Annotated in this window: 50 protein-coding genes, 3 tRNA genes and 7 pseudogenes (1 of these 60 cut by a window edge); 27 read left to right on the forward strand and 33 right to left on the reverse strand. The window is 64.0% G+C overall.

What is annotated here, in order from left to right:
- Positions 1-185: 185 nt before the first annotated feature.
- The gene (locus ASD34_RS21510; RefSeq protein WP_056581648.1) at positions 186-2177 is read left to right on the forward strand and encodes a relaxase/mobilization nuclease and DUF3363 domain-containing protein; all 1992 of its coding nucleotides are present in this window, start codon (positions 186-188) and stop codon (positions 2175-2177) included.
- 200 nt (positions 2178-2377) lie between these two features.
- Here the strand turns inward: ASD34_RS21510 and ASD34_RS21515 are convergent, their stop codons facing one another.
- The 10 genes and pseudogenes from ASD34_RS21515 to ASD34_RS28360 form a co-directional block, all read right to left on the reverse strand.
- Complete coding sequence (locus ASD34_RS21515) at positions 2378-4276, reverse strand: propionate--CoA ligase (RefSeq protein WP_056581650.1); 1899 nt, start codon at positions 4274-4276, stop codon at positions 2378-2380.
- A 166-nt stretch (positions 4277-4442) separates the two neighbouring features.
- Entirely contained in the window at positions 4443-4631 is a 189-nt protein-coding gene (locus ASD34_RS27640; protein WP_081266257.1) for a hypothetical protein, read from the reverse strand.
- A 29-nt stretch (positions 4632-4660) separates the two neighbouring features.
- On the reverse strand, positions 4661-5377 hold a 717-nt coding region (locus ASD34_RS27235; protein ID WP_157609749.1), incomplete at its 5' end, for a sterol desaturase family protein.
- Positions 5378-5456: 79 nt separating this feature from the next.
- A complete protein-coding gene (locus tag ASD34_RS27240) occupies positions 5457-5756 on the reverse strand; it encodes a DUF6166 domain-containing protein (RefSeq protein ID WP_082548887.1) in 300 nt (99 codons plus the stop codon).
- Positions 5757-5769: 13 nt separating this feature from the next.
- Entirely contained in the window at positions 5770-6495 is a 726-nt protein-coding gene (locus ASD34_RS27245; RefSeq protein WP_081266255.1) for an ABC transporter ATP-binding protein, read from the reverse strand.
- Positions 6489-7283, reverse strand: a complete 795-nt coding sequence (locus ASD34_RS27250; RefSeq protein ID WP_066123746.1) for an ABC transporter ATP-binding protein — start codon at positions 7281-7283, stop codon at positions 6489-6491. Before ASD34_RS27250 ends, ASD34_RS27245 begins: the two co-directional genes overlap by 7 nt.
- Positions 7280-8296, reverse strand: a complete 1017-nt coding sequence (locus ASD34_RS21520; RefSeq protein WP_056581651.1) for a branched-chain amino acid ABC transporter permease — start codon at positions 8294-8296, stop codon at positions 7280-7282. The genes ASD34_RS27250 and ASD34_RS21520 overlap by 4 nt, the downstream gene beginning before the upstream one ends.
- Entirely contained in the window at positions 8293-9174 is an 882-nt protein-coding gene (locus tag ASD34_RS21525) for a branched-chain amino acid ABC transporter permease (protein ID WP_056581653.1), read from the reverse strand. Before ASD34_RS21525 ends, ASD34_RS21520 begins: the two co-directional genes overlap by 4 nt.
- A 77-nt stretch (positions 9175-9251) precedes the next feature.
- A complete protein-coding gene (locus ASD34_RS21530; RefSeq protein WP_056581658.1) occupies positions 9252-10514 on the reverse strand; it encodes an ABC transporter substrate-binding protein in 1263 nt (420 codons plus the stop codon).
- Positions 10515-10819: 305 nt separating this feature from the next.
- Positions 10820-11273: pseudogene (locus ASD34_RS28360) on the reverse strand (transposase); the annotation flags it as partial.
- A gap of 156 nt (positions 11274-11429) precedes the next feature.
- Here ASD34_RS28360 and ASD34_RS27655 point away from each other — a divergent pair.
- Positions 11430-11561, forward strand: a pseudogene (locus tag ASD34_RS27655) (IS110 family transposase); the annotation flags it as partial.
- Between the two features lie 114 nt (positions 11562-11675).
- Here ASD34_RS27655 and ASD34_RS21540 read toward each other — a convergent pair.
- Entirely contained in the window at positions 11676-12371 is a 696-nt protein-coding gene (locus ASD34_RS21540) for a GntR family transcriptional regulator (RefSeq protein WP_082548890.1), read from the reverse strand.
- Between the two features lie 282 nt (positions 12372-12653).
- Positions 12654-13588 (reverse strand): annotated as a pseudogene (locus ASD34_RS21545) (IS5 family transposase).
- A 249-nt stretch (positions 13589-13837) separates the two neighbouring features.
- On the opposite strand from ASD34_RS21545, the gene ASD34_RS21550 reads away from it, so the two are divergent.
- From ASD34_RS21550 to ASD34_RS21620, 18 genes and pseudogenes are all read left to right on the forward strand, one after another.
- Complete coding sequence (locus tag ASD34_RS21550) at positions 13838-14593, forward strand: SDR family NAD(P)-dependent oxidoreductase (RefSeq protein WP_056581660.1); 756 nt, start codon at positions 13838-13840, stop codon at positions 14591-14593.
- Between the two features lie 10 nt (positions 14594-14603).
- A complete protein-coding gene (locus tag ASD34_RS27255) occupies positions 14604-15320 on the forward strand; it encodes an alpha/beta fold hydrolase (RefSeq protein WP_082548893.1) in 717 nt (238 codons plus the stop codon).
- A gap of 227 nt (positions 15321-15547) precedes the next feature.
- A complete protein-coding gene (locus ASD34_RS27260) occupies positions 15548-16492 on the forward strand; it encodes a LysR family transcriptional regulator (protein WP_066123738.1) in 945 nt (314 codons plus the stop codon).
- On the forward strand, positions 16489-16767 hold the full coding sequence (locus ASD34_RS21555) for an EexN family lipoprotein (RefSeq protein WP_056581661.1): 279 nt from the start codon (positions 16489-16491) through the stop codon (positions 16765-16767). Before ASD34_RS27260 ends, ASD34_RS21555 begins: the two co-directional genes overlap by 4 nt.
- Positions 16768-17003: 236 nt before the next feature.
- Positions 17004-19004, forward strand: a complete 2001-nt coding sequence (locus ASD34_RS21560; RefSeq protein WP_056581665.1) for a conjugal transfer protein TraG — start codon at positions 17004-17006, stop codon at positions 19002-19004.
- Positions 19001-19465, forward strand: coding sequence for a ribbon-helix-helix protein, CopG family (locus ASD34_RS21565; protein WP_003111089.1), 465 nt, complete (start codon positions 19001-19003; stop codon positions 19463-19465). The genes ASD34_RS21560 and ASD34_RS21565 overlap by 4 nt, the downstream gene beginning before the upstream one ends.
- Positions 19462-20514 carry a P-type conjugative transfer ATPase TrbB gene (gene trbB / locus ASD34_RS21570; protein WP_056581667.1) on the forward strand — a complete coding sequence of 351 codons (1053 nt, stop codon included), beginning with the start codon at positions 19462-19464 and terminating at the stop codon, positions 20512-20514. Before ASD34_RS21565 ends, trbB begins: the two co-directional genes overlap by 4 nt.
- On the forward strand, positions 20511-20894 hold the full coding sequence (locus ASD34_RS21575) for a TrbC/VirB2 family protein (protein ID WP_056581670.1): 384 nt from the start codon (positions 20511-20513) through the stop codon (positions 20892-20894). The genes trbB and ASD34_RS21575 overlap by 4 nt, the downstream gene beginning before the upstream one ends.
- A complete protein-coding gene (locus tag ASD34_RS21580) occupies positions 20891-21163 on the forward strand; it encodes a VirB3 family type IV secretion system protein (protein WP_056581671.1) in 273 nt (90 codons plus the stop codon). Before ASD34_RS21575 ends, ASD34_RS21580 begins: the two co-directional genes overlap by 4 nt.
- 15 nt (positions 21164-21178) lie before the next feature.
- On the forward strand, positions 21179-23638 hold the full coding sequence (trbE, locus tag ASD34_RS21585; RefSeq protein ID WP_056581673.1) for a conjugal transfer protein TrbE: 2460 nt from the start codon (positions 21179-21181) through the stop codon (positions 23636-23638).
- Positions 23635-24360 (forward strand): P-type conjugative transfer protein TrbJ, encoded by a 726-nt coding sequence (gene trbJ / locus ASD34_RS21590; protein WP_056581676.1) that lies wholly within the window; start codon positions 23635-23637, stop codon positions 24358-24360. Before trbE ends, trbJ begins: the two co-directional genes overlap by 4 nt.
- A gap of 12 nt (positions 24361-24372) precedes the next feature.
- On the forward strand, positions 24373-24705 hold the full coding sequence (locus ASD34_RS21595; protein ID WP_056581679.1) for an EexN family lipoprotein: 333 nt from the start codon (positions 24373-24375) through the stop codon (positions 24703-24705).
- A complete protein-coding gene (gene trbL / locus ASD34_RS21600; RefSeq protein WP_056581682.1) occupies positions 24702-26087 on the forward strand; it encodes a P-type conjugative transfer protein TrbL in 1386 nt (461 codons plus the stop codon). Before ASD34_RS21595 ends, trbL begins: the two co-directional genes overlap by 4 nt.
- A 24-nt stretch (positions 26088-26111) precedes the next feature.
- Positions 26112-26210, forward strand: a pseudogene (locus tag ASD34_RS28365) (conjugal transfer protein TrbF); the annotation flags it as partial.
- 1 nt (position 26211) lies between these two features.
- Positions 26212-26810, forward strand: a pseudogene (gene trbF / locus ASD34_RS21605) (conjugal transfer protein TrbF); the annotation flags it as partial.
- Positions 26807-27811, forward strand: a complete 1005-nt coding sequence (gene trbG / locus ASD34_RS21610; protein ID WP_056581687.1) for a P-type conjugative transfer protein TrbG — start codon at positions 26807-26809, stop codon at positions 27809-27811. The pseudogene trbF and the gene trbG, both read left to right, overlap by 4 nt.
- Positions 27812-27813: 2 nt before the next feature.
- Positions 27814-29082, forward strand: a complete 1269-nt coding sequence (locus ASD34_RS21615; RefSeq protein WP_056581690.1) for a TrbI/VirB10 family protein — start codon at positions 27814-27816, stop codon at positions 29080-29082.
- Complete coding sequence (locus ASD34_RS21620) at positions 29079-29321, forward strand: DUF2274 domain-containing protein (protein WP_056581693.1); 243 nt, start codon at positions 29079-29081, stop codon at positions 29319-29321. Before ASD34_RS21615 ends, ASD34_RS21620 begins: the two co-directional genes overlap by 4 nt.
- Positions 29322-29954: 633 nt before the next feature.
- Here the strand turns inward: ASD34_RS21620 and ASD34_RS21625 are convergent.
- The 9 genes from ASD34_RS21625 to ASD34_RS21665 all read right to left on the reverse strand — a co-directional run bounded on the left by ASD34_RS21625 (position 29955) and on the right by ASD34_RS21665 (position 40725).
- Positions 29955-30028: transfer RNA gene (locus tag ASD34_RS21625), tRNA-Cys, on the reverse strand.
- Between the two features lie 63 nt (positions 30029-30091).
- Positions 30092-30167, reverse strand: a tRNA-Gly gene (locus ASD34_RS21630).
- 61 nt (positions 30168-30228) lie between these two features.
- Entirely contained in the window at positions 30229-32670 is a 2442-nt protein-coding gene (gene lon / locus ASD34_RS21635; protein ID WP_056581696.1) for an endopeptidase La, read from the reverse strand.
- A gap of 15 nt (positions 32671-32685) precedes the next feature.
- On the reverse strand, positions 32686-33946 hold a 1261-nt coding region (clpX, locus tag ASD34_RS21640; RefSeq protein WP_157609750.1), incomplete at its 5' end, for an ATP-dependent Clp protease ATP-binding subunit ClpX.
- A 62-nt stretch (positions 33947-34008) separates the two neighbouring features.
- A complete protein-coding gene (clpP, locus tag ASD34_RS21645) occupies positions 34009-34617 on the reverse strand; it encodes an ATP-dependent Clp endopeptidase proteolytic subunit ClpP (RefSeq protein WP_056581698.1) in 609 nt (202 codons plus the stop codon).
- A 123-nt stretch (positions 34618-34740) separates the two neighbouring features.
- Positions 34741-36054: a trigger factor gene (gene tig / locus ASD34_RS21650; protein ID WP_056581705.1), complete on the reverse strand. Its 1314-nt coding sequence runs from the start codon at positions 36052-36054 to the stop codon at positions 34741-34743.
- 26 nt (positions 36055-36080) lie between these two features.
- Positions 36081-36167, reverse strand: a tRNA-Leu gene (locus ASD34_RS21655).
- Between the two features lie 194 nt (positions 36168-36361).
- Entirely contained in the window at positions 36362-39526 is a 3165-nt protein-coding gene (locus ASD34_RS21660; RefSeq protein ID WP_056581707.1) for an efflux RND transporter permease subunit, read from the reverse strand.
- Positions 39523-40725: an efflux RND transporter periplasmic adaptor subunit gene (locus ASD34_RS21665; protein ID WP_056581710.1), complete on the reverse strand. Its 1203-nt coding sequence runs from the start codon at positions 40723-40725 to the stop codon at positions 39523-39525. The genes ASD34_RS21660 and ASD34_RS21665 overlap by 4 nt, the downstream gene beginning before the upstream one ends.
- A gap of 233 nt (positions 40726-40958) precedes the next feature.
- Here ASD34_RS21665 and hpnC point away from each other — a divergent pair, with 233 nt between their 5' ends.
- The 5 genes and pseudogenes from hpnC to ASD34_RS21685 all read left to right on the forward strand — a co-directional run bounded on the left by hpnC (position 40959) and on the right by ASD34_RS21685 (position 44273).
- Positions 40959-41873 carry a squalene synthase HpnC gene (gene hpnC / locus ASD34_RS21670; protein WP_056582615.1) on the forward strand — a complete coding sequence of 305 codons (915 nt, stop codon included), beginning with the start codon at positions 40959-40961 and terminating at the stop codon, positions 41871-41873.
- Complete coding sequence (gene hpnD, locus ASD34_RS21675; RefSeq protein ID WP_056581717.1) at positions 41870-42709, forward strand: presqualene diphosphate synthase HpnD; 840 nt, start codon at positions 41870-41872, stop codon at positions 42707-42709. Before hpnC ends, hpnD begins: the two co-directional genes overlap by 4 nt.
- Positions 42710-42728: 19 nt before the next feature.
- Positions 42729-43533 (forward strand): annotated as a pseudogene (locus tag ASD34_RS28370) (FAD-dependent oxidoreductase); the annotation flags it as partial.
- Between the two features lies 1 nt (position 43534).
- A pseudogene (locus tag ASD34_RS28375) lies at positions 43535-43960 on the forward strand (desaturase); the annotation flags it as partial.
- 4 nt (positions 43961-43964) lie between these two features.
- Positions 43965-44273 (forward strand): hypothetical protein, encoded by a 309-nt coding sequence (locus ASD34_RS21685; protein WP_056581719.1) that lies wholly within the window; start codon positions 43965-43967, stop codon positions 44271-44273.
- 15 nt (positions 44274-44288) lie between these two features.
- Here ASD34_RS21685 and ASD34_RS21690 read toward each other — a convergent pair whose 3' ends face one another.
- Entirely contained in the window at positions 44289-44930 is a 642-nt protein-coding gene (locus ASD34_RS21690) for a LysE family translocator (RefSeq protein WP_056581722.1), read from the reverse strand.
- A 120-nt stretch (positions 44931-45050) separates the two neighbouring features.
- Here ASD34_RS21690 and ASD34_RS21695 point away from each other — a divergent pair, with 120 nt between their 5' ends.
- Positions 45051-45356, forward strand: coding sequence for an NIPSNAP family protein (locus ASD34_RS21695; protein WP_056581725.1), 306 nt, complete (start codon positions 45051-45053; stop codon positions 45354-45356).
- 3 nt (positions 45357-45359) lie between these two features.
- On the opposite strand, the gene ASD34_RS21700 is transcribed toward ASD34_RS21695, so the two are convergent.
- Complete coding sequence (locus tag ASD34_RS21700; protein ID WP_056581951.1) at positions 45360-46091, reverse strand: HAD family hydrolase; 732 nt, start codon at positions 46089-46091, stop codon at positions 45360-45362.
- Between the two features lie 15 nt (positions 46092-46106).
- Between ASD34_RS21700 and hemH the strand changes: the two genes are divergently transcribed.
- On the forward strand, positions 46107-47141 hold the full coding sequence (gene hemH, locus ASD34_RS21705; RefSeq protein ID WP_056581954.1) for a ferrochelatase: 1035 nt from the start codon (positions 46107-46109) through the stop codon (positions 47139-47141).
- Between the two features lie 7 nt (positions 47142-47148).
- On the opposite strand, the gene ASD34_RS21710 is transcribed toward hemH, so the two are convergent.
- The 10 genes from ASD34_RS21710 to ASD34_RS21755 form a co-directional block, all read right to left on the reverse strand.
- On the reverse strand, positions 47149-47655 hold the full coding sequence (locus ASD34_RS21710; protein ID WP_056581958.1) for a DUF1993 family protein: 507 nt from the start codon (positions 47653-47655) through the stop codon (positions 47149-47151).
- 52 nt (positions 47656-47707) lie between these two features.
- A complete protein-coding gene (locus tag ASD34_RS21715; protein ID WP_056582617.1) occupies positions 47708-48580 on the reverse strand; it encodes an alpha/beta fold hydrolase in 873 nt (290 codons plus the stop codon).
- Between the two features lie 23 nt (positions 48581-48603).
- Positions 48604-49671, reverse strand: coding sequence for a branched-chain amino acid ABC transporter permease (locus ASD34_RS21720; protein WP_056581961.1), 1068 nt, complete (start codon positions 49669-49671; stop codon positions 48604-48606).
- A gap of 13 nt (positions 49672-49684) precedes the next feature.
- Positions 49685-50665 carry a branched-chain amino acid ABC transporter permease gene (locus ASD34_RS21725; RefSeq protein WP_056581964.1) on the reverse strand — a complete coding sequence of 327 codons (981 nt, stop codon included), beginning with the start codon at positions 50663-50665 and terminating at the stop codon, positions 49685-49687.
- Entirely contained in the window at positions 50662-51390 is a 729-nt protein-coding gene (locus ASD34_RS21730) for an ABC transporter ATP-binding protein (protein ID WP_056581967.1), read from the reverse strand. The genes ASD34_RS21725 and ASD34_RS21730 overlap by 4 nt, the downstream gene beginning before the upstream one ends.
- Positions 51387-52151, reverse strand: a complete 765-nt coding sequence (locus tag ASD34_RS21735) for an ABC transporter ATP-binding protein (RefSeq protein ID WP_056581970.1) — start codon at positions 52149-52151, stop codon at positions 51387-51389. The genes ASD34_RS21730 and ASD34_RS21735 overlap by 4 nt, the downstream gene beginning before the upstream one ends.
- A 48-nt stretch (positions 52152-52199) precedes the next feature.
- The gene (locus tag ASD34_RS21740) at positions 52200-53660 is read right to left on the reverse strand and encodes a PHB depolymerase family esterase (RefSeq protein ID WP_082548896.1); all 1461 of its coding nucleotides are present in this window, start codon (positions 53658-53660) and stop codon (positions 52200-52202) included.
- Positions 53661-53834: 174 nt separating this feature from the next.
- Positions 53835-55022 carry a substrate-binding domain-containing protein gene (locus ASD34_RS21745; protein ID WP_056581975.1) on the reverse strand — a complete coding sequence of 396 codons (1188 nt, stop codon included), beginning with the start codon at positions 55020-55022 and terminating at the stop codon, positions 53835-53837.
- Between the two features lie 156 nt (positions 55023-55178).
- Positions 55179-55445 carry a hypothetical protein gene (locus ASD34_RS21750; protein ID WP_056581977.1) on the reverse strand — a complete coding sequence of 89 codons (267 nt, stop codon included), beginning with the start codon at positions 55443-55445 and terminating at the stop codon, positions 55179-55181.
- Positions 55442-56448, reverse strand: the 3' portion of a protein-coding gene (locus ASD34_RS21755) for a sigma-54 interaction domain-containing protein (protein WP_056581981.1). It continues 535 nt past the right edge of the window; the window shows 1007 of its 1542 coding nt (coding positions 536-1542); the start codon falls outside the window, past its right edge — the gene reads right to left on this strand; its stop codon occupies positions 55442-55444. Before ASD34_RS21755 ends, ASD34_RS21750 begins: the two co-directional genes overlap by 4 nt.

Raw genomic sequence — 56448 nt, forward strand, 5'->3', positions numbered from 1 at the left:
AAGGCGGAAGGCAAGATTGAAGGGCGCGGCACCACGGTGCGCGCAAAGCCAGTCTGCACATGGGTTTGGGGCAGCACGCGCCACAGGGTGGCTTCGTGCCGCCAACAGCGCAAATGCCATGCAGGCATTGGGAACACCGTGTGCCGCATCCGCTCGGGCGCGATGGGCTTGGCTGGAGGCGCATCATGAGCCAGCGCGGAAACTCGGATGGTGATGACCGTTTCCGCGTGCGGCCAGGCAAGCCGAAGCAGCGCGGCGACACCTTCATTGCGCAGGTGCTGCGTCAGACCAGCAAGGCGGCTGGCGTTACAGGCGGCAAGCGCGGAATGGGTGGCAAGGTGAGGGGCAAAACCACCGGCAAGGCGCCTGGTTCTCGTCTGGGGCGCGGGCATACGGCGGCGAGCTTCACGGGCCAGTCCTTGACTGCCTATTCACGCCGGGCCACGGTCAAGGTTCGGCTGGTGTATTTGCAGCAGGCCAGCGGCAAATCGACGGTGCAGCACCTGCGTTACATCGGGCGCGAAGGCGTGGATCGCCAGGGCGAACAGGGACGGGCCTATGGGACCATCACCGACGAGGCGGACACGGCAGCTTTCGAGGAACGCGGGCGGGGCGACCGTCACCAGTTCCGCTTCATCGTCTCGCCCGAGCATGCCGACCAACTCGAAGACCTGCGCACCTATACCCGCCACCTGATGCAGCGCATGGAGGCTGATCTGGGCACCCGGCTGGACTGGGTGGCGGTGGATCACTGGAACACCGACAACCCGCACACCCACGTCGTGCTGCGCGGCAAGGACGATACGGGCAAAGACCTCATCATCTCGCAGGAGTACATCACCCGCGGGATGCGCGAGCGGGCGATGGAGCTGGCCACCGAATGGCTCGGGCCACGCACCGAGCTGGAGATCCAGCGCACTCTGGCCCGCGAGGTGGAGCAGGAGCGCTGGACTTCTCTGGATCGAACCTTGCAGCGTGAAGCGGTAGAGGGATTGGTGAAAATCGAACGCTTCAATGATCCCAAGCTGCAGCGCCAGCGCCTGCTGCTGGTCGGGCGACTGCAACGGCTTCAGCGCATGGGCTTGGCGACGGAAACCCAGCCTGGCACCTGTGCCGTCCACGCCGAAGCTGAGTCCACCCTGCGGGCGATGGGCGAGCGCGGCGACATCATCCGCACCATGCAACGTGCGATGGGCGGCAGGCAGCGCGACCTGGCCGTGTTCCAGCCGGCCGAAGATGGGCACTCCATCATCGGCCGCGTAGCGGGCAAGGGGCTGGCCGACGAACTGTACGACCGGGGCTATCTCGTGGTCGATGGCATCGACGGCAAGGCGCACTACGTCGCGCTGTCGCCCAGGACGAAACTGGAGCAGTATCCGATGGGCGCGGTGGTCGAGGTGAAAGGCTCTGCCGAGATACGGGCGGCGGACAAGACCATCGCCGCGATGGCAAGCAATGGCCTGTACCGCACCGACCATCACCTTGCCATCGCGCAAGGGCAGACTGTCCCTGGCCGCGATCCGCAAGAAGTCGTGGCAGCCCATGTCCGGCGCCTGGAAGCCCTGCGCCGGGCTGGCATCGTGGAGCGCGTGGCCGAGGGGCTATGGAAGGTGCCGGACGACCTGCCCGAGCGTGGCCGCCAGTACGACGCGCAGCGCCTGGGCGGCGTGGCCGTGGAGCTAAAATCGCACCTGCCCATTGAGCGTCAAGCTCGCGTCATCGGCGCCACCTGGCTCGACCAGCAGTTGATCGGCGGCGGCTCCGGCTTGGGTGATTTGGGTTTTGGTAGCGAGGCCAAGCAGGCAATGCAGCAGCGTGCCAACTTCCTGACGGAACAGGGGCTGGCCGAGCGGCGCGGGCAGCGCGTGATCTTGGCGCGCAACCTGCTGGGCACGCTGCGCGACCGGGAACTGACGCTCGCCGCGAAGGACATTGCCGCCGAAACCGGCTTGGGGTATCGCCCCGTGGCTGACGGCCAGCGCGTGGCCGGCATCTACCGGCGCAGCGTGATGCTTGCCAGCGGACGCTACGCACTGCTCGATGAGGGTATGGGGTTCAGCTTGGTGCCTTGGAAGCCGGTGCTTGAACAGCGGCTGGGGCAGCAACTCGTCGCCACAATGCGAGGCGGGAGCGTGTCATGGAAGATCGGGCGACGGCGCTACCTGTCCATCCAATGATGAATGGAGCAAATCAGAGATTCAACACGCCCCCTCATTCGGGCCAGCAATCACTGGGATTTTACCGTGTGTTGGCTTTGATACCGAGGTGATGGACTGCACAACTCTCTCCGTCTGTTTGTGACAGAGGGCTGACTTCAAAGCTTTGCTACTACCGTACGCAAGTGAGGCACGTTTCGGCAATTCCGGTGTGTTTTCTTCTAGTATTCTTCTACCAACAATGCACGTATCTGTTGCAGCGCAGCAGGATCGTCCATGGTGGTGAGGTCACCCGGATCGCGCCCCTCGCACACGGCCTGGATGGCGCGGCGCAACAGTTTGCCGCTGCGGGTCTTGGGTAGCACTGTCACGAAGCGCACCCGTGCCGGGCGCGCCACGGCACCCAACTGCTCGTCCACCCGCTTCATGATCTCGCCCTCCAGCTTGAGTTTCGAGGCATCGTCGTAGAGCGAAGAACTGTCCTTGGCCACCACGAAAGCCATCGCCACCTGCCCCTTGAGCTGGTCGGCAACCCCTACCACCGCCACCTCGGCCACATTGGCGTGGCTGGAAATGCTTTCCTCGATCTCCCGCGTGCCCAGGCGGTGGCCCGCCACGTTGATCACATCGTCGGTGCGGCCCAGGATGTAGAAGTAGCCATCCTGGTCGCGAATGCCCCAGTCGAAGGTGCTGTAGACCAGCTTGCCGGGAATGCTCTTCCAGTAGGTGTTGACGAAGCGCGCGTCGTCCTTCCAGACCGTCTGCATGAAACCCGGTGGCGTGGGCCCTTCGATGACGACCACCCCTTTCTCATCGGCACCGGTGAGTTCTTCGCCGGTGGATTCGTGCAGCAGCTTGACGCTGTAGCCATACATCGGCACACCCGGGCTGCCGAACTTGCTGGCTTTCTTCTCGACACCGTTGGCGATGGTGAGAATGGGCCAGCCGCTCTCCGTCTGCCAGTAGTTGTCGATGATGGGCACCCCCAGGCTGTCGCTGATCCAGCGCGCGGTGGGTTCGTCCAGCGGCTCACCGCCCAGGAACAGGGCCTTGAGGCTGGAGAGGTCGTACTGCTTGAGGTAGGCCGGGTCCTGCTTCTTGAGCACGCGCACGGCGGTGGGCGCACTGAACATCACCGTCACCTTGTACTTCTCCACCAGGCGCCACCAGATGCCGCCATCGGGCCGGATCGGCAGGCCTTCGTACAGGATGGTCGCCATGCCCGCGATCAGCGGGCCGTAGACGATGTAGCTGTGCCCCACCACCCAGCCGATGTCGCTGGTGGAGAAGTAGGTCTCGCCGGGTTCGCCCATGAAAATGTGCTTCATGCTGGCGGCCAGGGCCACGAGATACCCGCCCGTGTCGCGCTGCACGCCCTTGGGCTTGCCCGTGGTGCCGCTGGTGTAGATGGTGTAGCTGATGGCGGTGGACTCCATCCACTCACAGGGCACCTGTGCGTCCAGGTGCTGCTCGCGCAGGGCCGCGTAGTCGTGGTCCCGCCCGGGCACAAGGCTCATCGGCGCCAGGCCACGGTTCACCATCACCACCGACGCTGGCTTGTGGGTGGACAGCCGCAGCGCTTCGTCCAGCAGCGGCTTGTACTCAACCACCTTGCCGCCGCGCGATCCGGCATCGGCGCTGACGATGGCCACAGGGGCGGCGTCATCGATGCGGTTGGCCAGCGAATGGCTGGCGAACCCCCCGAACACCACCGAGTGGATGGCGCCAATGCGCGCACAGGCCAGCATCGCGAAGGTGGCCTCGGGAATCATGGGCATGTAGATGAGCACGCGATCGCCCTTCTTCACGCCCTGCCCCAGCAGCACCGCCGCCATGCGCTGGACCTCGGCATGCAGCTCCCGGAAGCTGTAGGTGCGCTCGGTGTCCGTTTCGGTGGACACGTAGATCAGCGCGTTCTGGTCTGCGCGGTCTTTCAGGTGCCGGTCCACCGCGTTGTGGCACAGGTTGGTCAGCCCGCCCTCGAACCAGTGCGCGAACGGTGGGTTGTCGTGGTTGCACACCCGGTCGAAGGGCTTGTGCCAGTCCACCAACCCGGCCTGTTCGGTCCAGAAGGCATCACGGTCGTCGATGGAGAGATTGCGAAAATCATTGAATCTCATCAGGATGTACTAGGTTAAGTTAAGTATGACGTCACTGGCCGCCAAAGCTGTACCAACGAACTTGTTCTAAATCAAACAGAACGACCACACATCTGCGTCTGCCTTGAGAGCGAACATTTTCTTAATCCGATCTGAAGTAGAAGTAATCAGAGCACCCCTCTGCCGCTCAATTGGCGTCGACAGGATCATCCCTGCTTACCTCAGGAAAAATCCAGATCGAAAACACCATAAACCCGCCCAAGAAAAATGCAGCCCAACCAGCCGTTCGAAGATCAATCGAAAACTCATACAAACCTATCACCCCGAAGAGCATCAAAATCAGTATGGAAATAATTACTTTGAATTTAGTTGGCATTTAATCACTCCGGATATTTGGCAGTCATGTTAGAAGCTTGCCGATTTCACAACGCCATCATTTGAATTGGGTGTACGAACTGTTTTTCGAAGATCTTGCTTCAAATAACGCGTGCTGTAGCCGTTAAAGATATGACCCCAAAATCCTCTTTTGAGATCGGAGGTTCCAAACAACCAATCAAAAATAGGGGTTCCGATACCCATATTAACTTCCATCATCAATGGATGATCGTGATGCGCCGTATGATGCCGGCGCGCAGTATTAATAATCGGCGTATTTCGAATAAGCCAGTTGTCGTTCACATGGCATGAGAAATGAACGAGTTCATAGAACATGTAGCTACCCGTCAGCGCGGCCATCAACAGCCAGCCGAAATTAGGGGAGAGAATCCAGCCAGCGACGAGCGATGGCACGAGAGACAGCAAGGTAAGCACGATCATTGTGAAAGGGGGAAAGAACGTTACACGCCAATCTCTATGATCCGCGAAACGCATTTCTTCGCGCGTAAAGAACTGATGATGCATCAATGTGTGTCGCACATAGAGCGCCCGGAAAATGACGTTCTTGCGAGGCCGATGCATTACATGCGCATGCAGCAAGTATTCGGTGAGTTGATAAGCCATGAAACCCAATGGCAAGGCCAGCCATTCCCACAGTTGGACGTTGCGAAGATTGGCAGCATAGATGTAGAGCGCCGTGAAACCGCTGATGGCAATGATCGCCAAGTGCAGCCAACCGTGGTACCANTGAAGCTCCATGAAAACCTCCAATTAAATTCACCCCAACAGGGGCATGCCTGCCAACAACACTCGATTTCAGCCGCAGTCAATACCTTGACTTGCTTCGTAGCCAGTTTTCAATATCTGCGGAAGCAATGCTCCACTCATTATCAAAATTTGCAACCATGACCTTCATGAAAGATTCGCAAGAATCAGCGGAAAGATTCAAGTCACCGGTGTGATCCAAAAGAAGAGCGAAAGCCAACTGCCGCGGCTCGGCACCTTCGTACCCCCATTCGAACCCCATTTCCGCATAGCGACGCAGGTCGGTCCGGTCAGGCAACAATTGGCCATCGGCGAGCACTTTAATTCCATCGATAGTTCGATCGCCCGTATATGTCTTCATATCTCGCCCCTGGTCAAGTTTGAGGTTCCGCATCCACGGCACCCGCGATAATTTTCATAACCTCCACGTCCCCGAGAGCTCCGCTCAACGAGCCCGTGTAAATAATTTCACCGCGCTCAATCACCACTAGTTTATCTATGTAATCTGGAACATGATGCAAATTGGATTCAGCCATCACAATGGCTTTCCCAGATTGGCGAATCGCGGCGACTCCCTCCGCTACAAGTGGAATGATGGCGGGTGAGAGACCTTCAAAAGGTTCGTCGAGTAAAAGGAGTTCTGCGTCGAGAGCCAATGCGCGGGCGATAGATACCATCTTGCGCTCGCCACCCGAAAGCTCTGCCCCCCCGCGTTTACGGTATCGTTCCAGCTTGGGGAAAATACGATATGCTTCCGAAATGCGCTCCGCAGCAGGTCTGCCACAGGTACGAGTCCACGTCGGAAGTTCAATGTTTTCCTCGACCGTGAGGTCGGCATACACTTCCGATTCTTCAGGGGAAAAGCCAATGCCCAGTTGCGCAATCTGCCATGTGCTCAAGCGCGCAAGATCTTTATCTTCCCACGAGATGCGCCCGGAAACGGGCCGAAGATAGCCCATCAACGACCGAAAAGTGGTGGTCTTTCCCGCTCCATTTCTGCCGAGAAGACATACCAGTTCACCGGCGCGAACCTCAAGACTGATACCTCGAAGAATTCGACTTCCCTGGATGTCCACGGTCAGTTCGGACACGTTCAGCATGGCTGGTGTTCCCCCTCGTTTTTTTTCTGACTACTGTGGACAGGGCCGATCACTGCTTCAAGCATCAAGGAGTCCTTAAAGAAAACATCCGGAGACATATCTCCAATCACACGCCCTTCCTGAAGCGCGATCACCCGATGCGAGTAACGTGCGACCAGTGTCATGTCATGCTCGACTTGAATGATGGCGCTCACCCCTTCCGAGCGTGCCGCCTTCACTAACAGTTCCATAATCCCGTATTTGTCTCCACTTGAGACGCCCGAAGTAGGTTCATCTAAAAGGATGGCCTTAGGACGAAGTGCAAATGCGCTGGCGATATCAAGGAGTTTTTTCTCTCCTTGTGAGAGAGAACCAGCTCGTTCAAAAAGCTTGTGATGCAAGCCAAGTGTTCCAGCAATATGCTGAACTTCGTCCTCGATCTGAGGATCTTTGGTCAATGTTCGTAATGGATTCGAAGCTCTACGCAACCTTGAACTTACAGCAACTGCGATCGTCTCCCAAACGCTCACCTCTGGAAAAATATTGACCAGCTGGAATGAACGGGCCATGCCCATCGCAGCCAACTTAACCGGACCTACTCCAGCAATACTATTTCCCATGAAATGCACCGTCCCTTGGGAGGGGGCCGCCAACCCCGTCAACACATTGACGAGTGTGGTCTTCCCTGCTCCATTCGGGCCGACTATTGACACGAATTCACCGCCTCCGATCTCCAAAGACACATTCTTTAGAGCTTGGTACGATCCATAAGATTTGGATACATTGCATGCGCTCAACATGGCACTCATTGGGCATCTCCCCTTACACGACGTTGCAAGTGATTGGAAATCGTGCCGATCAATCCTTCTGGAAGCACAAGCACGAGAAACACCAACGTAGCACCCAACATAAATCTCCAGTAGGCCGTACTCGATACCAGTACTTCATGCAGCAGAACAAAAATGAGCGCCCCTACCCCAGGCCCCACAAAGGTTCCAGCCCCCCCAAGAATCATCATGAAAATAAGATTGCCTGACTGAGGCCAATACGCAAGCTCCGGATCAGCAAGTCCAGTGGAAACCCCCAACATCGCGCCAGCGATTGCACCGAAAACGCCAGACACTACAAAGGCAAACAGTCGGAGGCGATAGACACGTACGCCAAGGTACCGAGCCTTGCTCTCATTGTCTCTAATAGCGCGCAGCTGGAGGCCAAGAGGCGAACTGACGATGCGCCAGGTGAGCAATCCGAGCAGCACATAAACTATCAAACAGTAGTAATAGAACGGACCACTGAGAAACTGAGTCGCAGTCATATCCCAATCCTGCCCCAGTAACATCGGCCGCAGGACACGCATACCTTGATCACCTCCTGTCAAGTTGTAGAACTTGAACAGGAAAGAGTGAAGAAGCATGCCAAACGCAAGTGTGAGCATGCCAAAGAAGATATGTGTGAAACGGACACAGAGAGCACCAATCGCCAATGCGAATAGTCCTCCCAAACTCGCTGCTGCGATCAAGATCAACTCAAAGTGGAGAACGCCCGCCTGGGTCGCTGCGGCCGCCACGTATGCCCCTACAGCCAAGAACATTGCATGGCCAAAGGACAGCAACCCCGTGTAGCCAAACAGAAGATTCATGCCGAGAAGAGCGATTCCAAATGCCAAGGCAGGCATAAGCATCACGGTGCTGTACGGCGTTAGCATCAAAGGTGCAATTGCAAGTCCAGCTAGCAACACAACAAATGGAATAACGCCGTTAAGCAACCGCGGCTTCGGCCGAGGCCGAATTCTCGGAGAAATTACGTCAAATACTGCGCTCAAGATGCGCTCCTTCCAAACAATCCAACAGGGCGAATCAAGAGGACAACAACGACAACTAGATAGATGGAGAGAATCTCCACTTCAGGAGCTAACGAAACTGCGAACGCCCGCATGAGCCCGACAATGATGGCGCCAACAGCAGCCCCAGCCATGCTGCCCAAGCCCCCGATCACAACAACTGCAAAGGCCTCCACCACGAGTTCAGCGGCCATGGTCATAGAGGCAGCCGAAGTGGGAATAACCAATGCCCCACCCACAGTTCCTAGAATGCAGCCCAGCGTAAAAACCATTGTGAATACTTTGGATGAATTAACACCCAATGCTTCAGTCATGTTCCGATTTTCAGCCGTAGCCCGTACGATCCGTCCAATACGGGTTCGCTTGAGTGACAATCCTAAAATCATTGCGATTAGGATGCTCGCTCCAATGACAAGAAAGTTATATACAGGGATCTGCAATCCACTTATGTCGATCGTTCCATATATTCCATATAGAGAGCTGTCCATTGATCTCGGTGCAGCACCCCAGAAAAAACGAAAAACATCCTGGAACATCAGCAAAAGACCAAAGGTCAGCAAAAGTTGATAGCTAGGGTCTCGCCTATATACGGGACGTAACAACAACTCTAACGGAGCTCCGACTGTTCCAACGAGTACACCAGACAACACAAGTGCTGGAACAAGAAAAATCATCGGCATTTGCCATTGGTGCAAGAGGCCGACAGCCGTAATAGCAAAAAACGCTCCCAGCGCATAGAACGAACCACAGGCAAGATTGACGACCTTTTGAACGCCAAAGATGAGTTGCAGACCGCAGGCGACAAGAAACAAAATCGCGGCTTGGAAGAGACCGGCTAAAAAGAGGTTGGCATACTGCATTGAAGCATCCATTTCATGCGTGTACGGAATTTTTAACTTAGCGGAGTACGCTTAAAGCACACTCCGCTAACGAATAATTACACGCGGAAATCTGCAGTCTTGATCCATTTCCAGTAGTCTGCGCCTGCAGGCTTCTGCAATTGATCAGAAAACGCGGCGGTAATATCGGACAGCCCCGGGTACTCATGCTGAGTACTGTTCTTACTGAAGCCTTGGTAGAACATCTGTTCGGCAATCTTGTCGGCCCGATAACGCCCTCGGCCACCTAGACTTTCGATGTCGTTTCCGGCAATGGCATCAGCGATCTCATCAGTTTTTGGCCAGCGGCCGGCAGCCTTCGCCGCCTTCTCGACACCGGCTTTGTAAGCCATCAGATTGAAGTAGGCGCGGTCAGCCGATGTGGTCGGAATGGCCTTGTAGCGGTCCCTGTATTCCGCAACAAACGACTTCTGCAATTCGGATGCTCCGGGCAAGTCAAAGTAGAAGGTGTTCTGCCCCAGCAATGCACCCTCGGGAACGAAACTGGACCGCAGGTCATTGATTTGACCACCCGCCACGGTCGACACGATCTTTGCGTTGGCCAGCAGACCTGCCGCGGAGGCCTGCCGAAGAAAGATAGGAAGATCGGAGAGGAAGAGCGAATTGAAAATCAGATCAGGCTTGGCGGCGTTCAATGCCGCCACGTTCGTCGTGAGATCGGTGGCACCAACCCGGATCCATTGCTCAGAAACAACCTTGGCCTCGATGTCATAGCGAGACAACAACGTCTTGAACGTTTCCCAGCAGTTTCGCCCATACGAATAGTCGGAATTCACTCCTGCAATAGTTGCGAACTTACCTTTGAAGCGTTTGATGGCCATGAGCGAACTCATCACTGCTTCACACTCGTTGTCAGTCGACCGGAACACAAAACGAGTTTTTGGCATCGACTCTTGCACTCCGTTTTGTGTCGTTCCATCCCAGCACTGGAGCAGAACACGCTCATCCTCTGCGACGGGGGCGACTGCCAGAGTAACGCCGGTAGAAATCAGTCCATGAATGGCGTCCACCTTCTCCTGCAGTGCCAGATGGCGAAACCGCTCAACTGTGTCCTTGGGAGTGGTCTCCTCCTGAATGACGAGCTCCACTTTCCTACCTGCAATCCCCCCCGACCGGTTGATTCGGTCCACCCCCCACCGAACGGCTCGAATGCTGTCCTCCCCCATGAAGGCAGCCACCCCTGATCGCGGCGCCAACAGGCCAAGACGCAGAGGTCGGTCCTGCGCAAACAGAGGCCCACCCACAGATATCGCCGCCGCACCCAGGGTTGCTTGGGTAAAAGTGCGCCGACTTAACTTCATTTTGTCTCCTTTGCATGACACAGATAGATGAGGACCAATCGATGTCATGCAGTTTCGCAGTCATATGCCAACTTGCATGACACAAGTATATTACATGAGCGGCAAAAGTATCTCATAGAGGGTTTTCCCTTGAAATGAGGTACTAAGAGGATGTGCGGCCGAGAGGTGGCCCCATCGGTCTGAACACGAGTCGGGCGACGACAAGTGGAACGCTGCCGGGGTTGACCGCAGTGCAGAGATGTCCACGGTGGCGGGCGGGCGTCGCTTGCGCGAACGCACGACCGACGCGGTGGGCATCTCGTGTGACCGCCCATGCTGATGGCGATGCCCTCGCCCTTGAGCCGCTCGGTGAACACCATGCTGGTGAACTGCGAACCCTGGTCGGTATCGAAGATCTCCGGCTTGACGTGACGCGCGATCGCATGGTCGAGCACGCGCACGCAGAAGTCCGCTTCCATCGACATCGACACGTCCCTGGCCGGGACCTTGCGGCTATGTCAGTCAATGATCGCGGCCAGGTACACGAAGCCGCGTGCCATCGGGATGCAGGTCAGGTCCATCGCCCAGACCTGGTTCGCACGCTCGATCGCCAGGCCGCGCAACAGGTACGGGTAGATCACACATGCTGCGGCTCGTGTTGGGCTTGCTGTACAGCGCCTTGATGCCCATGCGCCGCATGAGGGGCGCCACGTGCTTGCGCCCGACCTCGAAGCCTCGTGCCTTGAGCATGTGGCGCGGCATGCGGCTGCCGGCGAACGGTTGACCTCCAGCGCCACCTTGGCCTTGAACGCCGGTGAGAAGTTCCGGCGTGGTCTTCTGCTCATGCTCTCGCTCCATGTCAGCCCGCTCTTCGCGGACCGCTCACAGGGCAGAGTTTTCACTCATCGCCGTGTTCAGATTTCCGGGGCCACCTTTGTGGTCCAGCGGCGCAACAAGAACGTGGCGGCGGTGGCACTCGCCAGCAAGAACGCTCGAATCGTCTGGGCGTTGCTGGCCCGTGATCGGCGTGACGAGACGGGTTACAGGAAGGCGGCCGAGGTCGCGTGATCGAACCTTTGAAGTTTCCAACTTCTTGCTGTACGCGAAATCGAGGCAGGGTCAAACTGCCTGACTTAATCTCCGCGCGCCGGGGCCAATTCGCAGCACCAAGGTACCCAAGTTCTAATTGGTGATGGTCTCTCGCGCAAAGCTCTCGATGTAGTCAACAAGACGATCGGAGGCCGCAGCGGCATCCTTAGAGTGACCCCTGGCTATCGCCTCGGCCATTTTTGAATGCAATGTGGCCGCCAGCGGAAGATCTCCAACCCTGCGATAGTGCTCGAACCAGAACCTGCGCGATAAACCGCGCATGAGCGCCATCGTCTTGGTTATGAACTCATTGCGAGCCGCTTTCCACATGCACTCATCGAGTTCTCGATCTAGCTGAGCAAAAAGCCCTTCGTCGCGCGCGCTAGCTGCATGAAGCAGAGAAGCGCCGATCTGGGCAAAATGCGCCCTCTCCTCCTCTGTTGCCCGCTCTGCTGCGAGTTGTGCGAGAAGACGTTGCACTTCCCTTCGCAACTCCAGCAATCGGAGTTGGGTGCGAATATTGGTTTCGGAAACAAGAACCCCTCGCTTGGGGAGGACCACAACCAGTCCCTCTCCGGCGAGACGCTGGAGCGCCTCTCTGATTGGTGTTCTACCAATTTCCAGCAGTTCCGACAAACCATACTCAGAAAGCACCACGCCTGGTGCTAGCTGCAGAGTAATGATCATCTCCTCAAGCCTCTTATAAGCCTGCTCGGCCAGAGTCGGCGCTTCAGTTCGGTTGGAGTTGGATTTTTGTCTCCTAGAGGAAACAGCGAGCGACTTCTTCATGCAATGCCTTTGCCGGTATAAAACGAGCCCTTCGTCAGCGCGATGGGGCAAAAAACAAGTTGTGTCCTGTTGACATGCTAGCTGAACTTGGACAGCACATGGTCCTCGGCCGCTTCGCAGTGCCCTTGCTCTGGGTCCACTGTATCTGGTCCGTTGTCCGCGACCTCTGCATCACCTACGCGAGGAAAGGTCTGCGCAACGTGATTCGCAGCGCCGATTCGGAAGCATCTTGACTACGCCACGCTACGCATGGTTGCTTCAAATCACTGCCCGTACGCGGCGCTACATGATGGTTTCGGTGCCCTTCGAGGCCGCCCCGCATAAGGCTGCGGACGCACTCATCCCTGCGCGCCCCATCAAGCTGCGCCGAGCCATCCACAGGTTCGACAGCGCGAACAGCGTGACGATCTGAACTGTGTTCTTCGCCAGGCCGCGGTACCGCACCTTCGTGTAGCCGAACTGCCGCTTTAATACACGGAACGGGTGCTCGACCTGGGCTCGGATGCTCGCCGTCAGCTTCTCCGCCTGCTCTGCCAGGAAGTCGGGCTGCAGGAATGGGTTCAGCTTGCGGCGGTCGCCGGCGCGCATCGCCACGTGCCACTGCAGCCCCTGAGCCTCGCCGCGCTTGTGAACGCCGCGGTAGCCGGCGTCGCCGAAGGCGACCTCCTCAACGCCGTGCAGCAAGCTGCCTGCCTGCGTCACGTCGTTCACGTTGGCCGACCAGCCCACGACGCTGTGCACCAGTCCCGACTCTGCATCGACGCGTTCTTCGTCGAACTCGGCGCTGCGATCAGCGTGGCGTCGACCACCTTGCACTTCTTCATCAACAGGCCCTTGGCCTGCAGGATGTCGTTGACCACTCGCAGCATGTCGGTCGCCAGGTCGTGCTTCTCCAGCAGGTGGCGGAACCTCAGGATCGTCGTCTCGTCCGGCAACCGCGCCACGTCGCCTGGCTTGGCGAACTCGCGAAACACGGGCATGTCGTGCAGCGCCTCTTCCATCGCCGGGTCGCTCAGCGCGAACCACTGCTGGAGGTAATGAACCCGCAGCATCGTCTCGATGGCAAACGGCGGCCGGCCCGTCTTCGCCTTCAGGTAGTACGGCTTCACGATCTGCACCAGCGCCGACCACGGAACCACGCGCTCCATCTCCTCCCAGAACTCCCGCTTGCGCGTCTTCTTAGTCGACAGGTTCAGGCCCAGTCCGAGTTGCTTCATGCCGCAGATCATCGCAGGGCGCTGCCGTTCACGCTACGCGGCCAGCGCCTGAGTTTTGCAGACATTCCCTAGAGCCCGAATGACGTAAGCGGCGGCAAGCGAGAGTCAGCCTCGACTCGCGTCAAGCTTCTTAGCCAGCCGACAACGGAATCTTGCTGACATCTTGAATATTACCGAGATATGTGTAAGATGCTAGACGGCCGAGACTCTGAACCCCCTCTGCCCTTTTCATATTGCAAGGAGACGTGTATGAGATTCACTGGAAAAACTGCTTTCGTGACAGGCGCCGCGAGCGGCATTGGTGAAGCCACAGCAAGGATGTTTGCGCGCGAGGGCGCGCGCGTGGTCATCGCTGACCTACTAGAGCAAGAAGGCCAAGCAGTCGCACAGTCGATTACCGAGGGGGGTGGCGAAGCATGCTTCGTCAAGCTAGACGTCACTGAAGAGGAAAACTGGAAGGAAGCCCTTCAGAAGGGGGAGCAATCCTTCGAAGCCATTCATATCGTTGTAAGCAATGCCGGCATAAGCGGTATGGTTCCTGATCATGAAAAGGTCGACTATCTCGACCGACTGACGTCAATCCATATCCGCGGCACCTTCCTAGCCATCCGCCATGGCGCCCGCGCCATCACTCGTGCAGGTGGGGGATCAATCATCACGATTTCCTCCATCGCAGCGTATGCAGGCATGCCCGGTCTCCACATGGGCTATTGCGCCGTGAAAGCCGGGGTGTTGGCCATGACGCGCTCTGCTGCAGGCGAGTACGCAAGATCAGGGATCCGGGTAAACGCCATCGTTCCCGGTCTTCTGCCCCCCATGCGAACCTCAGTGGTGTCCGCTGATCCCAAAATGCGGGAAAAGTTCTTTGAAACCGTTCCACTGGGCGGCACCGGTAAGCGAGAAGACGCCGCGAACGCAATCTTGTTTCTTGCATCAGAAGAGGCTGGGTACGTGACTGGCGCCGAGATACTGCTGGACGGCGGCTTCTTGGCATATCGATACTGAGTCTCGCCCCATGAACACCTTTGTGATGGTCCATGGGGCCTGGTCAGCAGGTTGGGCGTGGTGGCGAATGCACTCTCTCTTTTTGGCAGCGCATCACCGACTCCTGACGCCAACCTGTACGGGGCTGGGTGAACGCTCGCACTTGCTTGGACCTCGTATCGACCTGCATATGCACGTCGATGATGTCGTCCGTGCTATCGAGTCGGAGAACCTCAACCATGTCATCTTGGTCGGGCACAGCTATGGGGGAATGGTCGTGACTGGTGTGGCCGACAGAATCCCCGATCGGATTCAACAGTTGATATACATCGACGCACTACTACCGGAGTCCGATGAGTGCGCATTGGATCTCATGCCAAAGGCTCAGCGAGCCGCCATCCTGGAAGACGTCAAGAACAATGGATTCGGTTGGCTGGTCCCCCCAAGCCCACTTCCGCCGGACACCCCTGACCATGATCAAAAGCTCGCCCAAGGGAGGCGCGGACCGCAACCCCTTGCTACGTTCACATCTCCTCTATGTCTAGCGGGAGAAGCTTCAAACATCCCTTCTGCGTATATTTACTGTACGAAGACTGGTCTGTATGACACCTTTGGTCTTTCGGCGTCCCGCGCTCAAGCCCGAGAAGGGTGGAAATATTATGAGCTGCCTGCTTCGCACAACCCCCACATCACCATGCCAGAGCAACTCACCACCTTGCTCTTGTCAATTGCCGATTTAACCAACTAAAAGGCTCCTCCTCGAGTATCGACGGAGTGTGTCTGCGGCCATCGTTGCACACGTAAGGCCAGGCTCTCAACGATTCGGGAAATGCAATCGTGGCGGGGCGTCATGATCGCTCCGATTTTCATCCGATCTACATCTGTACGGGACGCCAATCGTCGTCCACACAGATCGTTGTGACGAGATTGAGCATGGAGGCTCTGCGATGAAGATGCATTTTGAGAGGGCACTATATGGAGCTTCGTCATCTGCGTTGCTTCTTGGCCGTTGCTGAAGAACTCCACTTCGCACGAGCAGCGGAGAGGCTGCACATTGAGCAGTCGCCTCTGTCGCGCGCTATCAAGGAGTTGGAGGTGGAACTCGGGGCGGTGTTATTTGCTCGCACCACTCGCAGCACTCGATTGACGCTCGCTGGCCGACTGTTCTTGGAACACGTGCGTCGCGTGTTCACTGTCTTGGAGCAAGCCCGCGATAGCGTGAAAGCGGCGGCCAATGGTTTCCATGGGCAATTGCGAGTGGCATTGTCGGACGGCATCACACCGTCGCGCCTACCGGCTCTGCTGGCGCTATGCCGACAAGAAGAGCCTGAACTTGAACTCCGATTCTTCGAGGTACCGCTATCACAGCAGATCAAAGGTCTGCACGACGATCTGTACGACGTGGGGTTTGCGCAGTCTGATGAAGTAGGTGACAGCATCGCCGCCATACCTGTATGGCGAGACGCGCTCATAGTAACGGTGCCAGCCCGGCATCCGCTGCTTGCGTACAAGCGCATTCCTTTGGAGGAGTTGCTGCGCTATCCGCTGGTTCTATGCGATCCACAAGTTTGCGAAGGCCATGCCAGATTCGTAGATCGTGTGCTACGCCGGGCCGGCACGGAGCCGTTGGTCGCAGAACGGGTTGCTACGTGCGATCTGATGATGGTGCTGGTGTCGGCTGGCCTGGCGCTTGGGTTTACGGGTGCCGCGCGCATTGCCGCTAACCCTGACGCAGGTGTGGTGGCCCGACCGCTGGCATTGCGCGTGCCGCCGCTGACAACTTACCTACTGTTCCCCGAAGGCGAGCCGTCCGATGTTCTGGCCCGGTTCATTGAGCGCGTGCAGGCCATTGAATCTCCGGAACCCCCAAGGCCCAAGCCGGGCCATCATTCCGATCCCTTGGAGGAATCCACGCCATGAAGAAGCTCATCCAGTTCCTGCTGGTGGCCGCGCTGACTGCCTGCGGCAATTCCGAGACGCCACAAACGACCAACGTTCCGGAGGCGAATATCCCGACGGTGGAAGAACTGGCGGCCAACCCCGAACGGCTCAAAGAGCTGCGCCAACAATGCAAGACGGATCGCCCCAAGCTGGGCGACGTGCTGTGCAATCGGGTAGCCGAAGCCACGCGCAAGCGGTTCTATGGCGACGGTGAAACGCCGTACACACCACCGAAGGAATCAGCCAAGTTCTGATCGTTGGCGGTTCGCAGCATCGCCTCAATATTTCTGCTCGACACGCCGCAATGCGTTATCGCTTGCGGTGTTTTTCATTGGTTCGCCCCTGCACTAATTCTGTCTTTTTGCTCGACCTTTCTGCTCGAAGCAGTCTTTGACCGGCACTGACCCGACACCCATCCTGACGCCTGCGGCACGTTCTTGTGCCGCCTTCCCCATGAGGAATCAGCGCAGGAGAAATCGGAGGCCAGGTCATGCAAGGGACGAACGTGCTGTTCGGTCAGATCGCCGTGGTATTCGGCATCGTGATCGCCGGCGTGTGGGGCGCCACACAATGGACAGCAGCGGCTCTTGGCTATCAACTACGCCTTGGCTCGCCCTGGTTTGACCTTCTCGGCACACCGATCTACCACCCGTGGAAGCTGTTTGAGTGGTGGTTCGTTTTCGATGCCTACGCGCCGCGCGTGTTCGATACCGGCGGCGCCATCGCGGGCGGCAGCGGCCTGCTGGCGGTGGTGGTCGCCATCGGCATGTCGATTTGGCGCTCGCGCCAATCGCGCCTTGTCACGACTTACGGCTCTGCCCGCTGGGCGAACGCGCAGGACATTCGCATGGCGGGCCTCACGCAGCCGGCCGGCGTGTTCCTGGGCCAGCATGACCGCCAGTACCTGCGGCATGAAGGCCCGGAACATGTCCTGACCTTCGCGCCCACGCGCTCCGGCAAGGGCGTGGGCCTGGTGGTGCCCACCTTGCTGTCCTGGCCCGCATCCGCCGTCATCCACGACATCAAGGGCGAGAACTGGCAGATCACCGCCGGCTGGCGCTCGCGCTTCTCACATTGCCTGCTGTTCAACCCGACCGATGCGAAGTCGGCGGCCTACAACCCGCTGCTGGAGGTACGGCGCGGCGCGCATGAGGTGCGCGACGTGCAGAACATCGCGGACATTCTGGTTGATCCCGAAGGCGCGCTGGAGAAGCGAAACCATTGGGAAAAGACCAGCCACGCACTGCTGGTCGGGGCCATCCTGCATGTGCTCTACGCGGGCAAGGACAAGACGCTGCGCGGCGTCGCCAACTTCCTTAGCGACCCGGCCAGCCCCTTCGAGCTGACCTTGCATCGGATGATGACCACGCCGCACCTCGGCGATGGGGCGCATCCGGTCGTCGCGTCGGCGGCGCGTGAAGTCCTCAACAAGAGCGACAACGAACGCTCGGGCGTGCTGTCCACGGCCATGTCGTTCCTCGGCCTGTACCGCGATCCCACGGTGGCCGAAGTCACTTCGCGCTGCGACTGGCGCATCGCAGACCTGATCGCGGCAGCGCATCCTGTGTCGCTGTACCTGGTGGTGCCGCCTTCGGACATTTCGCGGACGAAGCCGCTCATTCGCCTGATCCTCAACCAGATCGGTCGGCGCCTCTCCGAATCGCTCGATGGCTCCGATGGCATCGAGCGCCGCCACAAGCTGCTGCTGATGCTCGACGAGTTCCCGGCGCTGGGGCGCTTGGACTTCTTCGAGACGGCACTGGCCTTCATGGCCGGATACGGCATCCGCAGCTTCCTCATCGCGCAGTCGCTCAACCAGATCGACAAAGCCTACGGCCAGAACCATTCGATTCTCGACAACTGCCATGTGCGCGTGACGTTCGCCACGAACGACGAACGCACCGCCAAGCGGATCTCCGAGACGCTGGGCACGGCCACCGAGCTGCGTGCCCAGCGCAACTACGCGGGCCATCGGCTCGCGCCGTGGCTGGGCCACCTGATGGTGTCGCGCCAGGAGACGGCCCGCCCGCTGCTGACGCCGGGCGAAGTCATGCAGCTTCCACCCGACGAGGCAGTGGTGATGGTGTCCAGCATGGCGCCGATCAAGGCGAAGAAGCTGCGCTACTACGTGGACAGCAACTTCAAGCGTCGCGTGCTGCCGCCGCCCGCGCTGGCGGACGGGCAGTACGCCGACGCGCCGCCATCGCGGCCCGATGACTGGAGCGGGCTGGCGATTCCGCTGATGCCGGCAGCACCGGGCACGGCATCCGCCGACGACTTGGACAGCACCGACGACGGCGGCCCATGCCGTCAGCCCGAACTCTCCGAAACCGTCGCCTACGACCCCGTGCTGGCCGCGCCTGCGGCCGACCTTGGGCTGCTCGATGACGACGACGACCTGCCGCTTCCCCTTCCTCGCCAGCTTGATCCAGCCATGCAGCGCACGGCCCGGCTGGCTTCCCTCGACCCCAACGACGGAATCGAGCTATGAGCCACTACCGCCTGAACCTCTTTATCCAGCCCGAGCACGCCAAGCGGCTCGATGAGCTTGCCGCCAAGAAAGGCGTGTCCAAGTCGTCCATCGTCGCGGCGGCGCTCGCATCGTGGCTGTCGCCCGATGCCGCCGACCAGCGCGAAGCGGCCATCGCCAAGCGGCTGGATCGCCTGTCGCGCCAGGCCGAGCGCATGGAGCGCGACCAGAACATCGCCATCGAAACGCTGGCGCTGTTCATTCGCTACTACCTCACGGTCAGCACACCAGTCCCCGAGGCGCACCAAGACGCGGCACGCGCGCAGGGCAAAGCGCGCTTCGAGCAGTTCACCGAGCAGCTTGGCCGCCACCTGCTGCGGGGCCGCAGCCTGGTGCGCGACGTGGTGGAGGAACTGCATCCCGACCCGATGCGGATGGAAGACGCGGCGGCAGCCGCGCAAGCGCAGGAGCGTGCGTCATGAGTGCCGTTCCGCAGTCCATGACCGCCACGTCGCTCGACCGCCGCATCCAGATGTTGCGCACGGCGATGGGGCCGCTGATCGCCGCCGCGCTCGAAGACCCGGACGTGGTGGAGGTGATGCTGAATCCTGATCGCACCCTTTGGGTGGATCGGCTTTCTAGTGGGCGCGCGCCGATGGGCGTGGAACTGTCCGAGGCGGACGGCGAGCGAATCATCCGCCTGGTCGCGGCCCACGTCGGCGCAGAAGTCCATCGCGGCCAGCCGCTGCTGTCCGCCGAGTTGCCCGAAACCGGCGAACGCTTCGAGGGCATCTTGCCGCCGGCAGCGCCGGGGCCGGCCTTCGCGCTGCGCAAGCGTGCCATCGGCGTAATTCCGCTGGAGCGGTACGTCATCGACGGAATGATGACCAGCGCGCAAGCGGGCTTTCTCGTTCGCGCCGTGCGCGAGCGGCAGAACGTGCTGATCGCCGGCGCCACCAGCAGCGGCAAGACCACGCTCGCCAATGCTTTGCTCGCCGAAATCGCCGCCACCGGCGACCGCGTGCTGGTGCTCGAAGACACGGTGGAGCTGCAATGCGCGGCCCGTGACCACGTTCCTCTGCGCACCCGCGCAGGCGTGGTGTCCATGACCGAGCTGGTGCGCTCGTCCATGCGCCTGCGGCCTGATCGCGTCGTCGTTGGCGAAGTGCGCGGCGCCGAGGCGCTGGATCTCATCAAGGTGTGGGGCACCGGCCATCCCGGCGGCATCGCCACGATCCATGCCGGCTCCGCACTCGGCGCGCTGCTGCGCTTGGAGCAACTGATTCTCGAAGTGGCGGTGAACCCGCCCCGTGCGCTGATCGCCGAGGCGGTCAACGTGGCGATCCACATCGCCGGGCGCGGGCGCAAACGCCGCATCGAGAGCATCGCCCGCGTCGTCGGCTTCGACGGCGTGGGCTACCAACTGGCGGACGCGCTGGAAACGCCGTTTCCCGAGCTGCCGCCGCTTCCCAATGCCGCACCCGCTGCGGCGACTTCCCCATCCCCTGACTCACTTGGAGAACTGCCATGACGCAGATGACCATTCCTGCTTTCCGTTTTTCTGCAAATCCGGCTTTGCGCCACGCGCGGCTGCGCTGCCTGGCCCGCCCTGCGGGGCAAGGGCTGCTGCTGGCCGCGCTGCTGCTGTTCCTAGCCGGAACCGCGCAGGCCGCCGGTTCCTCGATGCCGTGGGAAGGCCCGCTGCAATCCATCCTCGAATCCATCCAGGGGCCGGTGGCGCGAATCGTCGCGGTCATCATCATCATCGCCACGGGCCTCGCGCTCGCCTTCGGCGACACGTCCGGCGGATTCCGCAAGCTGATCCAGATCGTCTTCGGTCTGTCCATCGCGTTTGCGGCTTCCAGCTTCTTCCTGTCGTTCTTCAGCTTCTCCGGCGGGGCGGTCGTATGAGTGCCCCGGACACCTTCAGGGACGGCTTCGAGGTGCCGCTGCATCGCTCACTGACCGAGCCGATTCTGCTTGGCGGTGCGCCGCGCACCGTGGCGATCGCCAACGGCACGCTGGCCGCCGCTGTCGGCTTGGGCCTGCAACTGTGGATTCCCGGCGTGGTGCTCTGGATCGTCGGCCATTCGCTGGCGGTGTGGGGTGCGCGCGTCGATCCGCAGTTCATGCAGGTCTTCGCCCGGCACATCAAGCACCGCCCGCTGCTGGACGTGTGAGGGGAGGACGCCGCGATGCTGAATCTCGCCGAATACCGCCAGCGCCCGGCCTTGCTTGCCGACTGGCTGCCCTGGGCCGGGCTGGTCGCGCCGGGCCTCGTCTTGAACAAGGACGGCAGTTTCCAGCGCACGGCCCGGTTTCGCGGGCCTGACCTCGACAGCGCGACGCAAGGCGAGCTGGTCGCCACGTCGGCGCGGTTGAACAATGCGCTGCGCCGCATGGGATCGGGCTGGGCGCTATTCATCGAAGCCGAGCGCCGGCCTGCGGCCGACTATCCGCACTCGGAGTTTCCCGAGCCGCTTTCGTGGGTGGTGGAGGAAGAACGCCGGGCCGCCTTCGAGGAATCGGGTAATCACTTCGAGAGCGGCTATCACCTGACGCTGCTTTACCTGCCGCCGGAAGAATCCCGCGCTCGTGCAGCCAGGATGCTCTACGAGAACACGCCGACGAATGGCGTGGACTGGCGCGAGCGGCTGCAAGCCTTCGTCGCGGAAACGGATCGCGTCTTCGACCTGCTCGACAGCGTGATGCCGGAAATTGACTGGCTCGATGACGCGCAGACGCTGACCTACCTGCACGCGACCATCTCGACGCTGCGCTATCGCGTGGGCGTGCCCGAAGTGCCGTTCCACATCGACGCGCTGCTGACCGATTCCGCGCTGGTCGGCGGCCTGGCGCCCATGCTGGGCGACCAGCACCTGCGCGTGGTGTCGGTGCGAGGTTTCCCGACCTCGACCTGGCCGGGGATTCTGGACGACCTCAACCGCCTGGGGTTTGGGTATCGCTGGAGCACGCGCTTTCTGTGCCTCGACAAATCCGAGGCGGAACGGGGGTTGGGGCGCTTGCGCCGCCAGTGGTTCGCCAAGCGCAAGAACGTCATCGCGCTGTTGCGCGAAACGATCTTCCAGCAGGAAAGCCCGCTGGTCGATACCGACGCGAACAACAAGGCGGCGGACGCGGATGCCGCCTTGCAGGAACTGGGCAGCGATCAAGTCGCCTTCGGCTACCTGACGGCGACCGTCACCGTCATGGACGAGGACGCCGGCGCAGCCGACGAGAAGCTGCGCATGGTGGAGCGTGCCATCCAGGGCCGGGGCTTCGTCACCATTCCCGAAACGCTCAACGCCGTGGATGCGTGGCTGTCGTCCATTCCGGGCAACGCCTACGCCAACGTGCGTCAGCCCATCGTCTCGACGCTGAACCTGGCGCACATGATGCCGGTATCGGCGGTATGGGCCGGGCCGGAGAAGAACGACCATCTCGACGGCCCGCCGCTGATCGTCACGCGCACCGATGGCGCCACGCCGTTCCGGCTGGTGACGCACATCGGCGACGTGGGCCACACGCTGGTCGCGGGGCCGACTGGCATGGGCAAGTCGGTCTTGCTTGCCACGCTGGCGATGCAGTTCCGCCGCTACCGCGGCTCGCGCATCTTCGCCTTCGACATGGGGCGCTCGATGCGAGCCACGATCCTCGGGCTGGGCGGCGAGCACTACGACCTCGGCACGGATGGCGAAATCGCTTTCCAGCCGCTCGCACGCATCGACCGCGAGGGCTACCGCACCTGGGCCGCCGAATGGATCGAAGGCCGCTTGCTGCACGAAGGCGTGGCGGTCGGCCCAGACGAGAACGCGGCCATCTGGTCGGCGCTGGGAAGTCTCGCCGGTGCGCCGGTGGAGCAGCGCACGATGACCGGGCTTTCCGTGCTGCTGCAATCGAACACGCTTCGGCAGGCGTTGTCGCCCTATGTGCTGGGTGGCGCGCACGGCAAGCTGCTGGACGCCGACCACGACCGGCTGGGCATGGCCGACGTGCAGTGCTTCGAGATGGAGGAGCTGATGCACAGCAAGGCCGCCGTCATGGCCGTGCTGCATTACCTTTTTGCGCGTTTCGATGAACGCTTCGACGGGGCGCCCACGCTGCTGATCCTCGATGAAGCGTGGCTGTTCCTCGACGACCCGGTGTTTGCCGCACGCATCCGCCAGTGGCTCAAGACGCTGCGCAAGAAGAACGTCAGCGTCATCTTCGCCACGCAGAGCCTCGCCGACATCAAGGATTCGAGCATCGCGCCCGCGATCATCGAGAGCTGCGCGAGTCGGATTTTCTTGCCCAACCCGCAGGCGACGGAACCGCAGATTCGCACGATCTACGAAGGCTTCGGCCTGAACAGCCGGCAGATCGAGATCGTCGCCACCGCGAGCCCCAAGCGCGACTACTACTACCAATCCCGCCTCGGCAATCGCCTGTTCGACCTCGACCTGGGGCAGGCGGCGCTGGCCTTCGCGGGCGCTTCCACGCCGCAAGACCAGCGCGACATAGACCGCGTGCTGCTGGACGCCGGCGTGCCCGGCTTCGCGGGCGCCTGGCTGCGCCATCGCGGCCTCGATTGGGCGGCCGACCTGCTGGCCTCGTTCCCCGGCCTCGCGCCGGGTTCTTTCCGTACCACCGACCACCCACAGGAGAACCTGCCATGAAAAAGCGTCTTGTCGCCGCCGCCATCTCGGCCATGCTTTGCACTGCCACCGCCCACGCGCAATGGGTTGTGATCGACCCCACGAACCTCGTGCAGAACACGCTGACCGCGATCCGCACGCTGGAGCAGATCAATAACCAGATCCAGCAGCTCCAGAACGAAGCGCAGATGCTGATGAATCAGGCGCGCAACCTCGCCAGCCTGCCGTCCAGCGTGGTCGGCCAGTTGCGCGCCAATCTGGCGACCACGCAGCGGCTGATCGACCAGGCGCGCGGCCTGGCCTACGACGTGACGAATCTGGATCGGGAGTTCCAGCGCCTGTATCCCGAGCAGTACGCCGCCACCGTCAGCGGCGACCAGATGTACCGCGATGCGCAGGAGCATTGGCGGAACACGCTCAACGGCTTGCAGACCACCATGCGGATGCAGGCCCAGGTGTCGCAGAACCTGGGCGAAGACGAAAGCGTGCTGGCCGACCTCGTGGGCAAGAGCCAGTCGGCCGAAGGCGCGCTGCAAGCCATGCAGGCCATGAACCAGTTGCTGGCCTTGCAGGCCAAGCAGTCGATCCAGTCGCAGCGGCTCCAGATCACGCAAGATCGGGCCGCCTCGCTGGAGTTGGCACGGCAGACCGCGGCCACGGAACGCGCCCGCGAGGTGCGGCGGCGTTTCCTGGGCGATGGCACGCCATACACGCCGCAGCGCGTGGATTTCTACGGCAACTGACGGGAGGCCGCTATGCGATGCGTCCTCGTCCCGTCTGTTCTGGTACTTGCTGCGCTGCTGGCCGCTTGCAGCGAACAGCCGGCTGACCACCTTGCCGATGCCTTGGCCGCCGATCCCTTGCGGCTCAAGGCATTGCGCGCGCAATGCGCGGACGACCGGCAGGCCACGGGCGAGGACGCTTGCCGCGCCGCCGCCGAAGCCTTCCGGCGGCGCTTCTTCTCCGGCCAGGCTGGGCCGGATGAATACCAGACGCTGGCCGACCTGCCGCCGATCCCGCCGAGCTTCGAGGAACCGGCCGATGGCATGGCGCCGGCCGTTCCCGCCGAACCGAAGGACACGCCATGAATGACGTGACCATCATCGACCAATTCCTCAACACCTTTGCCGCTTATATCGACTCGGGTTTCGGGCTGCTGCGGGGCGAAGTGGCGTTCCTCACGGCCACGCTGATCGTCATCGACATGACGATCGCCGGCCTGTATTGGGCCATGAGCCATGCCACCGGCCAGGGCGAGGACGTGATCGCCAAGCTGCTGCGCAAGGTGCTCTACGTCGGTGCCTTCGCCTACATCATCAATAACTTCAACTGGCTGGCCAGCATCGTGTTCCGCTCGTTTGCGGGATTGGGCATCACAGCCACCGGCTCGGCCATCACGATGGAGAACTTCTTGCAGCCGGGCCGGCTGGCGAAAACCGGCATCGACGCCGGGGCGCCGATTCTGGAGCAGATCGGCGAGATGGCGGGCTTTCCCGAAGTGTTTGTGAACCTCGACCCCATCGTGGTGATGTTCCTCGCGTGGCTGGTCGTGGTCTTGTGCTTCTTCGTGCTGGCGATCCAACTGTTCATCACGCTGATCGAGTTCAAGCTGACCACGCTCGCCGGATTCGTGTTGGTGCCGTTCGCGCTCTGGAACAAGACCGCGTTCCTCGCCGAGAAGGTCTTGGGCAACGTGGTGGCCTCCGGCGTCAAGGTGCTGGTGCTGGCCGTGATCGTCGGTATCGGCTCAGGCTTGTTCGCTCAGTTCCAAGTCCATCCTGCCGAGCCGTCCATCGACCACGCGCTGGTCATCATGCTGGCCTCGCTCACCTTGCTGGCGCTCGGGATCTTCGGCCCCGGCATCGCCACGGGCCTCGTCTCCGGTGCGCCGCAGCTCGGCGCTGGCGCAATGGCCGGTGCTGCTGTCGGCGCTGCCGGCACGGCCGTCGCCATCGGCGCCGCCGCGACGGGCGTGGGTGGCGCCGTGGCTGCTGGTGCGCGCATGGCCCCGGCTGCCGCCAAGCTGGCCGGTAGCGGTGCGCGCGCCGCTACGTCGGCGGCCAGCAGTGCGAAGTCGGCGTTTCAGGCCGGTTCCGCCGCCGCTGGCGGCGGCGCAAAGGGCGCGATGGCGGGCCTGGGCAACGTCGCCAAGACCGGCGCGCGGGCGGCCGGGCGAGGCGCTGCATCCCGCGCTTCCGCTGCCGGGCAACGCATGGCCGCTCCCTTCCACGCTGGCTGGAATGGCGCTGCTGCCGATGGTGGCGCGGGCGCGGCATTCGGTCAGGGTGCCGCAGGCGAGGCCGCATCCGGCGCCGCTACGGCGCAGACACAGGAACGGCCCGCTTGGGCCAAGCGCCTGCATCGCCGCCAGCAACTCACCCACGCCGCGACCACCACCGCCCACACGCTGCGCGGTGGCGATGGCGGCGGCTCCGGCCAGGGGCCGAGCCTGCGCGGCTCCGACGAATAAAGCGATTCATAAGGAGAACTGACCATGCGATTCAAGAAGCCGCAGGTGCGCTATGCCGACACGCCGCAACCTGCCACGCCGTACCAAGCCGCCGGCCAGGTGTGGGACGACCGTATCGGCTCCNTGCAGGCGAAGAACTGGCGGCTGATGGCCTTCGGCTGCCTGACGCTCGCGCTGCTGATGGCTGGCGGCCTGGTGTGGCGCTCGGCGCAGTCCATCGTGACGCCCTACGTCGTGGAGGTGGACAACGCGGGCCAGGTCCGCGCCGTGGGCGAGGCCGCCACGTCGTACCGGCCCACTGATGCGCAGCAGGCGTACTACATCGCGCGCTTTGTGACGCTGGTGCGCTCGCTGTCCATCGACCCCATCGTCGTCCGCCAGAACTGGCTGGACGCCTACGACTACACGACCGACAAGGGCGCAGCGGTGCTCAACGACTACGCGCGTGTGAACGATCCGTTCGCACGCATCGGCAAGGAGTCGGTGACGGTGCATATCACCAGCGTCGTGCGAGCCAGCAACACCTCGTTCAACGTGCGCTGGACGGAACGCCGCTACGTCAACGGCGCCGCGGCCGGGCTGGAGCGGTGGACGGCCGTGGTGACCATCGTGCTCCAGCTACCACGCACCGAAGAACGCCTGCGCCGCAATCCCTTGGGCATCTACGTCAATGGTCTGTCGTGGAGCCGCGAGCTGGATTCTTCCGAAGGAGCCAAGCCATGAATGATCTTCTCCGTAAATCCGCTTTGCCAGTGATCCTGCTTGCATCCACCGCCTTGTTTTCGGGCTGCGCCACGCAGGGCAAGCCGCCGCCCGTGATCTCGCTCGATGAGCCGGTGCTTGCCCAGCCGCTGCCAGAACCTCCTGCGCCGGTGGAGGTGGTGGCCGTGCCCGAGGTGCTGCCGATGCCGGCGCAGTTGAAGCCGTTGCCCGAAGCCGAGGACGCCAAGCCCATGCCGGAGCCGGCAGACGAGAAGGTGCGCGTCTCGCGCGCCAATGCCGAGGCCCGCGTCGCACCTACGCGCGAGGGCTACGTCAACGCGATTCAGGTGTGGCCGTTCACCGACGGCGCGCTGTATCAGGTCTATGCGGCCGTGGGCCGCGTGACCGTGGTTTCGCTCCAGCCGGGCGAGGAGCTGGTGACGGTCGCCGCCGGAGATACCGTGCGCTGGATCGTGGGCGACACGTCCAGCGGACGCGGTGCCGAGTTGCGCGTGAACGTGCTCGTTAAGCCGATCCGCTCGGGCCTCAGGACCAATCTTGTCATCACCACCAGCCGCAGGACGTACCTGTTGGAGCTGGCCTCGACGGAAAAGACGTGGATGGCGTCGGCGTCCTGGGAATATCCGCGCGACCGGATGCTGGCCTTGCAGCGCCAGGCGCAGGCGGCCAGCGCAGTCGCGCCGGTGGATTCCGGCTTGTCGTTGGAGAACCTGCGCTTCCGCTACGCGGTCAGCGGCAGTAATCCGCCGTGGAAGCCGCTGCGCGCCTTCGACGACGGGCAGAAGGTCTATATCCAGTTCCCCGCCGGCATCGCGCAAGGCGAGCTGCCGCCGCTGTTCGTGATCGGGCCGGAAGGCGACGGGCAACTGGTCAATTACCGCTTCCGCTCGCCGTACTACATCGTGGATCGGCTGTTCGGCGCGGCCGAACTGCGCCTGGGCGGTGACAAGGGCGACGTGGTGCGGATCAAGCGCACGGACGGCGTCGCGCGGAGGAACTGACCATGAGCCAGGACGACACCCCCGACCTCGCCACGCCGCAGGCGGACAAGGTCGCACCGGAGGCGGTGGCGCTGCGCGCCCAGCCGCGCCCGGTCACACGCCTGAACCGGCGCACGCTGGCCATCCTCGTTGGCGGCCTATCGGTCGCCGTGCTCGGCGCCACGATTTGGTCGCTGCAGCCCCCGCGGCGCGCGGCCAGTGAGCAGACCGAGCTTTACAACGTCGAGCGCGTGTCGAAGTCCGAAGGTCTGGATGGCCTGCCGGCGGACTACTCGAAGCTGCCGCCGAAGTTACCCGAATTGGGGCCGCCGCTGCCGGGCGATCTTGGCCCCGCCATCGTCAACTCGCAGCAGCCCGTGACGCCAGCATATGCGCCACCGGGCCATGATCCCGAGGATGCCTTGCGCAAGGAGGCCGATGCAGCGGCGGCTTCGTCGGTGTTCTTCCGCTCGGGTGGCCAACGTGCAGCCACGGTGGCGCAGGCAGCGCCGGTGGCGCCTGGCGCAGCAAGCACGCTCGCGGCCTTCGATCCGCTCGCCGGCGGGCCGGCCTCGACGGCGGCCCAGCCTGCCGACCCGACTGCCGTGCAGAACCGGCAAGACCAGAAGGAGGCGTTCCTGAAAGGCGGCGCTACGGAAACCCGCAACTCCGGCAACTTGGCGCTGCCGGCGTCGCCCTATCAGGTGATGGCCGGAACGGTGATCGCTGGCGCCTTGGTCACGGGCATCAAATCAGACTTGCCGGGCGACGTGATCGCCACGGTGACAGAGCCGGTCTTTGACACGGCCACAGGCAAGTTCCTGCTGATCCCGCAGGGATCGCGCATCCTCGGGCGCTACAACAGCCAGGTCAGCTACGGGCAGAGCCGCGTACAGGTAGTGTGGAACCGGATCATCCTGCCCGACACGTCCTCGCTCACGCTCGACAACCTTGTCGGCACCGACCCGGCCGGTTACGCCGGCCTGGAAGACGATGTGAACTGGCATTGGAATCGCATCGTCGCGGGCGCTGTGCTGACGACGCTGCTGGGCGTCGGCGCCGAGCTGGCCGCGCCTGATAACCGCCAGAACGGCAACCGCATCGTCATCGCCGGCCGTGACAGCGCCCAGGACAGCATCAACCAGGTCGGCCAGGAGATCACCCGGCGCAACATGAACATACAGCCGACGTTGACGGCGCGCCCCGGCTTGCCGGTGCGAGTCATCGTTAACCGGGATCTCGTGCTGCGGCCCTATCAGCCGCTGTTCTTCAACCGGGGAGCTTCGCAATGAGCACGACCAAGAAGCTGCGGCTCGGGCCGCTGCCCAAGACCGAGAGCGTCAAGCTGACATTCGCGTGCCCGGCCAGCCTGAAAGCCGACCTCGACCGCTATGCCGCGCTGCACGCGCAGTCGTATGGCGAAGCGGTCGATGCCGCGACGCTGATCCCGCACATGCTGGAGGCATTCATGGCTGGGGATCGAGGCTTCAAGCGCACGCAGCCCAAGAACGGAAAAGCCGCCCCTGCGTGAACAGGGGCGGCTCTAGATTGGTGCCCGAGGCCGGAATCGAACCGGCATGACCGTAAGGTCGAGGGATTTTCTTACCACTTCGACTTTCGCCGCCAACGCGCATGCGCTGTTCGTGGTCTGGAGCACGCCTTCACCATAGCCTTGCGGCCGTAGGTGCCCGCCGTCTGCTCTCTACACCTTCCCAAACTGTTGCTTGGGCTTGGCTCGGCGTTGGCTCGGGTGCAGAAGCATCCAGGGCTTTCGCCGATTTTGACGGGCTTCACTCCGGGCGTTTCCCCCCGAAGGCTCAAATTGTTCAAGTCCCTTGTGTCTACCGATTTCACCACTCGGGCGTAGCGTGCAATGCGCTGGAAACACCTACCTCCATCTACTGGCGCCTAGCTGGCTCCTGACCGTCAAGCCAAGCTATGAAGCTGCATCATGGACGCTCGCAAACCGTTGTCACTATTGGCCTTCTGGCCCGTTGGCGCAAGCAAGAAGGACTTGACAAAACAGATTTTAAGTCCGATGTGTCTACCAATTTCACCATCCGGGCCTTGGGTTGAACATCGACGATAACCCAAATGAAACAAGCCCCGGCAACGTCGGTTGGCGGGGCTTGCGTATCGAAGTCGATCGGTCTGAACGAGAAGGTGGAGGCGCGACCCGGAGTCGAACCGGGCTAGACGGATTTGCAATCCGTTGCATAACCGCTTTGCTATCGCGCCACGCTGAATAACGAAATCGAACTGCGAAAAAAAGGGAAGCTGCTTGCTTCCCTTTTTCAAAACTGGAGCGGGAAAAGAGTCTCGAACTCTCGACCTCAACCTTGGCAAGGTTGCGCTCTACCAACTGAGCTATTCCCGCGTTTCGAGCCTCAAATTATATACCAGTTTTTTGAGGCTTCACAAGTTCTGCAATCAATCGATCAATGCTTGACCGAGCCTTCGGAAGCCGGCGCCGCAGCACGCTGTTTGGCCAGTTCGGCCACCGCAGCAGCCGAAGCGGCCACCTCTTCGTCGGACAGCGGCTCGGGCATCTTCTCGAGTGCGATCTCGAGCACCTTGTCGATCCATTTCACCGGCACGATCTCGAGGCCGTTCTTCACGTTCTCGGGAATGTCCTGCAGATCCTTGGCGTTCTCTTCCGGAATCAGCACGGTCTTGATGCCACCGCGCAGTGCGGCCAGCAGTTTTTCCTTCAGGCCACCGATCGCGGTAACTTCGCCACGCAGCGTGATCTCGCCGGTCATCGCGACATCGGCACGCACCGGGATGCCCGTCAGTGCCGACACGAAGGCCGTCGTCATCGCCGCGCCCGCGCTCGGGCCGTCCTTCGGCGTGGCGCCGTCGGGCACGTGGATGTGGATGTCGCGCTTCTCGAACACCTCGTCCTTGATGCCCAGGCGGCGCGAGCGGCTGCGCACCACGGTGCGCGCAGCTTCAACCGACTCCTTCATCACGTCGCCGAGCGAACCGGTGCGGCTGATCACGCCCTTGCCGGGCATGGTGACCGCTTCGATCGTCAGCAGATCGCCGCCGACTTCGGTCCACGCAAGGCCGACCACCTGGCCGACCTGGTTCTGCTTCTCGGCGAGGCCGAAGCTGTACTTGCGCACGCCGAGGAACTCGTTGAGGTTCTCGCCGTCGACCGTGACCTTGGGCGTGAGTTGCTTGAGCAGCAGGCCCTTCACCACCTTGCGGCAGATCTTGGAGAGCTCGCGCTCCAGCGAGCGCACGCCGGCTTCACGTGTGTAGTAGCGCACGATGTCGCGCACGGCGGCTTCGGTGACGGCCAGTTCGTCGTCCTTCACGCCGTTGTTCTTCATCTGCTTGGGCAGCAGGTACTTGATCGCGATGTTGGTCTTCTCGTCCTCGGTGTAGCCCGAGAGGCGGATGACTTCCATGCGGTCCAGCAGCGCCGGCGGGATGTTCATCGAATTCGAGGTGGCGACGAACATGACGTCGCTCAAGTCGAAGTCGACTTCCACGTAGTGGTCGCCGAAGGTGTGGTTCTGCTCAGGGTCGAGCACTTCGAGCAGCGCGCTCGACGGGTCGCCACGGAAGTCCGTGCCCAGCTTGTCGATTTCGTCGAGCAGGAATAGCGGGTTGCGCGTGCCGATCTTGCTCAGGCCCTGCAGCACCTTGCCCGGCAGCGCGCCGATGTAGGTGCGGCGGTGGCCGCGGATCTCGGCTTCGTCGCGCATGCCGCCCAGCGCCATGCGGGTGTACTTGCGGCCGGTCGCCTTGGCGATCGACTGCCCCAGCGAGGTCTTGCCGACGCCCGGTGGGCCCACGAGGCACAGGATGGGTGCCTTTACCTTGTCGACGCGCTGCTGCACCGCGAGGTATTCAAGGATGCGGTCCTTGACCTTCTCGAGGCCGTAGTGGTCGGCGTTGAGCACCGCCTCGGCATTGGCCAGGTCGTGCTTGATCTTGGTCTTCTTGCTCCACGGCAAGCCGATGAGCACGTCGATGTAGTTGCGCACCACGGTGGCTTCGGCCGACATGGGCGACATGAGCTTGAGCTTCTTGAGCTCGCCCTCGGCCTTCTTCAGGCCTTCCTTGGACATCTTGGCGAGCTTGATCTTCTTCTCGATCTCCTCGATGTCCGCGCCCTCTTCGCCTTCGCCGAGCTCCTTCTGGATGGCCTTGACCTGCTCGTTGAGGTAGAAGTCGCGCTGGTTCTTCTCCATCTGGCGCTTCACGCGGCCACGGATCTTCTTGTCGACGTTCAGGATGTCGACTTCGCGTTCGAGCTGGCCGAACAGGTTTTCCAGGCGCGCCTTGACGTCGTCGAGGTCGAGCACGGCCTGCTTGTTGTCCAGCTTGAGCGGCAGGTGGGCGGCGATGGTGTCGGCCAGGCGGCCAGCATCGTCGATGCTCGAGATCGAGGTCAGGATCTCGGGCGGAATCTTCTTGTTCAGTTTGACGTACTGGTCGAACTGCTGCATCACCGCGCGGCGCAGCGCCTCGACCTCGGTGCCCTTCTCGCCGCCTTCGGGCGCCTCGACGGGCGTCACGTTGGCCGAGAAATGGGTCTCGCCGTCATCGATGCGGTTCACGCGGGCGCGCTGCTGGCCTTCGACCAGCACCTTCACGGTGCCGTCGGGCAGCTTGAGCATCTGCAGGATGGTCGAGACGCAGCCGACCTCGAACATGTCCTCGACCGAGGGCTCGTCCTTGGCAGCGGCCTTCTGGGCCACGAGCATGATGCGGCGCTCGGCCTCCATCGCCAGTTCGAGCGCCTTGATGCTCTTGGGGCGACCCACGAAGAGCGGGATCACCATGTGGGGAAACACCACGACGTCGCGCAGCGGCAGCAGCGGCAGGTCGAGGGCTTCGGGGGGCAATGGGGTATGACCAGACATGAGCGTCCTTGTCCTTTAGGCCTTTTTCGCCGTTTCGCGGTACACGAGCAGCGGGGGCTTGTTTTCGTCGATGGTCGATTCCTCGACCACCACCTTGTCGACATTGGTCGCGTTCGGCAATTCGAACATGGTGTCGATCAGCGACTGTTCAAGGATCGAGCGCAGGCCGCGCGCACCGGTCTTGCGGGCCAGCGCCTTGCGTGCGATCGCCTTGAGCGCCGCGGGACGGATTTCGAGGTCCACGCCCTCCATCTGCAGCAGCTTGGTGAACTGCTTCACCACCGCATTCTTGGGCTCGGTCAGGATCTGCACCAGCGCGTCTTCACTCAGTTCGGCCAGCGAGGCGACCACGGGCATGCGGCCCACCAGTTCGGGGATCAGGCCGAACTTGATCAGGTCTTCGGGCTCGACTTCGCGGAACACCTCGGTGATGCTGCGCTGGGCCTTGCTCTTCACTGCGGCGCCGAAGCCGATACCCGAGGCCTCGGTGCGGTTTTCGATGACCTTCTCCAAGCCGGCAAAGGCGCCGCCGCAGATGAACAGGATGTTGGTCGTGTCGATCTGCAGGAAGTCCTGGTTCGGGTGCTTGCGCCCGCCCTGGGGTGGCACGCTGGCCATGGTGCCTTCGATGAGCTTGAGCAGCGCCTGCTGCACGCCCTCGCCCGACACGTCGCGGGTGATCGAGGGGTTGTCGGACTTGCGCGAGATCTTGTCGATTTCGTCGATGTAGACGATGCCACGCTGGGCGCGCTCGACCTCGTAGTTGCAGCTTTGCAGCAGCTTCTGGATGATGTTTTCGACGTCTTCGCCCACGTAGCCGGCTTCGGTCAGCGTGGTCGCGTCGGCCATCACGAAGGGCACGTCGAGCATGCGCGCAAGCGTTTGCGCCAGCAGCGTCTTGCCCGAACCCGTGGGGCCGATCAAGAGGATGTTGCTCTTGCTGAGCTCGACCTCGTCGCCCTTGGTGTTCTTTTCCTTGTGGCGCAGGCGCTTGTAGTGGTTGTAGACCGCCACCGACAGCATGCGCTTGGCCGGCTCCTGGCCGATCACGTAGTTGTCGAGGTTGGTCTTGATCTCCAGCGGCGTGGGCAGGTCGCTGCGCGCGTCGCGCGCTTCCTCACCGGCTGGCAGTTCGTCGCGGATGATCTCGTTGCACAGGTCGATGCATTCGTCGCAGATGAAGACCGAAGGGCCCGCGATCAGCTTCTTGACCTCATGCTGGCTCTTGCCGCAGAACGAGCAATAAAGCGTTTTTTCGCTGGAGGTGCCTTTTTTTNGGCGTTTCCCGTGTGGAAAACGCCGTTTTTGCCTTTTGGGCGCCCGAGGCGCCGGGCGGCTTTAACCGCGCTGGGCGACGACCTGGTCGACCAGGCCGTAATCCTTGGCCTCGTCAGCGGTCAGGAAGTAGTCGCGCTCGGTGTCGGCCTTGACCTTTTCCAGCGGCTGGCCAGTGCGCTCGGCCAGGATGCGGTTCATCTGGTCCTTGGTGCGCAGGATGTCGCGCGCATGGATCTCGATGTCGGTGGCCTGGCCGCGAGCGCCGCCGAGCACCTGGTGAATCATGATCTTCGAATTGGGCAGCGAGAACCGCTTGCCCTTCTCGCCGGCCGCCAGCAGGAAGGCGCCCATGCTGGCCGCGAAGCCCAGGCACATGGTCGACACCGACGGCTTGATGAACTGCATGGTGTCGTAGATCGCCATGCCGGCGCTCACGCTGCCGCCCGGGGAGTTGATGTAGAACGAAATGTCCTTGTCCGGGTTCTCGCTCTCGAGGAACAGCAGCTGGGCCACCACGAGGTTGGCGGTCTGGTCGTTGACCTCGCCCACCAGGAAGATGATGCGTTCCTTGAGGAGACGCGAGTAGATGTCATACGACCGCTCGCCGCGGCCCGACTGCTCGACGACCATCGGGATCATGCCGAGGGCCTGGGTTTCCTGTGCGCTCATGAATTTGCTCTCCGGAAAATGGATTCGTTCGCTCTGATTGAACTGTACGCCTGAGTGAAATGGGGCTCGTGCCGCAAAGCACAAGCCCCATCGGCGTTGCTGCATGCAGCGACGGAAACCAGCTTACTGCTGCTGCGCCATCAGTTCGTCGAACGACACCGACTTTTCGTTGACCTTGGCCTTGGCCAGCACGAAGTCGGTCACGTTGTTCTCGATGACCACGGCTTCGACTTCCGCCAGGCGGTTGTTGTCGCTGAAGTACCAACGCACGACGTCTTGCGGCTTCTCGTAGCTGGCGGCGAGCTCGTCGATGTGGGCCTTGATCTGCTCGGGCTTGGCCTGCAGTTCGTTGGCACGCACCAGCTCGGCGACCACCAGGCCCAGGCGCACGCGGCGCTCGGCTTGCGGGCGGAACACTTCCTCGGGAATCGGGGCCTTGTCGGCGTCCTTGATGCCGCGCTGCTTGAGCTCGGCGCGGGCGCCTTCGATCATGCGGGCGACTTCCGACTGCACGCTGGCGTTGGGCAGGTCGAGTTCGGCGTTGGCCACCAGGGCGTCCATCACGGCGTTCTTGTTGCGGGCCAGCAGGCGGAACTTCACTTCGCGCTCGAGGTTGCGCTTGATGTCGGCGCGCAGGCCTTCCACGGTGGCTTCGGCGATGCCGAGCGACTTGGCGAGCTGTTCGTTGACTTCGGGCAGGTGCGAGGCTTCGATCTTCTTCACGGTGACCATGAAGTCGGCTTGCTTGCCGGCCACGTCCTTGCCGTGGTAGTCGGCGGGGAACGACAGCGGGAAGGTGCGGCTGTCACCGGACTTCATGCCGCGCACGGCGTCTTCGAATTCCTTGAGCATCTGGCCTTCGCCGACCACGAACTGGAAGTCTTCGGCCTTGCCGCCCTGGAAGGGCTCGCCGTCGATCTTGCCTTCGAAGTCGACCGTTACGCGGTCGTTGTCTTCGGCCACGGCGTCCTGGGCGCGCTGGGCGAAGGTGCGGCGTTGCTTGCGCAGGATGTCCAGCGTCTTGTCGATGGCTTCGTCGCCGACTTCGGCCGACAGCTTCTCGACTTCAGCGCCCGACAGGTCGTTGATCTTGACTTCGGGGAACACTTCGAAGACCGCGTCGAAGGCGAGCTGGCCCTCGGGCGACTCTTCCTTCTCGGTGATGCGGGGCTGGCCGGCAACACGCAGCTTGGCTTCGTTCGCCGCTTGCGAGAAGGCCTCGCCGACCTTGTCGTTCATGACTTCGTAGTGCACCGAGTAGCCGTAGCGCTGGGCCACGACGTTCATCGGCACCTTGCCGGGACGGAAGCCGTCCATCTTGACGGTGCGCGCGAGCTTCTTGAGGCGCGAATCGACTTCGGACTGGATGGTGCCGACCGGCAGGGTCAGCGTGATCTTGCGTTCGAGCTTCTCGAGAGTTTCAACGTTCACGGTCATGGTGTCTTCCTTGTGAGGGGTGTGGCTGGTGCGCGGGGCCGGACTCGAACCGGCACGTTCTTGCGAACGTCAGGACCTAAACCTGGTGCGTCTACCAATTTCGCCACCCGCGCGATGCCAAATTTCAGGTGAATGCAAAGGCGGACGGCCTCGGCGCTGCGGAAAACCGCTGGCCCAAGACCGTCCGCCTGAAATCGGTCAACCGCGCATTTTAAACGCAAGAATGAGGGCCTTCCGGCTTCGCCCTTTCGGGGATTTCACCCACTCTTGCACAAGCGCAGCGGACTGCGCTGAAACGGTCGCTTTTTCAGGCGACCTGCGGCTCCCGCTTGATGCGGAAGGCCGCCGCATACATCGCCGGCAGCGCCAGCAAGGTCAGCACGGTGGCAACGATCAGCCCGCCCATGATGGCCACGGCCATTGGCCCCCAGAACACGCTGCGCGACAGCGGAATCATCGCCAGCACCGCCGCGGCGGCGGTCAGCACGATGGGGCGAAGGCGCCTCACGGCCGACTCGACGATCGCGTCCCAGGCCGGGACGCCGGCGGCGCGGTCGAGCTCGATCTGGTCGATCAGGATCACGGCGTTGCGCTGGATCATGCCCATCAGCGCGATCACGCCGAGCAGCGCCACGAAGCCGAAAGGCCGGTTCAGCAGCAGCAGCGCCGCCGCCACGCCGGCGATGCCCATCGGGCCGGTGATGAACACCAGCAGCGAGCGGCTGAAGCTGTGCAGCTGCAGCATCAGGAGCGTGAACACCAGGAACAGCATGATCGGCACGCCCGCCACGATGGAGGCCGATCCCTTGCTGCTTTCCTCGACCGCGCCCGCCACCTCGATGCGGTAGCCGCCCTGCCCGGCCGCATGCCAGCCGGCTTCGAGTTGACGCAGCTTCGGCAGCAGCTGCTCGGTCACGGTGGCGCCCTGCAGGCCTTCCACCACGTCACCCTGCACGGTGATCGCGTAGTCGCGGTTCTCGCGCCACATCACGCCGGGCTCCCAGGTGAACACCGGACGGGCGATCTGCGTGAGCGGAATCGAACGGCCGGTGCTGGTCGGGATGTAGGCATTGCCGATGTCCGAAATCGCCTCGCGCTCATCGGCCGACTGGCGCAGCACGATGTCGATCAGCAGGTCGTTCTCGCGGTACTGGCCCACCGTGGTGCCGCTGAACATGGTGCGCGAGGCCTGGGCGATGGCCTGGCTCGTCACGCCGAGCGCGCGCGCCTTGGCCTGATCGATCTCGAGGCGGATCACCTTCACCGACTCGTTCCAGTTGTCGTTCACGCCGATGAGGTTCGTGTTCTCGCGCAGCACGGCCTTCACCTCGTCGGCGCGCTCACGCAGCTGGCCGGGCTCGGTGCCGACGACGCGGAACTGCACCGGATACGGCACCGGCGGGCCGTTGGGCAGCAGCTTGACGCGGCCGCGCACCTCGGGAAATTCTTCGGCAAGCACCGCGGGCAGGCGCAGTCGCAGACGCTCGCGCACCTTCAGGTCCTGGGCCAGCACGATGAGCTGCGACACGTTGGTCTGCGGGAACACCTGGTCCAGCGGCAGGTAGAAGCGCGGCACGCCGGAACCGATCCAGGTGCTGACGGTCTTCACGCCCTCTTCCTTCATCATGCGCTGCTCGACGCGCTTGGCCACCTCTTCGTTCGCGGCGAACGAGGTTCCCTCGGGGAACCAGAGGTCCACCATGATCTCCGGCCGGCTCGAATCGGGGAAGAACTGCTGCTGCACCTTGCCCATGCCGACGATGCCCAGCGCAAAGATCAGCACGGTGGCGCCAATGGTCAGCCAGCGGTGCTGCACGCACCAGTTCACCGCCCGGCGGAAGCGGTTGTAAAACGGCGTGTCGAACAGCTCGTGCGGCGGCGCGTCGGGGTCGTGCGGCTTCACCTTGAGCAGCAAGGTGCCCAGGTACGGCACGAAGTACACCGACACGATCCACGACAGCACCAGCGCAATCACCGTGACCGCGAAGATCGCGAAGGTGTATTCGCCCGTCACCGACTTGGCGATGCCGATCGGCAGGAAGCCCGCCGCCGTGATGAGCGTGCCCGTGAGCATCGGCTTGGCTGTCACGTCGTAGGCGAAAGTGGCGGCGCGGACCTTGTCGTAGCCCTCCTCCATCTTCCGCACCATCATCTCGACCGCGATGATCGCGTCGTCCACCAGCAGGCCGAGCGCAATGATCAGCGACCCCAGCGATATCTTGTGCAGCCCGATGCCGAAGTAGTTCATGGCCAGGAAGGTCACGGCCAGCACCAGCGGAATGGTGATCGCGACCACCAGCCCCGGGCGCATGTCGATGTACCAGCCGAAGCGCCCGCCCTTGTGCAGGCCCAGCGCGATGATGCTCACGGCCAGCACGATGGCCACGGCCTCGATGAGCACGCCGACGAACTCGTTGACCGAACTGGCCACCGACACCGGCTGGTCCTGCACCTGCGCCAGCTTCACGCCGGCCGGCAGGCGCTGGTCGATGGTGGCGGTGGTCGCCTTCAGCGCCTTGCCCAGCGCGATGATGTCGCCGCCCTTGGCCATCGACACGCCGAGCGCGATCACTTCCTTGCCCTGGTGGTGCACCTTGACGGCCGGCGGATCGACATAACCGCGGCGGATCTCGGCGATGTCGCCGAGCTTGATCTGGTTGCCCGAACTGCCGCGGATCGGCATGTCGCGCAGCTGTTCGACGCTGGTGAACTGACCGCCCACGCGCACCTGCACCACGTCGAGCGGCGACTGGATCGTGCCGGCGCTCTCGACTGCGTTCTGCGAGCCGAGCTGCTGCAGCACCGCATTGAAGTCGAGCCCCAGCTGGGCCAGGCGCTTCTGCGAGATCTCGATGAAGACCTTTTCGTCCTGCACGCCGAACTGGTCGACCTTGGCCACGTCCTTCACGCGCAGCAGCTGCTGGCGCACGTCGTCGGCCAGCGTCTTGAGTTCGGCATAGCTGAAGCCTTCGCTTTCCAGCGCGTAGATCACGCCGTAGACGTCGCCGAAATCGTCATTGAAGAACGGCCCCTGCACGCCTGCGGGCAAGGTGGCGCGCATGTCGCCGATCTTCTTGCGCACCGTGTACCAGACGTTGGCGACCTCGGTGGACTTCGACGAATCCTTGATCTGGAAAATGATCTGCGACTCGCCGGGCTTCGAGTAGCTGCGGATCTTGTCGGCGTACGGCGCCTCCTGCAGCGTGCGCTCCAGCCTGTCGGTGACCTGCTCGGCCACCTGCTGCGCGGTCGCGCCCGGCCAGTAGGTGCGCACGACCATCGCACGGAAGGTGAACGGCGGGTCTTCGTCCTGGCCGAGCTGGAAGTACGCGAACGCGCCCAGCACCATCAGTACCACCATCAGGTAGCGCGTGAGCGGCGCGTGGTCCAGCGCCCATCTGGAGAGATTGAAGCCGGCGGGTTTGTGCCCTGGCGTTTCAGGGCGCGCGGGAGTTGCGGGGCCTTCCGTCATTTGGCGGCACCCGTTGCGATCTCCTTCTTCGTCGCGGCCACGGCCTCGACGGCCTGCTGCCGCGCCTTCGCCTGTTGCTGGCCGTTGGCGGCAGCCGCCATGGCCTCCTTCGACTGGTAGACCGTGACCTTCTGCCCGGGCGACAGCACGTGCACGCCCGCGGCCACGACCATCATGCCGGGCGCCAGGCCCGAGCCGATCACGGCTTCATTGCCGTCGGCCGTGACCACCTGCACCGGCTGCGAGCGCACGGTCATGCTGTCTTTCTCGAGCACCCAGACTGCCGAGCCCTTGCCTTCCTTGCGCAGCGCGCTGGTCGGCAGCTTGATCACCGCGACGTCGGTGCGGGCCAGGGCCTGCGGCCTGGCGTAGACGGTGGCGCCCAGCGCCGGCGAGGTCGCGGCATCGATCGACACCTTGACCGAGTAGGTGCGCGTGACCGCGTCGGCACTGGCCGCCACCTCGCGCACCTGGCCCTGCAGCACCTCGCCGCCGGACCAGCCGCGCACCGCGACCGGCGAACCGGGCTTGATCAGCGAGGCGCGGTCTTCAGGCACCGCGAACACCACGTCGCGCGCGCCGTCCTGGGCGATGCGCACGACCGGCGTGCCGGCCTGCACCACCTGGCCCGGCTCGGCCTCGATGGCCGTGATGACACCCGCCACGTCGGCCAAGAGCGTCGTGTAGCTGGCCTGGTTGCCTTGCGAGGCCAGTTGCGCCTGCGCCTGTTCAAGCTGCGCCTGCGCGGCCTTCCAGGTGGTTTCGCGGCGTTCCAGTTCCGCGCCGCTGATGAAGTTCTGCGATCGCAGCTCGGTGTAGCGCTTGAGGTCGGCCGCCGCGAGATCGCGGTTGGTCAATGCGGCAGCCTGCTGGGCGCGGGCGGCCTCGGCGGCCAGGCGGTAGTCCTGCGGATCGAGCTGGGCCAGCACCTGGCCGGCCTGCACGTGCTGGCCGAGTTCGGCCTGGCGGCGGATGATCTTGCCCGCCACCCGGAAGCCCAGGCGCGATTCGACCCGGGCCCGCACCTCGGCCGAGAACTCGGGCTGGGCGTCGTAGTCGCTGGTACCGACGGTCACGAACTTGACCGCCCTCACGGGCTCCTGGGCAGGCGGTTTCGGCGAACAGCCGGCTATGAAGATGGCGGGAAGCAGCAGCCAGGCGGCGCTGCGGGCACGGAATGAGGCGACGGAGGCGGTCATGAGACACCCAAGAAGAGAGGAACCGGGCCATTAATGACCCACCGGTTAGTAATCTAGGGTAAACGTTAAACAGTGTCAATGACCCGCGGGTCAGTTGAACAGATGCTGCCAGGCCCTGCGTCCGCAGCCCAAAAGCGGCCGTCATTGCTTTCATCGTCATGGGCGAAAGAGAAATGGAAAGCGGCGATGCCGCCGGCATCGAACGTGAACATGACGTCGCGGACAATCGTGGCGTGTCCGCCACTCCCCCCCACGCCGCTGCGCCGGCCCATTACGAGAACTTCCCCGTGGCCTCGTGGCTGTGCCCACCGCACCTGCGCCCGCCGATCGCCGCGATCTACCACTTCGCGCGCACCGCCGACGACATCGCCGATGAAGGCGACGCCTCGCCCGATGCACGCCTGGCCGAGCTGCGCGCCTACCGCGAGGAACTGGCCGCCGCCGCACGCGGCCAAGCGCTGCCCGGCTCGCGCTGGCCCCATGTGTTCGGACCGCTGGCCGGGGCCATCGCCCAGTACCGCCTGCCCGAAGACCTGCTCGCCGACCTGCTCAGCGCCTTCATGCAGGACATCGAGAAGACCCGCGACCGAGGCACCTATGCCGACCGCGCCGAGCTGCTCGACTACTGCCGCCGCTCCGCCAACCCGGTCGGCCGGCTGCTGCTGCACCTGTACGGCGTGACCGACGCGCAGGCACTGGCCCAGAGCGACGCCATCTGCAGCGCGCTGCAGCTCATCAACTTCTGGCAGGACCCGAGCGTCGACCTGCCGCGCGGGCGCTTCTACTTTCCGCGCACCGATTGCGATCGGCGCGGCCTGACGCCGGAGCATTTCAAGGTCTTCGAGCCGATGTCGCCGGCACCGCCGCCGCAGGAAGCGATCAACCTGATCGCGGTGGTGGCCTTCTGGGCGCGCGAGCTCATGACCGAGGGCGCCCCGCTCGTGCACCGCCTGCCGGGCCGCGTGGGCTGGGAGCTGCGCCTGGTCGTGCAGGGCGGCCTGCGCATCCTGGACAAGATCGAGGACCTGGGCTTCGACACCTTCACGCAGCGCCCCACCGTCGGCAAGGCCGATGCGCCCCTGCTGCTCTGGAAAGCATGGCGGATGCGGAGACAATCACGGCCCATGAAAGCAGCGCCTCCCCGATGAATCCCGAGCAATACGTGCAAGACAAGGCCGCCGCTTCGGGCAGCAGTTTCTATTACGCCTTCCTGTTCCTGCCCAAGCCTCGGCGCGCCGCGATCACGGCGTTCTATGCCTTCTGCCGCGAGGTCGACGACGTGGTCGACGAGGTCTCCGACCCCGGCGTGGCCGCCACCAAGCTCGCGTGGTGGCGCACCGAGGTGGCCCAGTCGTTTGCCGGCACGCCGCGCCATCCGGTCATGCAGGCGCTCATGCCGCACGCCGCGGCGTACGGCATCGAGGCGCGCCAGCTGAACGAGGTGATCGACGGCTGCCAGATGGACCTGGACCAGACCCGGTACCTCGACTTTCCCGGCCTCGCGCGCTACTGCCAGCTGGTGGCCGGCGTGGTCGGCGAAGTCGCGGCGCGCATCTTCGGCCAGACCGATCCGCAGACCACCGCCTACGCCCACAAGCTCGGCCTGGCGCTGCAGCTGACCAACATCCTGCGCGACGTCGGCGAAGACGCGCTGCGCGGCCGCATCTACCTGCCGGTCAACGAGTTGCAGCAGTTCGACGTGAAGGCGCACGAGATCCTGAACCGCGTGCACTCCGATCGCTTTGTCGCGCTCATGAAGTTCCAGGCCCAGCGCGCCCATGCCGCCTATGACGAGGCCCTGGCCCTGCTCCCGCTGGCCGACCGCCGCACGCAGAAGCCCGGCCTGATGATGGCCAGCATCTACCGCACGCTGCTGCGCGAGATCGAGCGCGACGACTTCCAGGTGCTCAACCAGCGCATCAGCCTGACGCCGGTGCGCAAGCTGTGGCTGGCCTGGAAGGTCCAGGCGCTCGGGCGGATATGACGCCCCACCCTTCGCGCCCATGAGGCTCGCCGTCATCGGCGCCGGCTGGGCCGGCCTCGCCTGCGCCGTCGAGGCCACGCACCTCGGCCACGCCGTCACCCTGTTCGAAGCCGCGCCGATGGCCGGCGGGCGCGCGCGTCGCGTCGATCACATGCACGGCATGGCGCTGGACAACGGGCAGCACATCCTGATCGGCGCCTACACCGCCACGCTGGCGCTCATGCGCGACGTGGGCGTGGATGTCGAAACCGCCCTTCAGCGCCTGCCGCTCTCGCTGCGCTTTGCCGATGGCGGCGGGCTGCAACTGCCTGCGGGCAAGCCGCCGCCGCTGGATCTGCTGATCGGCATCTTCACGGCGCGCGGCTGGACCTGGCGCGACAAGGCTGCGCTGCTTGCCACCGCCGTGCGCTGGCGCCTCGCGGGCTTTCGCTGCGCCCCCGGCACGAGCGTCGCCACGCTGTGCACCGGCCTCACGCCGCGCGTCATGCAGGAGCTGATCGAGCCGCTGTGCGTCTCGGCGCTCAACACGCCCGTGTCGCAATCCAGCGGCCAGGTGTTCCTGCGCGTGCTGCACGACGCGCTGTTCAGCGGGCGCGGCGGAGCCGACCTGCTGCTGCCGCGCGTCGACCTTGGCGTTTTGCTGCCCGATGCCGCGCTGGCCTGGCTCGCGCGGCACGGCGCCACCACGCGCATCGGCCACCGCGTGCGCGCCATCGCACCTGAAGGCGACCGGTGGCGCGTCGACGACGAACGCTTCGACCAGGCCGTGCTCGCCGGCGCGCCCTGGGACGCGGCTCGGCTCGCGCGCGCCACCGGCCTTCCCGNCGCTTCGAGGCGATTGCCACGGTCTACGTGCGCGGCGCGGCGCCGCTCGCCGAGCCGATGCTCGCGCTGCGCAGCCAGCCGGGCAGTGCGCCGGCCCAGTTCGTGTTCGACCGCGGCCAGCTCGGCGGACCAGAAGGCGTGCTCGCCTTCGTCGTGAGCGCCAACGAAACGCCGCGCGAGACGCTCGAGAAACAGGTGCTCGCCCAGGCCGGCACGCAGCTCGGCCAGCCGGGGCTCACCCCGATCCAGACCGTGGTCGAGAAGCGCGCCACCTTCGCCTGCACGCCCGGCCTGGCACGCCCGCCGGCCGCCATCGCGCCGGGGCTGCAGGCCTGCGGCGACTACACCGAAGGCCCCTATCCCGCCACGCTCGAAGGTGCCGTCCTCAACGGACTGGCCGTCGCGCGCTCGCTGGCCACACCGTGACCTCATGACCACGACCCTGCGCTACCTCGATTTCGACTACAGCGAAGACACCGAAGACCACGGCACCTTCGACGCCATGGCCTCGACGCCGCCCGAGCGCACGCCCGAGGTGGAAGCCGAGATCGCGCTGGTGCTGGCGTGGGCCGAAGCCACCTTTCCCGGTGCGCGCGGCGCGCTCGACGAAGGCGCGATGTGGGACTGCGACGTGCAGCACGCGCGGGAAGACAACCCGCGCCTGGACACCCTCACGCTTTCGCTCAGCGGCACCGCCGACTTCTGCGCGGCGCTGCGCGAGCGCTTCGGGCTCGACTGAAAAGCGACGGCCGACTCAGGCCGTCTTGTTGCGCAGGCGCAGCAGGCTCAGGCCCAGCAACACGAAGGCGCCGCCCGACACGCGGTTGAAGAGTTGCGCGCGCTTCGGGTTCGCGAACTGCTTCTTCAGCAGGCGCGCCAGCAGCACGTACGAGCCATGCGCCAGCACCGACGCGAGAGCGAACGTCGTCGTGAGCACGGCGAACTGCGTGAGGATCGGCGCGTCGTGCGTGAGGAACTGCGGGAACAGCGCCGAGAAGAACAGGATGCCCTTCGGGTTGGTCAGCGCCACCGTCACACCATGTCCGAACAACCGGCGCGCGGAACGCGAAGGCGACGGCGCACCCGAAGACTGCAGCGCGGCGAACACGCTCGTGCGGCTGCGCCACTGCCGGATGCCCAGGTACACGAGGTAACCCGCGCCCGCTCCCTTCAACACCATGAAGGCCGTGGCGGAGGTGCTGAGCACCACGCCCAGCCCGCCCATCGCGGCGGCCGACACCAGGAACAGGCCGCAGGCATTGCCCAATGAACTGATCATGGCGCGGCGCGGGCCGACGGCAATGGCGTTCGAGACCGCGAGCAGCACGGCCGGGCCGGGCGTGAAGACCACGACAAGTGTCACGCCGCAAAAGAGGAGCCAGGTGGAAAGATGCATGAGAGGAAATTCGCGCGGGCGCGATGAAGAAAGCAGCCAAAGGAAGCGGCCGCAAAACTATAGTCCGGGCAGCCACGCGCCGCTGAGGCCGTGCCGATAGTCCCTAGACCCCCGTCACCCATGATCACCTGCTACCTGCGCTACATCGTCGACCCGTTCAAGCTCAAGGAATTCGAGCACTACGGCAAGCTCTGGATTCCGCTGGTGGAGAAGTTCGGTGGCCAGCATCACGGCTACTTCCTGCCGTCCGAAGGTGCGAACAACGTCGCGCTCGCAATGTTCAGCTTTCCGAGCCTGGCCGCGTATGAAACCTACCGCGCCGATTCGATGAACGACGCCGACTGCCAGGCCGCCTTCAAGTACGCGGAAGAAACGCGCTGCATCGTCAGCTACGAGCGCAGCTTCTTCCGGCCGATGTTCCGCTGACCTTCAGGCGCCCAGCGCAATGCACAGCGCGTGCAGGTTGGGCACGATCAGCTGCGGGCGCGCGCCGTGTTCCCACGGGCGCTCGTCGCGCACCAGCCATGCGGCCTGCATGCCGGCGTTGAGCGCGCCCACGACGTCGAGCGCGGCATCGTCGCCCACGTGCAGCACGTCTTTCGGCAGCAGGCCGACCGAGGCCGCCGCTGCGCGGAAGATCGGCGCGTGCGGCTTGCCGCTGCCGAAGGCGCGCGCATTGAAGGCGGTGCGAAACCACCGGCCCACGCCGGTCTTGTGGATGTCGGCGTTGCCGTTCGACACCGCCACCAGCGGGTAGCGCTCGCTGAGCCACTTCAGCGCCGGCAGCGCGTCGTCGTACAGCGTGACGCGCTGGCGCTCTTCAAAGAAGGCATCGAAGGCCGGATCGGCCAGCGCCGGGTCTTCGCCTGCGCGCACGAGCGCCGTGCGGATCGACTCGCGGCGCAGCGCGCTCAGGTCGTGCGCGAGATCGGAGCGCTCCTTGGCGGTGGCTTCGCGCAGTTCGCGCAGCACGCCCGGTGTGAGCAGCAGCGAGGCCGTCTTGGGCGCCTCGCGCAGCAGCCATTCGTGCAGCACGCGCTCGGCGCGTTCGATGGTCGGCCAGATCGGCCACAGCGTGTCGTCGAGGTCGAGCGTGATCGCCGAAATGCGCGAGATGTCGAGCGGCGTGGCGCCGAGGGGCGCGGGGGAAGCGGAAGCCATGCCCGAGAATATCGCATGCCTCTCACGTCCTCAGACCGCAACAACAGCCAGAACGACCGCACCGCCGTGCTCTGGTGCAACCTCGGCTCGCCCGACGCGCCCACCGCTGCGGCCGTGCGCCCTTACCTCGCGGAATTCCTGGGCGACCCACGCGTGGTCGAGATTCCCAGGGTGCTGTGGGCGCTGATCCTGCACGGCATCATCCTGCGCACGCGGCCCGCGAAGTCGGCTGCGAAGTACGCGAGCATCTGGTTGCCCGAGGGCTCGCCGCTCAAGGTCTGGACGCAGAAACAGGCCACGCTGCTGGCCGGCTGGCTCGGCGAGCGCGGCCACCGCGTGACGGTGCGCGATGCGATGCGCTACGCCAACCCGTCGATCGCTTCGCGGCTCGATGCCTTGCAGGCCGAGGGCGCCACGCGCGTGCTGGTGCTGCAGGCCTACCCGCAGTATTCGGCCACCACCACCGCCAGCGTGATCGACGCGGTCAACGCGTGGAGCCGCCACCAACGCCGCTTGCCCGAGTTCCGTTTCGTCAACCAATACCACGACGATCCTGCCTACATCGAGGCGCTGGCCCAGGGCATCGAGGCGCACTGGAAAACCGAAGGCCGCGGAGAACTGCTGGTGATGAGCTTTCACGGCATTCCCGCGCGCAACATCGCGCTCGGCGATCCCTACGAAGCGCAGTGCCTGGAGACCGCGCGACTGCTCGCCGCGCGGCTGGGCCTTGCGCCCGCGCAGTACCGCACCACCTTCCAGTCGCGCTTCGGCCGCGCCAGATGGCTCGAACCCTACACCGAGCCGACGCTGCGCGAACTCGCCGCGAGCGGCGTGAAGCACGTCGACGTGGTGTGCCCGGGGTTTCCGGCCGACTGCCTCGAAACGCTCGAAGAGATTGCAATGGAAGGCCGCGAAGCCTTCCTGCACGTAGGCGGCGAGCGCTTCAGCTACATCCCCTGCCTCAACGACAGCCCGGCGTGGATCACCGCGCTTGCGGGCATCGCCGAACGCAACCTGGCGGGTTGGCCGACGACGTCACCGCGTCCGTGAAGAAAGATCAGAACTTGCCGAGGTAATCCATCTTGCCAACGGGCACGCCCTTGTGGCGCAGCACGTCGTAGGCGGTGGTCACATGGAAGAAGAAGTTCGGCAGCGCGAACTGCAGCAGGTAGCGCTGCGCCGTGAAGTGCGCCTCGCCTTCGCGCGCCTTGATGGTCACAGGGCGTTCTTCCTGGCCGTCGATGAGCGCGCGGTCCACGGTCGCCAGGAAATCCTGCGTCTTCACGATGCGCGCCAGCAGGTCGTCCCAGGTCTTTTCCTCGTCGGGAAAGCTCGGCGCGGTAATGCCCGCGATGCGCGCCGTGCCCAGCTTCGAGGCGTCGCTCGCGCGCTGGATCTGGCCGGCCAGAGTGAGCATGTCGGGCGCCAGCCGCGCATCGACCAGCGTCGCCGGGTCGATGCCCTGCGCCTTCGCGTGCGCAAGGCCCTTGTCGAGCAAATGAGTGAGTTGGCCGAGTCCGCGGGTGAAAACCGGCACGGACAGGTCGTACATCGAGAGGGCCATGGCGAGGTGATCTTGGAGTTGAAGTCGGCCGGATTGTGATCCGGCCGCGCCTTCAACGACCGGCCGCGCGAATAAACCCTTCGATCGGGTCCAGTTGTTCCGCCACGTTGAGCGCGGGCGCGTGGCCGCAGCCCTGCACCTCGATCACCTGCAGGCGCCCTGCCGCGCCCGGCCCGCGCCGGTGCATCTCGTCGATCACTTCAGGCAGCACGAGGTCGGACTCGGCACCGCGCAGGCACAACACCGGCGCCTCGATGGCGTCGTAGTGCGGCCAGATCAGGTAGTCGTTGTCGTGCGCGCTGAACTGCTTGACCATGGCCGGGTCGTAGTGCGGCGTGACGCGGCCGTCGGCCAGGCGGCGCGTGGAGCTTTCGGTCAGGCGGCGCCACTGCGCGTCGCTGAGCCAGCCGTAGGGCTTGTAGACCGTGCGGAAGAAGGCCTCGAGCTCGGCCACCGTGGCAAAGGCCGGCGGGTCGCCGGCATAGGCACGGATGCGCTCGATGGCGGCCTGCGCGAGCTGCGGCGCGTTGTCGTTCAGCGTGAGGCTGGCGATGCGCGCCTTCATGCGCGGCTCGAACAGGCCCGAGGCGCAGACCGTGCCGATCGCGCCACCCATCGAGGTGCCCACCCAGTGCACGCGGCCCAGCCGCAGCTCGTCGCACAGCGCATTGGCCAGCCTTGCGTAGAACGCGAGCGTGTATTCGTCGTCGGGCGCAGGACTCCATTGGCTCAGGCCACGACCGAGGGTGTCGGGGCAGATCACGCGGAAACCCCGCGCGGCGAAGTGCTGCGCCAGCTCGTCCATGTCGCGGCTGGTGCGCGCCAGGCCGTGCCAGGCGATGACGACGGGGGCGTTGGCCGCGCCCCAATCGAGCCAATGGATTTCACGGCCTGCGAGTTGCGCGTAGTGCGATGTCGGCGTCATGGTGCTGTTGTTGTTGCCGTCGCTCATTTCGCTGCCCTCGCCCGCAGCTTGCCGACGATGCCGGTCGGGAAGTAGTAGACCGACAGCACGAACAGCACGCCCAGCCACAGCAGCCAGCGGTCGGGCGACAGCAGCGCCGCGAGCCAAGGCAGGCCGCTGGCGGCCTCGTTGCCCAGGCGCAGCAGGTCCTGCAGGTAGCTCTGCGCCACCACGAACAACACCGCGCCGATGGCCGCGCCGTAGATCGTGCCCATGCCGCCGATCACGACGATGAGCAGCACGTCGATCATGATCTCGAAGCTCAGCGAGGTGTCGGGGCCGTTGTAGCGCAGCCAGATGGCCAGCATCGCGCCGGCCAGCGTGGCGAACAGCGCCGATAGCACGGCGGCCGTGGTGCGGTACACCACCACGCGGTAGCCGATCGCCTCGGCGCGGAACTCGTTCTCGCGGATCGCCTGCAGCACGCGGCCGAAGGGCGAGTTCACGATGCGCAGCATTGCCAGCACGAGCACCACCGCCGCCACGAAGAGCAGGTAGTAGCACAGCAGGCGCCCGTCGAGCGAGACACCGAGGAACGGCTCTTCGGCGAACTCGAAGCTCGGCGAGATCAGCTCGGGCAGCTTGAAGGTCAGGCCGTCCTCGCCGCCCGTGAAGTCCGACAGCTGCGAGGCCAGCGTCTGGAACGCCGAGGCCACGGCCAGCGTGATCATCGCGAAGAAGATCGCGCGCACCCGCAGCGAGAACAAACCGATGGCCAGCGAAAGCATGAGCGAGATGGCCAGCGAAGCGCCCAGCCCGACCAGCACCGCGCCCCAGTTCGGCCCGAGCCGCGACGCAGAGATGGCAATGCCGTAGGCCCCGATGCCGAAGAACATCGTGTGCGCGAAGCTCACGATGCCGGTGTAACCCAACAGCAAGTCGAAGCTGGCCACGAGCACCACGAACACCAGGATCTTGGCCGCGACGCTGAGCGCCTTGACGCCGGGAAACAGGAACGGCGCGAACGCCAGCGCCAGGAACAGCGCCACCAGCAGCAGCGCCAGCAGGCGGCTCTTCGGCATGTCGTTGGAGAGAAGTCGTTTCAGGAACATGACGGCTTTCTCCTCAACGGTTCGCCACGGGGTACACGCCCTGCGGGCGCCACAGCAGCACGGCCACCATGAGGAAGATGCTCGCGAACTGCGTGAGCGTGGGCAGCAGGAAACCGATGTAGTTGGTCATCAGCCCCACCAGCAGCGCACCCAGCAGCGCACCGCCGGTCGAGCCCAGCCCGCCGATGATGATCACGATGAAGATCAGCACGTTGACCTGCGCGCCCATCTGCGGCACGAGGTTCTGCTGGAACAGGCCCCACATCACGCCACCCAGGCCGGCCAGCGCGCTGCCCACCACGAACACGCCCACGAACAGGCGCCCGATGCGGTAGCCCAGCGACTCGACCATTTCGCGGTCCTGCACGCCGGCGCGAATGAGCAGGCCGATCTTGGTGCGCCCCAGCGTCCAGGCGAGCACGCCGAACACCACCACGCCCACGGCCACCGCGAGCAGGCGGTACTTGCTGATGGCCGCATCGCCCACCAGCAGCGAACCGCGCAGCGCCTCGGGCAGCGGCAGCGGAATCTGCGCCGGGCCCCAGATCACCTTGATGAGCTCCTCGCCGATGATCATGCCGCCCATCGTGATGAGGATCTGCTTCAGGTGCTGGCCGTACACCGGCCGCACGATGAAGCGCTCGAAGGCCAGGCCGACGGCGCCGGCCACCGCCATCGCCGCCAGCATGGCCGGGAACACGGCCACGAGGTTGCGCCACAGCTCGCCCGAGCCGGTCCAGTCGCCCATGAGGCCGAGCACGCTGCTGGCCACGAAGGCGCCCAGCGCAATGAACACGCCGTGGCCGAAGTTGAGCACGTCCATCAGGCCGAACACCAGCGTGAGGCCCGAGGCGATGATGAAGATGATCATGCCCATCGCCAGGCCCGCGACGGTGAGCGTGAGCCAGGTCGAGAACGAGCCCGTGAGCGGCAGCGCGACGAGCGCGAGGATGGGGGCAAGAAGCAGGGGCTTCCAGTCGAGGTCGAGTTTCATAGGGCGAGTCCGAGCAGCGATTGCTGCAGTTGCGCGTCGGCGGAGAACGCGGCCATCGAGCCGCTGTGCACCACGCGGCCGTTGTCCATCACCGCGACGGTGTCGCCCAGGCGCTGGGCGAAGTGGATGTTCTGTTCGACCAGCAGGATCGTCACGCCGCTCGCCTTGAGCTCGCCGAAGGCCTCGATCATGTTGTTGATCATCACGGGCGCCAGGCCCTTGCTGGGCTCGTCGATGATGAGCAGCTGGCGTGGCTCGACGATGGCGCGCGACACGGCCAGCATCTGCTTCTGTCCGCCCGACAGCTTGCCGGCCGGGTGGTTCCAGAACTTCTCGACTGCGGGAAAGAGCTTGAAGATCCACTTCAGGCGCGTGTCGTCGATGGCGTCGGCATTCTTCGCGCCGCGCGCGGCCAGCACCATGTTCTCCTTGACCGTGAGGTCGGAAAAGATGCCCATGTTCTCGGGCACGTAGGCCACGCCGAGCTCGGCGATCTGCGGCGTGTGCAGTGCCGTGATGTCCTTGCCGTCGAACTGCACCCTGCCCTGCGACGCAGGCCACAGGCCCATGATGGTGCGCAGCGTGGTGGTCTTGCCCGCGCCGTTGCGGCCCAGCAGCATGGTGAGCTGGCCCCTGGGCACGGCCAGGTCGACGCCGTGCAGGATGTGGTACGCCCCGATGTGCGTCTGCACGCCTTCCAGGGTCAACAGGTTGTCGGCGCTCATGCGGCCTCCTTCGCGATGCCCAGGTAGGCCTCCTGCACGACCGGCGAGGCGATCACCTCGGCCGGTTCGCCGTCGGCCACGAGCGTGCCGTTGTGCAGCACGATGATGCGGTCCGCGAGTTCGCGCACCACGTCCATCTTGTGTTCGACCAGCAGGATGGTCTTGGTCTTGTCCTGCTTGAGCTTGCGGATCAGGTCGAGGATGACGGGCGCCTCGGCCGCGTGCATGCCGGCCGTGGGCTCGTCGAACATGAAGACCTTGGGTTCGAGCGCCATCAAGAGCGCCACCTCGAGCTTGCGCTGGTCGCCGTGCGGCAGGCTGGCCACCGTGGCGTGCGCGCGCGGCGCCAGGGCCACGTCGGCCAGGATCTGCTCCGCGCGCTCGGTCAGCGCCTTGTGATCGCTCCAGATGCTCCACAGGTTGAGCCCGTGGCGGTGCGCGCCGGCACGCGTGGCCTGCACGGCGAGCCGCACGTTCTCCAGCACCGTGAGGTTGGGGAACAGGTTGGTGAGCTGGAACGCGCGCCCCAGCCCGGCGTGGGTGCGCGCCGACGGCGACAGGTGCGACAACGGTTGCCCGTCGAGCGACACCGAGCCGGCCGTGGCCTTGAGCTGCCCGGAGATCAGGTTGAAGTAAGTGGTCTTGCCCGCCCCGTTGGGGCCGACGATGGCCGTCAGCGTGCCTGGCGCGAATGCGCAGCTCACGCTGTTGACGGCCACGTGCCCTCCGAAGCGGATGGTCAGATCCCGGGTCTCAAGCATTGTGGAAAGGTCCTTGCGAATCGAAAAATCAGTGCAGGGTGAACGGCCTCAACAGGTGCCGATCACGTAGTAGTTGGTGCCCGTCTGCTTCAGCGTGGTCATGGCGTAGATGTTCCACAGGCCCATCGACTGGCCGGAGCCGTTGGCATAGGTCAGGCCCCACAGCGCATAGGCGCGCCCGGCGATGGTGTGCGTGTAGTTGCTCGCGGTGTAGCACGTGCCCCCGCCGCCGCCCGACCCCGCCGTGGTCGCGCCCGTGGCAGCCGCCGACATCGCGCCTTCGACGTTGCTCGCGTTCAGCGCGGCCACGGTCCAGCTGTAGCTGGTCGACGCGGCCAGGCCGGTGTCGGTGTAGCTGGTGCCCGTCACCGGCGAGGCGTTGACCTTGCTGCCGCCGCGGTACACGTTGTAACCACTGGCGCCCGAGACGCCGGCCCAGCCGATCACCATGCTGCTGCTGGTCGCGCCCGAGGTGCCCACGCCGGTGGGCGCCGGCAGCCCGCCGCCGCCGGCCGAACCGGTGACGCGGTCGATCATGGCCTTCATGGCGGCCATCTGCGGGCCCGACTTCTTGGCGTAGTTGGCACTGTCGTAGCCCCACCAGTCCCAGCAGCTGTTGGTCGCCGCGGTGCTGGTCTGCGGGTAGACCAGGATGATGTTGTTGGTGTCGGCCCAGCGGTTGTAGCCCGTCTTCTTGACGTACTGGTCGCTCACGTCGGTGTAGTTCTGCTTGCAGCCGTGCAGCACCAGGTGCACGCGGCACGAGGTGGTGGTGCAGGCCTGCGGCACGTAGAGCCAGCCAGTGGCTGCCACGCCGTGGCCGGTGACGAACTCCGACTGGTTGAACTCGGTGAAGGTGCCGCCCAGCGCGCCGTTGTTGCGCGGGTTCAGCGGACCGTACAGCTGCGTGAGGATCTCGCCCGCGAGGTCGAAGCCGCAGTTGTTGATGTACGGCGACGCGGTGGTGCTGCAGGCGCCGCCGTAGTCGTCGGTGACCATCGCATGGCCCGCGCCGAGGTTGTTCTTGTAGACCGTGTTGGCGGCCGGCACGAAGCTCTGGTAATAGGTCTTCAGGTCGTCCATCACCGGCTGCTTGACGGTGTTGTCCGAAGTGCCCGAGAACAGGTAGACCTTGGAGTTGCTGAGGTTCGACACCGGGTCGATCACGCCGCTGGCGGCCCAGCTGTTGGTGGTGCTCACGAGCGTGGAGACCGGGATGCTGGTGCTGTGCGTCATGCAGCGCCCGGTGGCGTTGAGCACCGAGCCTTCGGCGCAGTAGTACGGACCGCCAGCGACCACGCCCGCGCCGCGCTTGAAGGTGGCCGAATACGCCACGTGCAGTTGCACCGCCATGAAGCCGCCGGCCGACAGGCCGGACACGCTCACCTCCGCCGGGTTGGCGCCGAGCGCCGGCAGCGGCACGGCCCCTGTGGCGGCCTGCGCCGCCGCCATGATCACCGCTGCTGCGGCAAACCCCTTCCACATCGCATTCCTTCGCATCGCTGGCATCGCTGTCTCCTATTGGTTTATGTATCGAACGCTTGCTTGCAGACTGACGAATCGACCGAGGAGCGCGACAGCTGGCGCGGACGCAGGCTGGCGCTTCGCCCGGCGGCCATCCGGGGCGAAAAGGGGGCGGCGCCTGCATGCGCGCCGCGGGTTCAGGGGCGATCAGCGCCGTGGTCAGCGCTTATTTTTGATGGGGATGTCCATCTCTTCAGGCTTGATCTCGTGCACCAGCTCCGGCACGCCCCACGCGAACGCGGGGTCGGCCTTGATCTTGAAGTGGTACATCGACTGCATCGCCTGGTGGTCTTCCTTGCGGAAGGTCATCTTGCCCTTGGGCGTGTCGAAGCTCATGCCTTCCATCGTGCTGATGAGCTTGTTGGTGTTGGTGTCGCCGCCCGTCTTCTTCAGCGCCGTCACCACCGCCATCGCGGCCGAGAAACCGCCGGCCGTGAAGAAGTCCGGCGGCGTCTTGAATTCCTTGTAGTGGGCCGCGACCATCGCCTCGTTCACCGGGTTCTTCGGGATGCCGAAGTAATAGTAGGCCGCGCCTTCCATGCCCGGCAGCGACTTGTAGGCTGCCATGGCCGGCAGGATGTTGCCGCCGGTGGCGATCTCGATGCCGTAGCGCTTCAGGTCGAGGTCGACGATCTTGAACGGGTTGCCCGCGCCGGCCCAGACGATCCAGATGATCTTGCGGCCCGGCTGGTCCTTCAGCTTGTCGATCAGGCGCTGCGCACCGGCCGTGAAGTCGGTGGTGGCGGGCGGCAGGTACTCCTCGTGCGCGAGCTTGGCTTTCTTCAGCGCGGCGCCGAAGGCCTTCACGCCGTCGCGGCCGAAGGCGTTGTCCTGTGCGAGCGTGGCGACGGTGACGCCGGCCTTGTCGATGGCCACGGCATTGGAGATGGCGTCCTGGCTGGAGTTGCGGCCGGTGCGGAAGATGTACTTGTTCCACTTGTCGCCGGTGATCGAGTCGGCCACGGCGGGCTCGACGATCAGGATCTTCTTGTATTCCTCGGCCACCGGCAGCATGGCGAGCGCCACGCCCGACGCGGTCGGGCCGACCGCGAGCGCGGCCTTGTCGTCGGAGTACGCGGCGGCCAGCAGCGACTTGCCCAGGTCCGGCTTGCCCTGGTCGTCCTTCTCGAGGACCACGAGCTTCTTGCCGTTGACCATCATCGTGCCGCCGGTGGCGTAGTTCAGGCCCATCATCAGGCCGGTCTGCGTCTGCTTGCCGTAGGCCTCCAGCGCGCCAGTCTTGCTGTAGACGTGGGCGATGCGGATCTCGTTCGATTGGGCCCAGGCGGGCAGGGTGGCGGCTGTGGCGCCGAGGGCGGCCAGTGCGATGAGGTGGCGACGGTGCATGTCTTGTCTCCTGATAAAGGTGACTGAATATTGCACAGTTCGTGCCACCCGCCTAAGCCATTGATAACAAAGGCTTCCTCATTCGGGCATCACCCGTTTCGCCTGATTTCAGTGCATTTGCGTTGTCTTGTTTTCAGACAACTGTCTGTTGATCAGTCAGGGTTTCCCAGCAGAGTCGCGGCGCGCCGCGAGCCAGCTTTCGAACTCGCGTTCGGCCTTCAGCCGCAGCTGGTTGCGCGTGTGGTTGCACACCGCGTGCGCGAGGCGCCGGTGCTTCTGCTGGCGCACGCCGCCCATCGTGGCGTCGAGCAGGTGTTCGATGGTGGCCGACTCGGGCCGCCCGTGTGGCTCGTCGAAGTCCATCGGCAGGCCGCACCAATGGCAGTTCGGGCCGAAGGTGGAACGCAGTGCTTTCACGCTCATGAGAGGCCCATCCCCGTCATGCGCTCGTACAACGTGGCGCGCGAAATGCCCAGCAGCCGCGAGGTCGCGAGCTTGTTGCCTCCGGTGTTTTCAAGCGCGGCAGCAATCGCCTTGCGCTCCAGCTCGGCCACCTGCTGCGACAGTGGCCGCAGCAGTTCCGCCTCCTGGTCGACATCGCGCAGGCTGTGCGAAGTATCGGGCGCCTCGATCTGGTCCAGCCCCGCCTCGCGCAGGATGCGTTCGAGCTGCGCCGCGTCGATGCGCTGCGAGTCGCTGCGCATCGTCACCTGCTCCAGCACGTTGCGCAGCTCGCGGATGTTGCCGCGCCAGTGCTGGCCGGCCAGCAGCGCGAGCGCGTCGGGCGTGAGCTCGGGTGGGGCCTCGCCGCTGCGCAGCGCCATGTCTTCGCCCAGTGCCTCGACCAGCGCCGGGATGTCGCTGCGCCGCTCGCGCAGCGGCGGCACGCGCAGCGGCAGCACGTTGAGGCGGTAGTACAGGTCTTCGCGGAACAGGCCGCGGCGCACCAGCTCGGGCAGGTCGCGCGAGGTGGCGGCGATCACGCGGGCGTCGAAGGGAATCAGCTTGTTGGAGCCCAGCGGTTCGATCTCGCCTTCCTGCAGCGCGCGCAACAGCTTGGCCTGCAGGCCCAGCGGCATGTCGCCGATCTCGTCGAGGAACAGGCTGCCGCCGTCGGCCAGCTTGAACTTGCCTTCGCGCCCCCGCTTGTCGGCGCCAGTGAAGGCGCCGGGGGCGAAGCCGAAGAACTCGGCCTCGAGCAGCGTGTCGGGCACGGCCGCGATGTTGACGCTGACGAACTGGCCCTTGGCGCGCGTGGACGACGCGTGGATCGCGTGCGCCAGCAGCTCCTTGCCGGTGCCGGTCTCGCCCAGCAACAACACCGGGCTGGTGGACTGCGCGGCGCGGCGCGCGTGGCGCTTCACCTCCACGGCCGCCGGGCTGCTGCCGATGAAGCTCGCGAAGGTGTACTTGGAACGGCGCTGGC

This window comes from Variovorax sp. Root473 (assembly GCF_001426505.1).
Classification (GTDB): Bacteria; Pseudomonadota; Gammaproteobacteria; order Burkholderiales; family Burkholderiaceae_C; genus Variovorax.

Coding starts and splice junctions, on each gene's coding strand:
- ASD34_RS27640 (WP_081266257.1), bottom strand. CDS start 4,631: ATGCCAACTAAATTCAAAGTAATTATTTCCATACTGATTTTGATGCTC.
- ASD34_RS21750 (WP_056581977.1), bottom strand. CDS start 55,445: ATGAGCGTGAAAGCACTGCGTTCCACCTTCGGCCCGAACTGCCATTGG.
- ASD34_RS21735 (WP_056581970.1), bottom strand. CDS start 52,151: ATGCTTGAGACCCGGGATCTGACCATCCGCTTCGGAGGGCACGTGGCC.
- ASD34_RS21525 (WP_056581653.1), bottom strand. CDS start 9,174: ATGCAGTATGCCAACCTCTTTTTAGCCGGTCTCTTCCAAGCCGCGATT.
- hpnD (WP_056581717.1), top strand. CDS start 41,870: ATGAATCCCGAGCAATACGTGCAAGACAAGGCCGCCGCTTCGGGCAGC.
- hemH (WP_056581954.1), top strand. CDS start 46,107: ATGCCTCTCACGTCCTCAGACCGCAACAACAGCCAGAACGACCGCACC.
- ASD34_RS21665 (WP_056581710.1), bottom strand. CDS start 40,725: ATGACCGCCTCCGTCGCCTCATTCCGTGCCCGCAGCGCCGCCTGGCTG.
- clpP (WP_056581698.1), bottom strand. CDS start 34,617: ATGAGCGCACAGGAAACCCAGGCCCTCGGCATGATCCCGATGGTCGTC.
- ASD34_RS21595 (WP_056581679.1), top strand. CDS start 24,373: ATGCGATGCGTCCTCGTCCCGTCTGTTCTGGTACTTGCTGCGCTGCTG.
- ASD34_RS21690 (WP_056581722.1), bottom strand. CDS start 44,930: ATGCATCTTTCCACCTGGCTCCTCTTTTGCGGCGTGACACTTGTCGTG.
- ASD34_RS27255 (WP_082548893.1), top strand. CDS start 14,604: ATGAACACCTTTGTGATGGTCCATGGGGCCTGGTCAGCAGGTTGGGCG.
- ASD34_RS27245 (WP_081266255.1), bottom strand. CDS start 6,495: ATGCTGAACGTGTCCGAACTGACCGTGGACATCCAGGGAAGTCGAATT.
- trbE (WP_056581673.1), top strand. CDS start 21,179: ATGCTGAATCTCGCCGAATACCGCCAGCGCCCGGCCTTGCTTGCCGAC.
- ASD34_RS21615 (WP_056581690.1), top strand. CDS start 27,814: ATGAGCCAGGACGACACCCCCGACCTCGCCACGCCGCAGGCGGACAAG.
- ASD34_RS21540 (WP_082548890.1), bottom strand. CDS start 12,371: ATGAAGAAGTCGCTCGCTGTTTCCTCTAGGAGACAAAAATCCAACTCC.
- ASD34_RS21510 (WP_056581648.1), top strand. CDS start 186: ATGAGCCAGCGCGGAAACTCGGATGGTGATGACCGTTTCCGCGTGCGG.
- ASD34_RS21530 (WP_056581658.1), bottom strand. CDS start 10,514: ATGAAGTTAAGTCGGCGCACTTTTACCCAAGCAACCCTGGGTGCGGCG.
- trbJ (WP_056581676.1), top strand. CDS start 23,635: ATGAAAAAGCGTCTTGTCGCCGCCGCCATCTCGGCCATGCTTTGCACT.
- ASD34_RS21660 (WP_056581707.1), bottom strand. CDS start 39,526: ATGACGGAAGGCCCCGCAACTCCCGCGCGCCCTGAAACGCCAGGGCAC.
- ASD34_RS21515 (WP_056581650.1), bottom strand. CDS start 4,276: ATGAGATTCAATGATTTTCGCAATCTCTCCATCGACGACCGTGATGCC.
- lon (WP_056581696.1), bottom strand. CDS start 32,670: ATGTCTGGTCATACCCCATTGCCCCCCGAAGCCCTCGACCTGCCGCTG.
- trbB (WP_056581667.1), top strand. CDS start 19,462: ATGAGTGCCGTTCCGCAGTCCATGACCGCCACGTCGCTCGACCGCCGC.
- tig (WP_056581705.1), bottom strand. CDS start 36,054: ATGACCGTGAACGTTGAAACTCTCGAGAAGCTCGAACGCAAGATCACG.
- ASD34_RS21715 (WP_056582617.1), bottom strand. CDS start 48,580: ATGACGCCGACATCGCACTACGCGCAACTCGCAGGCCGTGAAATCCAT.
- trbG (WP_056581687.1), top strand. CDS start 26,807: ATGAATGATCTTCTCCGTAAATCCGCTTTGCCAGTGATCCTGCTTGCA.
- ASD34_RS21720 (WP_056581961.1), bottom strand. CDS start 49,671: ATGTTCCTGAAACGACTTCTCTCCAACGACATGCCGAAGAGCCGCCTG.
- ASD34_RS21700 (WP_056581951.1), bottom strand. CDS start 46,091: ATGGCTTCCGCTTCCCCCGCGCCCCTCGGCGCCACGCCGCTCGACATC.
- ASD34_RS21725 (WP_056581964.1), bottom strand. CDS start 50,665: ATGAAACTCGACCTCGACTGGAAGCCCCTGCTTCTTGCCCCCATCCTC.
- ASD34_RS27240 (WP_082548887.1), bottom strand. CDS start 5,756: ATGAAGACATATACGGGCGATCGAACTATCGATGGAATTAAAGTGCTC.
- ASD34_RS21740 (WP_082548896.1), bottom strand. CDS start 53,660: ATGCCAGCGATGCGAAGGAATGCGATGTGGAAGGGGTTTGCCGCAGCA.
- ASD34_RS21710 (WP_056581958.1), bottom strand. CDS start 47,655: ATGGCCCTCTCGATGTACGACCTGTCCGTGCCGGTTTTCACCCGCGGA.
- ASD34_RS21575 (WP_056581670.1), top strand. CDS start 20,511: ATGACGCAGATGACCATTCCTGCTTTCCGTTTTTCTGCAAATCCGGCT.
- ASD34_RS21620 (WP_056581693.1), top strand. CDS start 29,079: ATGAGCACGACCAAGAAGCTGCGGCTCGGGCCGCTGCCCAAGACCGAG.
- ASD34_RS21745 (WP_056581975.1), bottom strand. CDS start 55,022: ATGCACCGTCGCCACCTCATCGCACTGGCCGCCCTCGGCGCCACAGCC.
- ASD34_RS21730 (WP_056581967.1), bottom strand. CDS start 51,390: ATGAGCGCCGACAACCTGTTGACCCTGGAAGGCGTGCAGACGCACATC.
- ASD34_RS27260 (WP_066123738.1), top strand. CDS start 15,548: ATGGAGCTTCGTCATCTGCGTTGCTTCTTGGCCGTTGCTGAAGAACTC.
- ASD34_RS21695 (WP_056581725.1), top strand. CDS start 45,051: ATGATCACCTGCTACCTGCGCTACATCGTCGACCCGTTCAAGCTCAAG.
- ASD34_RS21555 (WP_056581661.1), top strand. CDS start 16,489: ATGAAGAAGCTCATCCAGTTCCTGCTGGTGGCCGCGCTGACTGCCTGC.
- ASD34_RS21560 (WP_056581665.1), top strand. CDS start 17,004: ATGCAAGGGACGAACGTGCTGTTCGGTCAGATCGCCGTGGTATTCGGC.
- ASD34_RS21550 (WP_056581660.1), top strand. CDS start 13,838: ATGAGATTCACTGGAAAAACTGCTTTCGTGACAGGCGCCGCGAGCGGC.
- ASD34_RS27250 (WP_066123746.1), bottom strand. CDS start 7,283: ATGAGTGCCATGTTGAGCGCATGCAATGTATCCAAATCTTATGGATCG.
- ASD34_RS21685 (WP_056581719.1), top strand. CDS start 43,965: ATGACCACGACCCTGCGCTACCTCGATTTCGACTACAGCGAAGACACC.
- ASD34_RS21580 (WP_056581671.1), top strand. CDS start 20,891: ATGAGTGCCCCGGACACCTTCAGGGACGGCTTCGAGGTGCCGCTGCAT.
- ASD34_RS21565 (WP_003111089.1), top strand. CDS start 19,001: ATGAGCCACTACCGCCTGAACCTCTTTATCCAGCCCGAGCACGCCAAG.
- trbL (WP_056581682.1), top strand. CDS start 24,702: ATGAATGACGTGACCATCATCGACCAATTCCTCAACACCTTTGCCGCT.